Genomic DNA, 57,548 nt, shown 5'->3' with positions numbered 1-57,548 from the left:
GTGAGCAGGTAGATCATGATGATCAGCGGCAGCCCGCGGAACGTGTACGTGTACCCGGTGGCCAGCGCCCGGACCGGAAAGAAGATCGGCCCGCGCAGGGTACGCAGCAGCGCCACCACCAGCCCCAGCACGAGCGCCCCGAGCGCGCAGTAGACCAGCAGCTGGACGTTGAGCCAGAGACCGGCGAGCACGTCGGGCAGGGCCGCCCGGGCGATCCGCGGATCGAGGAACGACTGCCGGACCCGGTCCCAGCCGGGGGCGCCGGTGACCGCGACGACCAGCAGCACGCCGACCACGCCGGTGGAGGCGGCGGCGAGCAGCACCGACCGTACCGTCTGTCGTCGGCGGTGCCGGGCGCGTTCCCGGGCGACCGGTGAGGGGTGGTGGTCGAGCAGGGTCACGTCAGCGTCGCGGTCACGTCGAAGGTCGGGTCGCGTAGAAAGTTCGGTTCACGTCGGGGTTCGGGTCACGTCAACTCGGTGGCGCCGGCCGACTGGGCGAGCCACTTGCGCTCCAGCTCCGTCAGCGTGCCGGCGTCCCGCAGGGCGGTGACGGCCTGGCTGACGCAGCGGGTCAGCCCCGAGTCCTTGTCGAGCAGCAGGCCGAACGCCTCCGGCACGCCGACCTGCGGCACCTGCCCGACGATGGTGGCCTCGGGGATCTCGGCGCCGGTGATGTAGAAGGCGGTGGGCAGGTCGACCACGAGCCCGTCGATCTGGCCGTTCTGCAGGGCCTTCTTGGCGTCGTCGTTGCTGTTGTAGACCTGCGGCTTGCCGGCAGGCTTGATCACGTCGGTGATCGCCTGGTAGCTGGTGGTGCCGACCTGCGCGCCGAGCTTCGCGTCACGCAGGTCGGCCAGCGAGGACTTGCCGGCGATCTTCGAGGACTTCAGCGCGATCACGGTCTGCCGTACCAGGTAGTACGGGGCCGAGAAGTCGACCGCCTGCTTGCGCTCCTCGGTGATGGAGAACTGGTTGATGTCGAAGTCGAACGCCTTCGGCCCGGGGGCGACGGCGTTGTCGAACCGCACCCGGGCCCAGGTCACGTCGTCCCGGGCGTACCCCAGCCGCTCCGCGACCGCGTACGCCACGGCCGACTCGAAGCCCTGGCCGTTCTCTGGCTTGTTGTCCTGGAACCACGGCGCGTACGCCGGGTCGTCGGTACCGACGGTCAGCTTGCCGGCCGTCTTGGTGGGCAGGCTCTCCTTGGTGCAGCCGGCCCCGGCCGAGGGGGTCGGGGCGGCCTCCTGCGGCGCGCAGCCGGCGACGGCGGCGAGCAGGACGGTCGCGGTCGCGAGCGCGAACGGCAGGGATGGGCGGGACATGACGCACAGCATAGGCGTGCCGGGGCCGCCGGATGAATACCCCAGCGGGTCAGTAGGGATCTTCGCCACGTCCAGGCGGGCCGACGGGGCGTACCCGGGAGTCCACCTGGTGGGTGGCGGTGACCCGGTGGTGGGGGTGGGCCGGGACGGCTGGGAGAATGGGCGCCCGTGAAGACGTTCGAGGAGCTGTTCGCCGAGCTGCAGGCCAAGGCCGCGGCCGGCACCCCGGGCTCGGCGACCGTGGCCGCGCTGGAGCGCGGCGTGCACGCGATCGGCAAGAAGGTCGTCGAGGAGGCGGCCGAGGCGTGGATGGCCGCCGAGCACGAGGGGCCCGAACGGGCCGCCGAGGAGATCTCCCAGCTGCTCTACCAGGCGCAGGTGCTGATGCTCGCCACCGGCCTGGAGCTAAAGGACGTGTACCGACATCTCTGATCGCCCCGACCGGGCACCGGCCGGTCCGCCACGGTCCGGCCGGGGCCGCCCGTTGATCCGCTTCCCCCGATCAGAGGAGCACACCAGAGATGTTGCGTATCGCCGTTCCCAACAAGGGCACCCTCTCCGCCCCGGCCAGCCAGATGCTGCGCGAGGCCGGCTACCAGCAGCGCACCGACCCGAAGGACCTGGTCTGCCGGGACGAGCCCAACGACGTCGAGTTCTTCTACCTGCGGCCCCGGGACATCGCCACCTACGTCGGCTCCGGTGACCTGGACCTCGGCATCACCGGCCGGGACCTGCTGCTCGACGCGGGCAGCCCGGCCGAGGAGGCCCTCGACCTGAACTTCGGCGGCGCCACCTTCCGCTTCGCCGCCCCGCCCGAGACCATCGCGTCGGTCGAGGAGATCGCCGGGCGCCGGGTCGCGACCGCGTACCCGGGCGTGGTCGAGCGGTACCTGAACGAGCACGGCCTCAAGGCCGACGTGATCCGCCTCGACGGGGCGGTCGAGAACGCGGTACGCCTCGGCGTGGCCGACGTGGTCGCCGACGTGGTCGAGACCGGGGCCACCCTGCGCCAGGCCGGGCTGATGGTGCTCGGCGAGCCGATCCTGCGCTCCTCGGCGGTACTGATCCGCCGGGTCGGCGCGCCCACGGGCGCCCGGGAGAACCAGCTCGTCCGCCGGCTCCAGGGGGTGCTGGTGGCCCGGCGGTACGTGATGCTCGCCTACGACGTCCGCGCCGACCTGCTGGACCAGGCCACCGCGCTGACCCCCGGGATCGAGTCGCCGACCATCTCGCCGCTGCACCGGGAGGGCTGGGTCGCCGTGCAGGCGATGGTGGTACGCGCCGACGTACACCGGATCATGGACGAGCTGTACGACCTCGGCGCGCGGGCCATCCTGGTCACCGCCATCGACGCCTGCCGGCTCTGACCGCTCACCGCCCGGCGGTGTGACCGGCCGAGCCACGGGTCGTGGCCGGGTACCCCTGGTCCCGGCCCGTGGCCGTCGAGCCGCCGCGCGGCATCTCACCGGAAGAGACTGACGGCCTCCGGGCCGGTGGCGGCGACGATGCCGCCCCCGGGATATACCGTCCGACTTCGCAGCGGCAGCTCCCAGCTCTTCTCCCCGGACCGCAGGTCGTATCCGACCGTGACGTACGGTGATTCCTTACCGTCCTCGGCGTAGGTGTAGACGAGCTTGATGCCATCCGACTCGATCCAGTACGGCTCCACCGAGGACTTCCTCGTCATGTCGATCGTCGGCGACAGGAGTTCGCCGGTGAAGCAGTCGTACACGCGAACGAAGTCCCGGTTGGTCGGCTCCGGCTCGCCCGCTGGGTCGCCGGATGTGCCCGGCTCGGCGACCTTCATGACCAGCTTGTCGTCCACCGTCGCCATGTTGGTCGACAGATCCGTCCCGGATATCCGCCACAGCAGGTGTCCGGTCTTCGGATTCGCGGCGGCGACCGTGTGCCGGTCCGGGTAGTGGGGGGCCCGGGCGCCGAGCCGGGTGAGCAGCGGCAGTGGAGAGATTGGCGCGTAGCGGTTCTGGTAGCCCGCCGGCTCCCAGCCCGCCACCGACGACGTCTTCTTCCCGTCCAGGTCGTAGATGTCGGTACCGGTCCAGTCCTGGTTCTGGATCGCGATGCCGCCACGGAAGACGTTCCAGGTCATGTCGCGTTTCTTGGTGGCCCGCTTGGACCGGAGCACCTCGCGGCCGTCCGCCGTGCTGAGGAACACGACCTCGTCGGCGTCGTACGCGCCGTCGACCAGTATCTGCTGACTGGCCGACACGTACATGCCGTCGTGCCCCTCGCGCGTCCACACCTGCTCGCCCTCGGTGGTGTACCCGACGGCGAAACCCTTGTCCTTGTCCAGGTCCTCCGCCATGGCGATGAAGCGATCGCCGGAGACCAGCATCGAGCGCAGCTCCCGATTGGGCACCTTCAGCGTCTTCACGATCTGGCCGCTACCGGTGTCCAGGATGAAGACCGTGGAGTCCGAGCCGTTCCCGGCGGGTGACACGCACCCGATCCGGTTTTCCCGGACGGCACACGACGTGGCGGTGTCGTGCAGATCGACGTTGGGCCAGCGTGGCGCGCCCGTGTTCATGTCGAGGCCCACCAGGTACGTCCCGAGCTGGAGCAGGACGATGCGGGAGCCGCCGCCGACGACCTCGGCTCGACCTCCCCTGATCGGGGTCGTCCAGATCGGGCTCGGCGGACCGGAGAGCGCCTGGAGGAGTTCGTCACGCGCCGGCGCGCGGAAGATCGACGGAATCTCCTGTGGGTAGAGCCGGTCGTCCCACGCCGAGATCTCCTTCGGACGGGTCAGGGTGACGACGACGACCGCCGCCGCGACGAGGACGACGCAGGCCGCCAGCGCCGCGCCGGCTATCACCCACTTGAGCCGCCGCGAGATGCCCGGCGGGCCCGGCTGACCCGGCTGACCCGGTTGGTGGGCGGGCACGGGTTGCGGCGCGACCGGCGCCGGCGCGACCGGTTGTGCTGGCCCGTCCGGTTGTGCTGGCCCGGCCGGTTGTGCTGGCATGGCCGCGTCAGGGCCGGGCATGCTGGTGGCGGGGGCGGGCATGCTCGCGGCGAGGCTCGCCGAGAGGGCGTTGGCGAACTCGACGCAGGAGCCGTAGCGGTACCCCGGGTCCTTTGCCATGGCGCGCCCGATGACAGCATCGACCGCCGGAGCCAGGTACGGATGGAACCGCCGCAGGGACGGCACCGGCTGGCCCAGATGCGCGGCGATGACGGCGACGGGATTGACGTTCTCGTACGGAGCGTGGCCGGTGAGCAGGTGAAACATCGTGCACGCCAGGGAGTACTGGTCGGACCGTCCGTCGAGGTGGCCACCCTGAAGCTGCTCCGGCGAGGAGTAGCGCACCGTCTCCAGCATCACCCCGGCGTTCGCCGGGGTCGCGCCGTCGGGCGACAACCGGGCGAGGCCGAAGTCGGTCAGCGCGACCTGCCCCTGCGGACCGACCCGAATGTTGGCGGGTTTGACGTCGCGGTGCAGCACGCCGCGGCTGTGGGCGTAGTCGAGCGCGCCGGCCACCGCCACGGCGATGTGGCCGACCTGCGCCGGGGGGAGTCCGGCGGGCGAGCTGCGGATCAGCTCCGCCAGCGACGGGCCGTCGACGAGATCTGTCGCAACCCACAGCCGCCCGTCGAACTCGCCGCGATCGTGAATCGCCGCGATGTGCGGATGCCGCAGCTGAGTGACCGCGTCCACCGCCTGCTCGAACCGCTGCCGGTAACCCGACCCACCATCACCGGCCGCGCCCAGCACCTTGAGCGCGTCGCTGCGCGGCAGCCGCGGGTGCCGCGCGGCGTAGACCTCGCCGGTGTCACCGGACCCGATCAGCCGCTCGATGACGTACCCGGCGAAGACCGCCCCCTGTTCCAGCGCCACAGACCCTCCCGTCGGGGAACCGCTCGTGCGGGCGCCCCGACCGTAACGCACGATTCGACCCGGCAGAGCCCCGCAGTGCGTCGTTGGAGGCCAGCCGCGGGTGTCTCGAACGAAGACCGGCCACGCCATCGCCACCACAGCGCGGTCGCGCAGATTGTGGTCGTCCGGGTGGACGCACACCGAATCATGGGCGAGCTGTACGACCTCTGCGCCCGGCCGATTCTGATGACCGCCATCGACGCCTTCCGGCGCTGACCGCTCGCTGCTCGGCGGTTCGGCCTGCTAAGCCACGGGCCGGGGCCGACGTACCTCGGTCCCAGCCCGTGCTTTCCCGCCGAGACGACCCTGCGGGATCCGACGCCTCCGCGACCCGAGCGCCCTAGCAAGACGGGATGCCGACCACCTCTACGTCGAGGCCATCGGCTCGCAGCGACTTCACGGCGCGGTAGAGCGCGACCTGGGCGAACGTGAACAACGAACCGGCGGTGAACGGCCGGCCCGGATCGAGCATGATCGCGTAGACGACCTTTCGCGGCCGGAAATTCAGGTCGATGGGGTGCCCGGGACGCCGCTGCCGGACCGTCCAGACCAGGGCCTCGCGGGCGTCCGCCTCGTGGGTGAGCGCGTCGACCGACACCATGCCCTGCGCGAAGAGGTGACTCAGCGGGGCGCTGCGGTCGGCCCGCTTGACGTGGATCAACTCGTTGTCCGGACCGAGCAGGTCGCACGCCTCGAAGCCCCGGCCGTGCTGTGCCGTTCTGAGCAGCGTCCAGTCCAGCATCACCAGGCCGGTTCCGGCCCGCTCGGCCGACTCGTTGTAGGCGTGTTCGTTGTCCCCGCGCCGCCAGGGCGGCAGCACGATGCCACTCGGCCGGGTCAGGATCTCGTCGATCTCCTTCCGCAGGAACTCGCGGTGCTTGTCGCCGATCTCGAACCAGTGGCCGTCCTGCAGCAGCAGTTGGCTCGACCCGGACGCGAGCTGTGCGGTGATCCACCGGGACGCCGGCGTTTCCGTGATCAGCTCCTCGCCCGCCTGATCGGCGTAGACGGTGAGCGGGGCGGTCCGCAGCGCGTTCCACCGGTCACCGACCGGCACCCTCTGGGTCCGGGCGAGCACCGTGTCGAGACTGACCTCGCCGAGGTGGTGGGTCTTCCGCGACCCCGACTTCGGCACGCGCAGCCGGTACGACCGCACCCCGTGGTAGGACTCGACGACCTGGTCCGGCACGGCCAGGCCGATCTCCGGCGGATCCGGCAGTCCGAGCAGTTCGTCGAGCTGCTTCTCCAGGTCCGGCAGACGCGGATCGCGGGGCGAGACCGGCCGGATCTGGGTGATGAACTCCAGGTCGGCGTAGGGCGGCTCCTGCCGGCATACCCGGTCGATTTCCCGCAGGTCGCTGATCAGGTGTTCCGGCTCGACCGCCAGGTGCAGGCGCAGGGCGTCGCTGCCCTCGACGAGGGTCGGGCGTCCGGTGGACCGGCAGACGGCGAGCCGAGGGTTGTCGGTCGGTCCGCAGAGCTGGCCGACGATTTCGCCCCACTTGTCGATCCCGTAGGTCCGGATGTGGGCGCCGGCCGGTACCAGGTTCCGGTCGACGCGGCCGGAGGTGCCGAGCACGCGGCGACGTACCCGCTTGATCGTCTTGGGCGCGAGCGAGCGGACCGCGAAGCCGATGCCGAACCCCGTGTTGATCCGAGCCAGGTCGATCAGGTGCCGGCCGAGGACGCCGTAGGTCAGCGCGTACACCCGGTCGCCGACCGCGACGAGCAGGGCGGCCCCGGCGTTGCTGTAGCCGAGTGCGACCGGCTCGCCGGTCAACCGGGCGAGCACGTCGCACCACTCGGCCCGCTCCCGCGGCACGGTGCCATGAACCAGCAGGGCCGGCGCGTCGGCCACCAGCCGAGGTTCGATCGAGAGATCGTTTTCCCGCAGGTAGCGATGGTTCAGCGCGTCGTGCAGGCTGTCGGCCGTCGCCGGTACGCCGTCGAGCTGGTAGACCGAGGTCAGGTACGTCTCGACGGGTGGTTTCGGCAGGTCCAGGTCGACCGGCGGGTCCAGGTCGAAGAGCGCGCCCTGCTCGTTCGATGGCCGCCGGTTGTCCCGGCGGGCGGCCGGTCTGCTCGGTGGTCTGGTTCGGGCGCGTTGGGTCGCTTTCGGCATGGTGTTCTCCTTCGCGGCGAGAGTCATGCGGCGTTACGGGGAAGCGGAGGCTCCGAGTGGGAGTTCCGAACCGGACGATGGACCGGGGACGGGTGTCGCGGGCCCGTCCCCGGTCCACGCGGCAGCGGGCAGGGGAGTGCCGGCTGCGGATCAGCTGAGCGTGACGGTGACGCCGCCGGAGAACGGCGAGTCGTGCAGCTCCAGCTTGCTGAGCTTGACGTCCTTCGGGATGTCGAAGACGAGGACGCCGGTCACCTGGTTGCCGGGATTGATGTCGTTGAGGAACGTGTCGGCGTTCTTGTTGGCGTAGATCGCGGCGGCGGTGTCGGTGGAGAACTCGGTGCCCTTGGCGTCGTACGCCTTCTGGCTGCTGTCGCTGAACAGCTGTGACTCCTTGCCGATGTTCTTCACCGTGACGGTGACCAGGCAGAACTGGCCCTGGGCCCGCTCGCCGAGCAGGTCGGTGCCGAGTTTGGCGACGCCGCACTTGCTGGACCTGACGACGAACTCGAACTTGCCGTCCCGGGCCTTGTCGCCGACCTTCGCGGTCTCGGCCGGCTTCTGCTTGTCGTCGTTCTTGCCGACCTTGTCGTCCTGTCCCTGGCTCTGTCCCTTGGTCGTGTCGTCGGAGCCGCTGGTCCCGGTGGTTCCGGCGCCGCAGCCGAGCACGACGGTGGCGGCGAGGATCAGGGCGGGGATCGTCATCTTGCGCATGTCAGTAGGTCCTCCGGAGTTGGGGAAGCGCGCACCGGCTCGATGAGGGATCGGCGGTCGATGCCGATTGATGACAGCAATCAACCCGGGTTAAAGCGAGCTCTTGAGTCTCCAGGCGCTGATAACCCCGGTTATCAGCGTGCCGAGTAGCTTCGGCGCAGAGGGGTCACCTAGTCTCATGGGACCGCAAATCAACGCACGGTACGGGGAGGTGGACCATGAGCGGCGCGAGCGACGTTACGCTCATCTCCCTGCCGGAGATAGCCGAACTCTCCGGCGTACGGCGACCCGTCGTGACCACCTGGCGCCGCCGCCACGCCGACTTTCCCGCCCCGGTCGACACCAACCGCGGCCGGCCGCTCTTCGACGCCGGGCAGGTGGTGGACTGGCTGGTCGCCAGCGGTCGGGTCGAGCGCGCGCAGATCGAGCCGGACCTGCGGCTGTACCTACTCTCCTGCCTCGCGCTCGCCGCGCCCTCGGCCGCTGTCGGGGCCAGACGCCGCGCGTTGACCCCGACCGAGCTGATCGCGGCGATCACCGCGCTGATCTGCCTGCGTCACCTCGACGACGAGCCGTTGCATCCGTCGGGCCAGTCCGCACGCCACGTCATCCCCGCTCTCCGCGAGCGGGCGGCCCAGGTCGACTGGGAGGACGAACTGCTGCGTACGGAGATCGACGCCCTGCCCGGCGACGCCGCGTGGCTGCCGGGCGTGGTCGACGAGCTGGTCGAGGCGGCGTGGGACTGCCCGAGGGCGTACGAGCGGGTGCTGGCCGCGCGGCGCAGGTTCAACGTCCCGGCGCTCTACGCGGACGCGGTTATCCCACCGCTCGCCCGGCTCATCGCCGGCCTGTCCGATGCTCGGGAGCGCGGCGACCGCCACGGACATCTGCACCTCGCGGACGCGGCGGCCGGCGCCGGCGACCTGCTGATGGCGGTACGGGCCGAGTTGGGCGAGGAGGTCTCGTCGACCGTGGTCGCCGCCGAGCCGGACCCCTTCCTGGCCCGGATCACCCGACGTCGGCTCGCCGTGCACGGAGTGCCGTCGGGCGAGCGCCGGGTCGAGATCGGGGCCCACCTGCCGACGGACGCCGACCCGCCCGACGTGCTGGTCGTCCGGCTGCCCTACCAGCCGGCCGAGGAACGTGGCGACAGCGATCCGCTGGCGGCGGTGGCCGAGGCGACGGACTCGCTCACGCCCGGGCAGACCGCGGTGGTGCTCGGGCCGGCGGAACTGCTGATCGACGGGCTGGCCCCGTACCGGAAGGCGGCCCGCACCCGCGACCACCTGCTGCGTAGTGGCCGGGTGGAGGCGGTGGTGAAACTGCCCGGCGGAGTGGTGCCGTACCGGCCCGGCTACCAGACCGCGCTCTGGGTCCTACGCCGGGAGGACCCGTCGCCCTGGCAGGGGCGGGTGCTGCTCGCCGACGTGTCGGACCGGCTGCTGAGCGACGAGGTCGTCGAGACCCTGGTCTGGGACATCACCACCTGGCGGCGCAACGGTCACCGGCCGGACGAGCACCTGCGTGCGTACGCGAGCCAGGTCAAAATCGCCGACCTGGTGGTGCCCCGGCGGCCACTGACCGCACGGCCTCCCGCCAGTATCCGTGACCGGCTGCGCGACGGTCGGGCCGTGGTGGCCGAGGCCACCGAGTTGGAGGTGGCGCTCAACAAGCTCGCCGAGCCCCGCCCACAACTGCGCGCCGATCTGGGGGCCCGGGACGACGGGTCGCCGGCTGCGACGCAACCGATCGGCGTCCTGATCCGGACCGGCCAATTCGTGCTGCTCAAGGGCGCCCGGATTGCGGCGGCGGACGTCACCGCCGACGGGCACCATCCGGTGCTCGGGCCGACGGAGGTGACCGGGCAGGCGCGGATCGGTGCGCGCCGCATTGACCGAGGTGTGCTCGCCGAGCGCTACCCCCGGGTACGGCTCACCGAGCCGGAAGACCTCGTGGTCACCATGACGCCGCACCTCGCGGTGTATCGGGACGAGCAGGGTTTTTCGGTTGTCGAGTTTCCGGCTCGGGTGCTGCGCGTCCCGACCACCGAGCGCGAGCGGTTCACCCCACGGGTACTGGCGGCGCTGCTGGACGCCACGCCGGGTGAACGGGCACCCGGGGCCGTACGGGCCGCCGCCCGCCTGACTGATCTGCAGGTTCCCATCCTGCCGCCGGCCGAGGTGGCCCGGCTCGACGCGCTGCTCGCGGCGGCGGACGCGCGCCGCGACCTGGCCCGGCGCGAAGTGGAACTGCTCGATGAACTCTGCCGGCTCGCCGTGTCGGGCGTCACCGACGGCAAGCTGACGATGACCGGTAGCCATCCGGCGGATGGCTCCCCCCGAGCGAACTCGTAACACTGACTGATCCGCAACACGAACAAGGAGCACCATGCCCCCCAGGAAAAAAGGCAACGGGCAGAGCGCGTTGCCCGGCATGCCGACCATGGCCGACCTGCGCGACACCCTGTGGAAGGCCGCCGACAAGCTGCGCGGCTCCATGGACGCCGCGCAGTACAAGGACTTCGTCCTGGGCCTGGTCTTTCTCAAGTACGTCTCCGACGCGTTCGAGGAGCGCCGGGAGCAGATCCGCCAGGAGGTGCGCGACCAGGGCATCCCCGAGTCGCGGTGGGACGTCTTCCTCAGCGACCCGGACGAGTACGCCGGACACGGGGTCTTCTGGGTGCCGGAGGAGGCGCGCTGGTCGTACCTGGCCGAGCGGGCCAAGGGCGGCGAGATCGGCAAGCTGCTCGACGCCGCGATGGACGCGGTGATGAAGTCCAACGACGCGCTCAAGGGCGTACTCTCGAAGATCTTCAACCGGGACAACGTGGACCAGCGGCGGCTCGGCGAGCTGGTCGACCTCATCACCGACGCCCGGTTCACCGGCCACGGGGACCGGCCGGCCCGGGACGTGCTGGGCGAGGTCTACGAGTACTTTCTGGAGAAGTTCGCCCGCGCCGAGGGCAAGCGCGGCGGCGAGTTCTACACCCCGGCGAGCGTGGTCAAGCTGCTGGTCGGGGTGCTGGAGCCGTACTCCGGGCGGGTCTACGACCCGTGCTGCGGGTCGGGCGGCATGTTCGTGCAGGCCGAGAAGTTCGTGCTCAACCACCGCGGCCGGCGCGACGACATCGCCGTCTACGGCCAGGAGGCGAACGAGCGCACTTGGCGGCTGGCGAAGATGAACCTCGCCATCCACGGCATCGGCGGCGACCTGGCGGCGAAGTGGGAGGACACCTTCTACGCCGACAAGCACCCGGACCTGAAGGCCGACTTCGTGCTCGCGAACCCGCCGTTCAACATGTCGGACTGGTCCCGCAAGGTCGACGACCCGCGCTGGCGCTACGGCACGCCGCCGGCCGGCAACGCCAACTTCGCCTGGCTGCAGCACATCGTCTCCAAGCTCGCCGAGCGCGGTACGGCCGGCGTGGTGCTCGCCAACGGTTCGATGTCGTCGAAGCAGTCCGGCGAGGGCGAGATCCGCGCCGCGATGGTCGAGGCGGACCTGGTCGCCTGCATGGTGGCGCTGCCGCCGCAGCTCTTCCGTACCACGCAGATCCCGGCCTGCCTGTGGTTCTTCGCCAAGGACAAGGGCCCGCAGGGGGCGAAGAAGCTCGCCGACCGGCGCGGCGAGGTGCTCTTCATCGACGCCCGCAACATGGGCACGATGGTCGACCGCACCGAGCGCGTCCTCACGAACGAAGATCTCGCGAAGATCGCCGGCGCCTACCACGCCTGGCGCGGCACCGCGTCGGCCCGGGTGGAGGGTCTGAAGTACGAGGACGAGCCCGGCTTCTGCTACTCGGCGACGCTGGACGAGATCCGCCAGCACGACCACGTGCTGACCCCGGGCCGCTACGTCGGCGCGGCGCTGGTCGACGACTCCGACGACGAACCGATCGCCGACAAGATCGAACGCCTGAAGAAGGAGCTGTACGCCCACTTCGACGAGTCCGCTCGTCTGGAGCAGGAAGTCCGTACGCAACTGGAGCGCCTCGATGCGTGAGTCGTGGCGGAAGGACTCTTTCGAGAATCTGATCCGAGATGGAATTCTCGAGATCGGTGATGGGTATCGCGCGAAGTTAGATGAGTTGGGCGGAACCGGCCCCGTCTTTCTGCGTGCTGCCCTTCTTGATATGTCTCCTGAAAGATTGAGAACTGCAGAGCGCTTCCATGACCATCTGGCTAGCAGGGTCTCAATGAAGCTTAGCCAAGCCGGCGACACCATCGTAACAACCAAGGGGAACAGTGTTGGTCGAACCGGTTACGTCCCGGACGGGCTGCCGCCATTCGTTTACTCCCCGCACCTCAGTTATTGGCGCAGTAAGGATCCTGGCAAACTATCAAGTGGCTACATCCGATACTGGGCGAAGGGGTTAGAGTTTGCATCGCAGTTGTCTGCGCTTGCTCACGGGACTGATATGGCGCCGTATCTCAGCCTCGCTGATCAGCGTCGTCTCCGAATAACGCTCCCCACCATCTCTGAACAACAAGCCATTGCGAACGTCCTTGGGGCGCTGGATGACAAGATTGCGGTCAACGAGCGTATTGTTGGTGGAGTTCACGAGCTGGGTGCTGCAGTCTTTCGGGCAATATTCGATGACGCGTTGCGATTCTTGGCTGAGAACGGATCCCTAGGGGTCGAGTGGCGTATCCGCTCCCTAGGGGAGGCGATCGCTGTTCTTGAGACTGGTACGCGACCGCGTGGTGGTGTTGGTGCGTACACTGCTGGCGTTCCCAGCATTGGAGCCGAAAGCATTGTTCAGCTGGCAAAGTTTGATTATGCTAAGGTCAAGTTTGTCCCAGACGAATTTTTTGCCTCGATGAGGCGCGGTGTCCTTGAGAGTCATGACATTTTGCTCTACAAGGACGGTGGTAGGCCCGGAAAGTTTGAGCCGCATGTTTCGATGTTTGGGAATGGGTTTCCGTTTGAGCGGGCGTGCATTAATGAGCATGTTTTCCGTATCCGCATGTCTAGTCCCTTCACCCAAGCCTTCGGCTATTACTGGTTGTCGTCCGATCCGCTGATGAACGAAATGAGGTTACGGGGGACTGGAGTTGCTGTTCCTGGCTTGAATTCGACTGCGGTTAAGGAACTCCCCTTGATTCAGCCACCTACTCATCTTCTAGAAAGGTTCGACCGTATTGCATTGCCGAATGTGAACAGGGCATTGGCGGCAGCTGCGGAATCGCAGCGATTGGCTGTCCTGCGAGAGATGTTGCTGCCGAAGCTAATGTCCGGAGAGATTCGGGTTCGGGACGCGGAGCGGGAGGTGGAGAAGGCGCTATGACGGGTGACACCCCTCACCTACACAACATGTCCGAGGCGGACTGGGAGGCGTACGCGCTTGAGGCGCTCGGGGAACTGGGCTGGGAGCCCGTACCCGGGTCTTCGATCGCGCCGGGGACGGGGGAGCGCGAGTCGTGGGCGGAGCTGATCCTGCCCGGCCGCCTGCGGGACGCGATCGCCCGGCTCAACCCGCAGCTGCCACCCTCCTGTGTGGACGAGGCGGTGGGCGTGGTGCTCACCGCCCGGTCCCGGGACGCGTTCGCGGAGAACCATCGCCTGCACGAGCTGATGGTCAAGGGCCTCCGCTCGATCGTCTACACCGACCAGCACGGAGCCGAGCACAACCCGACGGTCCGGCTGATCGACTTCCGGGACGACGCGGCCAACGACTACCTGGCGGCCAGCCAGGTAACCGTGACCCAGGGCGACCACAAGCGGCGCTTCGACGTCGTCTGTTACCTCAACGGGCTGCCGGTCGGGCTGATCGAGCTGAAGAAGGCCGGGGACGCGTACGCCGATCTGCAGGGCGCCCACCAGCAGATTCGCGCGTACGTCGAGGATCTGCCGCTCGCCTTCCGGGCCAACGTGGCCAGCCTCGTCTCCGACGGCATCACCGCCCGTTACGGGACCGCGTTCACGCCGTTGGAGCACTTCGCGCCGTGGAATGTGGACGACGAGGGCCGGCCGGTGCCGCAGCCGCCCACGCGCAGCGAGGATGTGGCGCTCAACCTGGCGATCTACGGCCTGTTCACGCCACGCCGGTTCCTGGAGTTGCTGCACGGCTACGTCTCGTTCGGCGAGGCGGGCGGCCGACCGGTCAAGCGGATCGCCAAGCCGCACCAGTATTTCGCGGTGGAGAAGGCGGTCCGCAAGACGGTGGAGGCGACCCGCAGCCACGGAAAGGCCGGCGTGGTCTGGCACACCCAGGGCTCCGGCAAATCGATGGAGATGGAGCTTTACGCCTTCCAGATCGCCACCCACCCGAGCCTCGGCAACCCGACCATCGTGGTGATCACCGACCGCACCGACCTGGACCAGCAGCTCTTCGACTCGTTCGTCACCAGCGAACTCCTGCCGGAGAAGCCTGAGCAGGCGATGAGCCGCGATGTTCTGCGCACCGAGCTGACCAATCGCCGGACCGGCGGAATCATCTTCACCACGTTGCAGAAGTTCGGCCGTACCCGGGAAGAGAAGGAGGCCGGGCGGCACCACCCGCAGCTTTCCGACCGCCGCAACATCATTGTCATCGTTGACGAGGCACACCGCAGCCACTATGACAGCCTGGACGGCTACGCCCGGCACCTGCGCGACGCGCTGCCCCACGCCACGCTGATCGCGTTCACCGGCACGCCGATCTCCGAGACGGACCGGAACACCCGCGATGTCTTCGGCGACTACATCGACATCTACGACCTGACCCGGGCCGTCGAGGACGGCGCGACGGTGCGGGTCTATCACGAGAGCCGGCTCATCCCGGTCGACCTGCCGGAGGATGTCGCTCCGGAGAGTATCGACGAACGGGCCGACACGGTGACGGCCGGCCTCGACGATGCCGAGCGGGCGCGCATCCAGCGCGCGGTGGCGGTGATGAATGCCGTCTACGGCGCGCCGGCCCGGCTCAAGACGCTCGCGGCAGACCTGGTCGAGCACTGGGAGATCCGGTCGGAGCAGATGCGGAAGTTCATCGACGGGCCGGGCAAGGGCATGATCGTCTGCGCCACCCGGGACATCTGCGCCCGCCTCTACGACGAGATCACCGCCCTTCGACCCGACTGGCACGACGACGCCGACGACAAGGGGAAGATCAAGGTCGTCTACACCGGCGGGCCGGAGGACGAGGCGCACATCCGCCGACACGTCCGCCGGCCCTCGAAACTCAAGGCCATGCAGCAGCGGGCCAAGAACCCCGACGACGAGCTAGAGCTGATCATCGTGCAGTCGATGCTGCTCACCGGCTTCGACTCGCCGCCGCTGCACACCCTCTATCTCGACAAGCCCATGCACGGCGCGGCGCTGATGCAGGCGCTCGCCCGGGTCAACCGCACTTTCCGCGGCAAGCAGGACGGCCTGCTGGTCGGCTACGCCCCGATCACCCAGAACCTGCACGACGCCCTGGCCGAATACACCGAGAGCGACCAGGACTCCAAGCCGGTCGGCCGGGACGTCGACGAACTGTTGGGCCAACTGCGCGACCTGCACCGGGTGCTCTGCGAGACCATTCTCGCCGGCTACGACTTTCGGGCGACGCTCGCGGGCAAGAGCAAGCGGCCATGGGTGGACGCCGTGCTCGGAACGGTCAATTACCTGCGCGACCCGAGCCTGCCGGAGAACCAGCCCGAGCCGGGCGAGCTCACCCTCGCCGAGCGCTTCCGCCGGGCCGCCGCGAAGCTCGACCGCCTCTACGCGGTCTGCGCCAGCAGCGGCGAGATCAACGGCCTCCGCGACGACATCCGCTTCTTCCAGGAGGTACGCGCCTGGATGGCCAAGTACGACGTGGAGGATCGGCGTTCCCGGGGCCTGCCCATCCCCGCCGAGATCGCCCTCTACCTGAGGCAGCTCACCGCCGGCGTGATCGAAGCCGGCGGGGTGACCGACATCTACGCCGCCGCCGGGATGGAGAAGCCGGACCTGTCGCACCTGGACGAGGCGTACCTGGAGAAGCTGCGCGCCTCGAAGACCCCGAACCTGGCGATCGAGGCGCTGCGCCGGGCCATCGAGCAGGTCATGCGCCGGGTCACCCGACACAACGTCGTACGCCAGGAGGCGTTTTCCACCCGCCTCATCGAGCTGATGAACCGCTACACGAACCAGCACCTCACCTCGGCAGAGATCATGGCCGAGTTGGTGGCCATGGCCCACGAGGTCAGCGCGGAAGGTGACCGGGGCCGGCGGTTCAATCCGGCGCTGGGCGAGGACGAGTTGGCCTTCTACGACGCGGTGGCGCAGAACGAGTCGGCGGTCACCGAGCTGGGGGAGGGCAAACTCGCGGACATCGCCCGCGACCTGGTCAAGTCCGTCCGCGCGTCCATCACCGTCGACTGGTCGTCCCGCGACGACGTACGCGCCAAGCTGCGCTCCACGATCAAGCGCCTGCTCGCCGTACACGGCTATCCGCCCGATGCCGCCGAGGAGGCCATCAAGCTCGTGCTGCGCCAGACCGAAACCCTCGCCGAAGAGTGGTCGAGCGACGGCGGCCGATGACGTGGCTGACCGAGCGGCCAGTTAACGTATCGCTACAGCCGGGGGAGGGCAGGGCAGATGAATGAGCTGAGGGACGTGCTGGAGCAGTGCGCGACGCGGCTGACGCGGTTCCGACAACAGCATCAGCGTATCGGTGAACAGAATACGAAGAACGCCCTGATCGAGCCCGTCATCGCCGCATTGGGCTGGGACGTGTACGACTTGGACGAGGTTCACCGCGAGTACCGGCGCCGTGGAAGCGACAACCCGGTCGACTATGCCCTGCTATTGCTACGCACACCGCGACTCTTCATCGAAGCCAAGGGGCTGGGCGAGAACCTCGACGATCCACGCTGGGCCAACCAGACCATCAGCTACGCCACCTCGGCCGGAGTGGAGTGGGTGGCCCTGACGGATGGGGCCGAATGGCGGGTCTATAACGCCCATGCACCAGTGCCGATTGAGCAGAAGTTGTTCCGCTCGGTCGGGTTGGAGCGCAGCCTTACGGAGGCTGTCGAGCTGCTGTCCCTGCTCAGCAAGGACAACATGCGCGATAACCGGATCGAAGAGTTGTGGAAGGGCTTCTTCGTCGATCGTCAGGTCCATGCCGAGCTCGTGGAGCTCTTCGGCGGCGGTGAGCCGGCACCGGAACTCGTCGCGCTGCTAGATCAGCGACTCTCCAAGCTCAACCGTGATGACATCCGGGCGAGCCTCATGCGTGCCCGGGCCACGTTCGACTTTCCGTCCGCCACGTCGCCGCAACCGCCACCGCAGCCGAAGTCTCACCTGGCGCCGGCGTCGCCTCCGCCACTGCCAACTACTAGCAGTGCGGTCTCCGATGTTCCCCAGCCACGGTCTCATGCGGCCGGAGGCGCGACTAGACAAGGCCCAAAGAGAAGAGTGAGCGATGAGGAAAGGCGCCTCAAGCTTAGCGACCTAATCAGGGTTGGGCGACTGCGCCCAGGCGCGAAACTATACGGCAGGTATCTCGGGCAGCAGCACACCGCCGAACTTCTCTCGGATGGTCGCATCCGCTATGGCGAAGACGTATACAACTTCCCTTCGGGCGCGGGCGAGGCGGTGAAGATCGCTATCCACGGCGCCGAAATCTCTGATTCCCGGAAGGCGACTGATGGTTTCGAATTCTGGGAGGCCGAGGATGCGAGAGCTGGAGATATTGTGTCGTTGAAGGAGATTCGCCGTCGGGCGGCGACCGGGGCTATCGAATGATGCTAAAACCGCCGATCTGGTCGATAGCTGACTGCCACGGATGAATGGGAGATGGTCCTGTGAGGCGATTAGGCGCGCAATTCGGTTTGACTAATGGGCAGTGGGACGCTGCGAAGAGTCAGGTCCGTGCGGCAATTCTTGATGCCGCATACGAGCGCCGTATGACGTGGTACGGCGAAGTGGCTGCGAAGGTCGACGTAATCAACCTTGACCCCTATTCGGCTCTAATGAACCATCTTCTCGGGGCGGTGTTCGAAGACGAGAACGAAGCTGGGCGACCTGCACTCACATCTATTGTCACGCATAAAAATGGTGACAAGGAGCCCGGCTCGGGCTTTTATGTCGAGGCGCGGGCTTTGGGATACCGATTCACGGAACCGTTCATTTTCTGGGCTGAGCAGGTCCAGAACGTTTTTAAGGAACACGGGCGGTCGGGTCGACGTCCGTAGGTTGACAATTTCCCCTTATGTGGCTTGTTGCGGGCTGCTCGGATTAGACAGATTCGATGACATGCCCCGATACGTGCGAACGAACGTGCCGTACGCTGGATGGCTTGGCTGTTTCGTGTGATGGTCTCCAATAAAGAAGGTGATCCGATGCCCGCTATCTTCATCGATCATCAAGCGTCAAGTCGCATCGCCTTCAATGGGAGGCTCATCCGCGACAGCAGCTGGGCCTGCCGGCCGACGCGACCGACGAACTGGTCGTCGCCGCGGACCACCACCATCCGCTGATGCAGGCCAGCCCACCCCAGCCCGCCGTGGGCTCGGCCGGTCTGCTCGACGCGGTGGAGTCGAGCGGCCGGGTGCCGCGCCAGGCCCGGATGCTGGTCTTCCAGCGCGCGGAGCGGGCCGAGGCGCGCCGGCGGCGGCCGGACGCGTACGAGGAGACCGACGAGGAGTACTACCCGGCGGCCGAGCGTCGGTGGCGGGAGCTGACCGACCGGGGCGTGCCGGCGGTCCGGGTGGTTCCGGTGACCGTGGCGGGGCTCTGCGCGTTCGCGGAGGAGACCGGCGACGATCCGCTGGACCCGGCGGTGAAGTCCCGGTACAGCGAGACGCTCTCCGAGGAAGGCGTGATCGTGTGGCCGCCGCCGCGCAACGCCCCCTGCTGGTGCGGTTCCGGGACCAAGTACAAGAAGTGCTGCGGCCGCCCCTCCTGACGTACCGAACGCGGGCCGGATCACCATGTCCGGACATTTGGCCTCAGCTTGGCTCACGCGTTTTACGCGTTGTACGCTCGCTTCGTGTTGGAGCGCGAGTACGGGTGGACGGACGCTGGCAAGGCCAGCGCGACACGGCACGGCGTCTCTGAGCAGGAGGCGATCGAGGCGCTCTACTCGCCACAACGGATCGAGAATCATGTCGGGACGTTGCTGCTGGCCGTAGCCGGCCTAGCTGACACCGCCCGGGTGATCATGGTGCTGTGTGAGCGCGTCGGAAAGGTCAGCAGCTACGCGATCCTGGCGGTACGGCCGGCCACGCCCGAGGAGATCAAGCAGTGGATGGAGGGGACGCGATGACCACGAACCGGGACCCGCGGACGATGAGCCGCGAGGAGCTTGTGGCGTACTTCGATCGCGGCGGGGACATCTCCGAGCTGCTGCGCGACGCAACGCGCGGCCCCGACCTGGGCCCGGCGCCGGCTGCGGAGGGCGTACCGATGATCGTGACCGGAGTCCGATTGTCCTCGGCAACCGTGCGACGGCTGGACGAGCTGGCGGGCAACGACAAGGGAGGCCGCTCCGGTCTCATTCGCCAGGCGATTGACGAATTTCTCGCCCGACACGCCGGTGAAGCGGCCTGAACTCACCCGGTCCGGCGTCGCCGTCTCCGGCCCGGTTCGGCAGTGGCAGACTGGGCGGGTGACCGATACGGACGTGGTACGCGTACGGCCCCGGCGCATCCGGCTGATGTGCTGGCCGCTGGCGGGCGCCCTGGTCGTGCTCTTCACCCTGATCGGCATCGGGCTGCGCGGCCCGACGGGCGAGGGTGACGCGACGTTCCAGCGCGGCGACCAGTGGGCGATGATCGGGCTGGGTGTGCTCGGCGCGCTCGGCGTCCTGCTCTTCACCCGGCCGCGGGTCGAGGCCGACGCGCGGGGCGTACGGGTCCGCAACGTGGTCGGCTCCTACGACCTGCCCTGGGACGTCGTCCGGTCGGTACGGTTCGACCGTGGCTCGGCCTGGGCGAGCCTGGAGCTGCTGAACGACGACCAGATCTCGGTGCTCGCGTTGCAGGCCGTCGACAAGGAGCTGGCCGTGGCCGGGGTACGCCGGCTGCGCGCCCTGCTCGCCGCGCACCAGTCGGCCCAGCCCGCCGACGGCGCGAGCGCGACGCGACGATAGTCACGTCTGCCCGTTTCGCGGTGGGCGCTCCCACCTGCTAACCTTTCTTGCGTCGACCATGCTGTCACCACGCGTGTCAGCCATGAAGCGGAGCGCCTGCTCCCACCCGAGTCGCCCCGAACCGGCGGCCGGGTCCGGTCACCGAGGCGGGGGAGACCCCGTCGCGGAGCGTGCGGCCCTGTGCCGTGCCGACCGGTCGAGCGGGCCCTGGCGTACGCCGGGGCCTTCTGCTTTCCGGGCCGGCTCCCACCGTGGGGGCCCGCCGGGGTCGATGGATGACCGAGAAACAGACTCGAGGAGGCCCCATCAGCGTCGAGCCACGCGTGAACGAGCAGATCCGGGCACGTGAGGTCCGACTGGTCGGCCCTGAGGGTGAGCAGGTGGGCATCGTCCCGCTGGAGCGCGCCCTGCAGCTGGCCGCGGACGTCGACCTGGACCTGGTCGAGGTTGCGCCCATGGCGCGCCCGCCGGTGTGCAAGCTCATGGACTTCGGCAAGTTCAAGTACGAGAGCGCACTCAAGGCGCGCGAAGCCAGGCGGAACCAGCAACAGACCGTCATCAAGGAGATGAAGCTCCGGCCGAAGATCGACCCGCACGACTACGAGACCAAGAAGGGTCACGTGGTGCGGTTCCTCAAGGCGGGTGACAAGGTCAAGGTGACGATCATGTTCCGCGGTCGGGAGCAGAGTCGGCCGGAGCTGGGCTACCGGCTCCTGCGGCGACTCGAGTCCGAGATTTCGGAGCTGGGGTACGTCGAGGCCGCTCCGAAGCAGGACGGTCGAAACATGATCATGGTGTTGGCCCCGCACCGAGCCGTCAAGGCATCCGCCACGGCGGCGAAGGCGGGCGCACCGCGCGAGCGGGAGGCCAGCGCCGAGGCGCAGCCGGCCGGTGAGGTACCGCCGGCGGCAGCGGCCGGACCCGCCGGGACCACCGGCGAGTAACAGGGGAGAGACGTTTCACATGCCGAAGATGAAGAGCCACACCGGAATGGGCAAGCGGGTCAAGGTGACCGGCCGCGGCAAGATCGTTGCCGAGCAGGCCGGCAAGCGTCACCTGCTGGAGGGCAAGGCCTCCACCCGTACCCGCCGGCTGACCGGCACGGTCGAGGTGGCCAAGGCTGACGTCAAGCGCATCAAGAAACTGCTTGGCCGCTGACGCGCGCCACTTGACCTGAAGGAGAAGTTGAGATGGCACGCGTCAAGCGGGCTGTAAACGCCCAGAAGAAGCGCCGTACCCTGCTGGAGACCGCCAGCGGCTACCGCGGTCAGCGCTCGCGCCTGTACCGCAAGGCCAAGGAGCAGGTGCTGCACTCGATGCAGTACGCCTACCGGGACCGGCGCGACCGCAAGGGCGACTTCCGCCAGCTCTGGATCACCCGCATCAACGCGGGTGCCCGGGCCAACGGGATGACCTACAACCGGCTCATCCAGGGCCTGAAGCTGGCCGGCGTCGAGGTGGACCGCAAGATCCTCGCCGACCTCGCGGTCACCGACGAGGCCGCCTTCGCGGCCATCGTCGAGGTCGCCCGCGCCGCCGTGGCGGCCGAGGGCACCGGCGGCGCCGCGGCCCAGGCAGCCTGAGCAGCAGCAACGAATCGATCGAGGCGCCCACCATGTTGTCCGGACAACACGGGGGGCGCCTCGACCGTGTCCGGGAGCCCGACGTGCCGCTCTTCACCCCCCGTACCCCGCGCGTGGTCGCCGCCCGGCGGCTGCAGCGCCGGCGGGACCGCGAGAACACCCGACGCTTCCTCGCCGAGGGCCCGCAGGCCGTCCGGGAGGCGCTCACCCGGCCCGACACGGTCGTCGAACTCTTCGGCACCCCGGCCGCGCTGACCCGGTACGCCGATCTCGCGGCCACCGCCGAGGACGCCGGGGTACCCGTCTCGCCGGTCACCGACGACGCCCTCGCCGCGCTCGCCGAGACGGTCGCGCCGCAGGGGCTCGTCGCCGTCTGCCAGCACCTGGACGTGCCGTTGGCGACCGCGCTCGCGGCCCGCCCCCGGCTGGTGGCGGTGCTCGTGGAGATCCGCGATCCCGGCAACGCCGGTACGGTGCTGCGCACCGCCGACGCGGCCGGTGCCGGCGCGGTGGTTTTCGCCGGCGACGCCGTCGACCCGTACAACGGCAAGTGCGTGCGCGCCTCGGCCGGCAGCCTCTTCCACCTGGACGTGGTCCGCGCCGGCGACCCGGCGGACGTGGTCGCGCGGCTGCGCGCGGCCGCCCTCGCGACGCTGGCCGCCTCCGGCTACGGCGAGACCGACCTCGACGACCTCGCCGACCGAGGTGAACTGTCCCGCCCGACCGCGTGGCTGTTCGGCTCGGAGGCGCACGGGCTGCCGGCGGAGCTGGCCGACGCGGCCGACGCGCGGGTACGCGTGCCGCTGCACGGGCGCGCCGAGAGCCTAAACCTGGCTGCCGCGGCGGCCGTCTGCCTGTACGCTTCGGCCAGAGCACTGCGGTGAGACATCCACGCCACCGCGACCGAGGGAGATCCGAGACCATGAGCGAGACCGGCGAGCGCCTTCCCCGCGCCGCGCGGCACTCCTTTAGCCAGCCCGCCGGTGTCGGCGGGCGGCAGGGCTGATCCTTCCCCTGTGCACCTCCCACCCGGCGGGCTGCGGCCCAGCCGCGCGTCATTCTGCCCTGCGGCGCGTCACCAGGTCCCACGGCGCGTCGTCGTGCTGCACGGCGCGTCACTAGACTCTGGTGGCCGTCCGTGCAGGGCTGCCGCCGCTGAACCAGTCCGGTGTCGCCCGGCGCCCCGGCGCCGCCGCGACCCGCCGCAACCCGAGTCACCCACGGCGTCGCTGGCGCGGTACCGCCAGACCGACTCCGACGCGAGGGAGAGAGTGCCCGTACGCCATGAGCTACCGCAACGATCCATACGATCCGAAACAGGTCGCGCTGCTGGACCAGAGTGCCCTCGACGAGGCCGTCGCCGCCGCCGAGCGGGCCTTCGCCGCGGCCGGTGACCCGGACGCGCTGACCGCGCTGCGGCCGGCGCACCTCGGTGACCGGGCGCCGATCTCGCTGGCCCGCCGCGAGATCGGGGCGCTGCCGCCGGCCGCGAAGTCCGACGCCGGCAAGCGGGTCAACGAGGCCCGCCGGACCATCGAGGCCGCCTTCGCGGCGCGGCGCGAGCAGCTCGACCGCGAGCAGGCCGAGCGGGTCCTCGCCGAGGAGCGGGTCGACGTCACCCTGCCCACCGACCGCCGGCCGCGCGGCGCCCGGCACCCGCTGACCACGCTGATGGAGACCATCGGCGACCACTTCGTGGGGATGGGCTACGAGGTCGCCGAGGGGCCCGAGGTCGAGCTGGAGTGGACCAACTTCGACGCGCTCAACATCCCGCCGGACCACCCGGCGCGCGGCCTGATGGACACGTTCCACCTGGACCTGCCGGGGCTGGTGCTGCGTACCCACACCTCGCCGGTGCAGGCGCGGACCATGCTGACCCGGCAGCCGCCGATCTACGTGGTCTGCCCGGGGCGGGTCTACCGCACCGACGAGCTGGACGCCACCCACAGCCCCGTCTTCCACCAGGTCGAGGGCCTGGTGGTGGACAAGGGCATCACCATGGCCCATCTGCGCGGGACGCTGGAGCACTTCGCCCGGGCCATGTTCGGCCCCGAGGCGCGGATCCGCTGGCGGCCGCACTACTTCCCGTTCACCGAGCCGTCCGCCGAGTTCGACGTCTGGTTCGCCGAGCACCGCAACGGCCCGCAGTGGGTCGAGTGGGGCGGCTGCGGGCTGGTCAACCCGCGGGTGCTGCGCGCCTGCGGCATCGACCCGGAGGTCTACTCCGGCTTCGCCTTCGGCATCGGGATCGAGCGGACCCTGATGGTCCGGCACGGCGTGAGCGACATGCGCGACATGGTGGAGGGCGACGTGCGGTTCACCCGCGCGTTCGGGGTCGAGGTCTGAGCGCGGATGCTCCGAGAAGCTTCAGAAATGGATGTCTGAGTCATGCGAGTTGCTATTTCCTGGCTGCGCGAGTACGTCGACCTGCCGGCCGGCCTCGGCGCCGAGGAGCTGGAGCGGGCCCTGACGAACCTCGGCCTCGAGGTCGAGTCCATCGTGGACCAGCGCGCGACGGTCAGCGGGCCGCTGGTGGTCGGCGAGGTGCGCGAGATCGAGGAGCTGACCGGCTTCAAGAAGCCGATCCGCTTCTGCCGGGTGGACGTGGGCGACGCCAACGGCACCGGCGAACCGCAGGAGATCGTCTGCGGGGCCACCAACTTCGTACCGGGCGACAAGGTCGTGGTGATCCTGCCCGGCGGCGTACTCCCCGGGAACTTCGCCATCTCGGCCCGCAAGACGTACGGGCGGGTCTCCAACGGCATGATCTGCTCCTCCCGGGAGCTGGGCCTCAGCGACGAGCACGAGGGCATCCTGGTGCTGCCGGCCGACACCCCGGCCCGCCCCGGCGACGACGCGCGCCCGGTGGTCGGGCTGGACGACGTGCTGGTCGAGCTGGAGATCACGCCGGACCGCGGCTACGCGCTGTCGGTACGCGGCATCGCCCGCGAGCTGTCGCACGCCCTGGAGCTGCCGTACCGGGACCCGGCCCAGCTGCCGGCGCCCGGCGCGACGGCCGACCCGGCGTACCCGGTCGAGATCCGGGACACGGTTGGCTGCGACCGGTTCGCCCTGCGCCTGGTACGCGGGGTCGACCCGGCCGCGCCGACGCCGGAGTGGATGCAGCGACGGCTGGTACAGGCCGGCATCCGCACCATCTCGCTGCCGGTGGACATCACCAACTACCTGATGCTGGAGCTCGGCCAGCCGATGCACGCCTTCGACGCCGACCGGCTGGGCGGCGCGCTGGTGGTCCGCCGGGCGGTGGCGGGGGAGCGGCTGACCACGCTCGACGGGGTGACCCGCGAGCTGGACGCCGAGGACATGGTGATCTGCGACGCCGGGCTGCCCAATCCGGTGGCCGGCGACGCGGCCGGCGCGCCGGTCTCGCTCGCGGCCGTGATGGGCGGGGAGACCAGCGAGGTCATCCCCGGCACCACCACCGACGTGCTCTTCGAGGCGGCGCACTGGGACCCCGTCATGGTCGGGCGTACCGCCCGGCGGCACCGGCTGTTCAGCGAGGCGGCGAAGCGCTGGGAGCGCGGGGTCGACCCCGCGCTGCCGCTGGTCGCGCTCGAACGGGCGGTCGAGCTGCTCACCCGCCACGGCGGCGGTACCGCGACGCCGGAGATCACCGACATCGACCACGTCACCCCGCGCGGGCCGATCATGTTCGACCCGGAGCTGCCCACCCGGCGCGCCGGCGTCGAGTACCCGGCCGCGCGGGTGGCCGCCCTGCTGGAGCGGGTCGGCTGCGCGGTCGTCGCCGGACCCGAGCGGCTCGCCGAGGACCCCGGCACCGTCGCCACCGCCGCCGGCGGCCCGACCCGCCTCTCGGTCACCCCGCCCAGCTGGCGGCCCGACCTGGTCGAGCCGATCGACCTCGTCGAGGAGGTCGTCCGGCTCGACGGCTACGACCGGGTACCGTCCGTGCTGCCGCAGGCGCCCGCCGGCAACGGCCTCACCGCGCAGCAGCGGCGGCGCCGCTCGCTCGGGCGGGCCCTGGCCGAGCAGGGCTACGTCGAGGTGATCTGCTACCCGTTCGTCGCCCCCGAGCTGCTCGACGGGCTCGGCCTGCCCGCCGACGACCCGCGCCGGCAGGCGGTACGGGTGGCGAACCCGCTCTCCGACGCCGAACCGCTGCTGCGTACCACGCTGCTCGGTCCGCTGCTCGCGAGCCTGCGCCGCAACCTCAGCCGGGGCCAGCGCGACGTGGCCCTCTACGAGGTCGGCCTGGTCTTCGAGCCGCGCCCCGGCGCGGGCGAGCCGCCGAAGATGAGCGTCGACCACCGGCCGTCGGAGGCCGAGTTCGCCGCCGCCGACGCGATCGTGCCGCACCAACCCTGGCACGTGGCGGCGGTACTCGCCGGCGAGGTGGAGCCGACCGGCTGGTGGGGCTCCGGCCGGCGGGCCGAGTGGTCCGACGCGGTCCAGGCCGCCCGGGTGGTGCTCGCCGCGGCCGGCATCGACGAGGAGCGGATCCGGGTACGCTCGGCCGAGCGGGCGCCCTGGCATCCGGGGCGCTGCGCCGAGCTGCTCGTCGACGAGCGGATCGTCGGGTACGCGGGCGAGCTGCACCCGGCCGTGGTGAGCGCGCTGGAGCTGACCCGCCGTACCGCCGCCATGGAGCTGGACGTGGACGCCCTGCCGGCGCCCTCGGTGGCTCCGGCGCCGCGCATCTCCGGCTTCCCGCCGGCGCTGATCGACGTGGCGCTGGTCGTGGACGACGCGGTCGCCGCCGCCGACGTGCAGCGGGCCCTCGTCGCGGGCGCGGGCGAGCTGCTGGAATCGGTGCGGCTCTTCGACGTGTACGTCTCGGAGCAGCTCGGGACCGGCCGCAAGTCGCTGGCGTACAAGCTGACCTTCCGGGCGCCGGACCGGACGCTGACGGTCGAGGAGGCGGTGGCGGCTCGGGACGCGGCGGTGGCGGAGGCGTCGGCGCGGGTCGGGGCGGTGCTGCGCGGGGCGTGATCCCGGGTCGGGCCTGGTCTGGCCCGGGTCTGGCCTGGCCCGGGTCGGCCCGGGCCTGGTTCGGGGCGGGTCCGTCGTGGGTGCGGTGCGGGGGCCGGGTCGCGGTGCGGGGGTTGGGGGGGGGGGCGGCCCCGCGGGGGGGGGGGGCGGGGGGGCCGGGGGGGGGGGCGGGGGGGGGGGGGGCCCGCATCGCCCACTCTGGGCGGTCAGGCTTGATCCCGTCGTGGGCGACCCGGCCCCCAACCCTGTCGTGGTCCGGGCGGTGGCGCGTCTCGCGGTGCCGGGCTCCGCGGTGGTCCGGGTGGTACCGGGACTCGCGGTTTCCGGTGCGGCCACGTAGGGCCTCGCGGTTGCCGGAGTTCGCGCTGGCCGTCGGGCGGCGCGGGCCTCAGGCGGAGCCGGCGGGGCGGGCGGCGCGGCGGGACAGCACGACGGCGCGGCCGGCCAGACCGACGGCGAACATGGCGGCGCCGGCGATGACCGACTGCCAGGGCAGGGTGGCGACCAGGACCAGGCAGCCGGCGGCGCCGAGCAGGTTGAGCCAGCGCGGCCAGCGTCGCTCCTCGGCGGGCTGGGTGAACGCGGCGGCGTTGGCGATGGCGTAGTAGACCAGCACGCCGAACGACGAGAAGCCGATCACCCCGCGCAGGTCCACGGTGGCGACCAGCGCGCCGACCACGACCGCGAGCGCGACCTCGGCGTGGTGCGGTACGTGGTACCGGGGGTGGACGGCGGCCAGCCAGCCCGGGAGGTCGCGGTGGCGGGCCATGGCGAGCCCGGTGCGGCCGATGCCCGCGATCAGGGCGAGCAGGGCGCCGAGCGAGGCGAGCGCGCCGCCGACGCGTACGACCGGGGCCACCGAGCCCGCTCCGGCGGCGTGTACGGCGGTGCTCAACGGCGCCACGGCGGCGGCGAGCCGATCGGGGCCGGCCGCCAGCAGGGCCGCGACCGCCACCACCAGGTAGACGGCGACGGTGATGAACAGCGCGAGGGGGATGGCGCGGGGAATGGTGCGCCGCGGGTCGCGGACCTCCTCGCCCATGGTGGCGATCCGGGCGTACCCGGCGAACGCGAAGAACAGCAGGCCGGCCGCCTGGAGGATGCCGTAGGGGCCACCGGTTGCCAGCGCCGACCAGCCGCCCAGGTTCGCGGTACCGGCGTGCCCGCCGAGGGCGATGGCGACCACGACGACGGTCAGCGCGGTCAGGCTCGCGGCGACCAGGACCCGGGTCAGCAGCACCGTGCGGGTCACGCCCCGGTAGTTGAGCGCCGCGAGCCCCGCCACGCCCGCCACCGCGACGGCGCGCTGCATCCACCAGGGGCCGGGTACGGCGTAGGAGGCGAACGTGAGCGCCATGGCCGTACAGGAGGCGGTCTTGCCCACCACGAAGCCCCAGCCGGCGGTGAAGCCCCACCAGTGCCCGAGGCGCTCGCGCCCGTAGACGTACGTGCCGCCGGAGGTCGGGTACCGCGCCGCCAGTTGCGCCGAGGCCACCGCGTTGCAGTAGGCGATCAGCGCGGCGACCAGCAGGCCGATCAGCAGCCCGGTGCCGGCCGCGCGCGCGGCGGGGGCGAAGGCGGCGAAGACGCCGGCGCCGATCATGGACCCCAGGCCGATGAGCACCGCGTCGGCGGTGGTCAGCCGCCGGGCCAGTCGGGTGGTGCCGCTGCCCTGGTCCGGGGTCGGTTCGGCGGGCGGCCGTCGTTCGGACTGCATCGCGGTTCTCTCCAAGCCGGTCAATCCATCAAATGAGCTTGATGCATCATTCTCGCTTGAGGTATCTTCCGGTGGTGGTGATGTCGAGTCAAGCCGCCCCGGCGTTCCTCCGCCTCGCCTCCCATCCGCTGCGGTGGCGGCTACTGACCGAGCTCGCGGGCGGCGACCACCGGGTACGCGAGCTGGTGTCGCTGGTGGGCGAGCCGCAGAACCTGGTCTCCTACCATTTGCGGCTGCTGCGCGACGGCGGACTGGTGACCACGAGCCGCAGCAGCTTCGACGGCCGCGACACCTACTACCACCTGGATCTGGACCGCTGCGCCGAGGCGCTGGCCGAGACGGGCACGGCGCTGCACCCCGCGCTGCGCCGAAGGGCCGACGCGTCGCGGGTACCCCCGGTGGAGCTGCGACGCTCGCCCCGCATCGCGGTGCTCTTCGTCTGTACCGGCAACAGCGCCCGCTCGCCGATCGCGGAGGCGCTGCTGCGGCACCGTACCGGTGGGCAGGTGGAGGTGGTCAGCGCGGGCGGGCGACCCAAGCCCGAGCTGCACCCGAACGCCGTACGGGTGCTGCGCGAGGAGTTCGGCCTCGACGTCGCCGACCAGCGCCCCCGGCACTGGGACACGTTGACCGGCCGCCGGTTCGACCACGTCGTCAGCCTGTGCGACAAGGCCCGCGAGGCGTGCCCCGAGTTCCCGGAGCACCCCCGGCGGGTGCACTGGAGCATCCCCGACCCCGCGCTGGCCGGCGGGACCGACCCGGGCGGCTACGCCGTCTTCCAGCGCACCGCGGCCGAGATCGACACCCGGGTCGGGCACCTGCTGCCCGTCCTCGACCCCGCCGGGTCCTGAAGGGAGAACCACCGCCATGAGCGAGTCCGACCAGTACGCCAGCGCCGCGCCCGCCTTCGCGGACGTCGTACGCGGCCCGCTGCGGCTGCTGCTCTCCGGACCCGGCGGACACCAGATCCTGCTCACCGATCCCGCCGGCAACCTCGTGGAACTGTTCCAACCCGCACGCCGGCCGGACGCGCGCTGATCCGCACCACGAGCGTCGTCGCACCCGATCGGGGGCCGGTGCCGGCGGTGGGCCCACGCACCGCAGGACGGCTCAGCGCCCGGGTTTGCTGGCGGCGACGAACATCTGCCGGCCGAGCAGCCGCCAGGCCGGGCGCAGGCGCAGGTAGAGCCGGACCAGGCCGCCGCGCACCCGGACCGGCGAGTCCTTGACCGTGTACGGCAGGAAGCGCGGGATCACCTCGTCGGGGTGGAAGCCGGTCAGCCGGAGCCCCTCGACCAGGCTGTGGTGGGTCAGCGGCAGGTGGTGGTCCAGGTAGTCCCAGTAGCGCTGGCCGACGTAACGTAGGTTCGGCATCAGTACGAGCAGCCGGCCGCCCGGGCGCAGCACCCGGTGGCACTCCCGCAGGGTGCGCAGCAGGGTGCGCTTGTCGGGCAGGTGCTCGAAGAAGTTCGAGGTGAAGACCACGTCGACGGTGCCGGAGGCGACCGGCGCCATGTTGTCGGCGGGGGCGAGCACCACCTCGGCGTCGGTCGCGTACCGGGCCGTGTCGGGGTTCAGGTCGACCGCGATCTTCCGCCCGGCCCGGCAGGCGTTGCTGAACTCGCAGGTGCCGGCCGCGAGGTCGAGCACGGTGTCGTCCGGGCCGACGTATCGGTCGAGGAAGCCCCGGCAGAGCGCCGTCCACAGTTCACGTTTGCCCGCCAGTTCCGCCGCCGTGAATCTGTTCTCGTAGAGCCGGGCCAGCTCGGGTCCGGAGTAGTACTCGGGATCGGATAATTGGCTCCGGCCCGGCGGGTAATCCGCTTCCGCGGAGGATTCCGGGCCGATGGGGGATTCGCGGTGGGCGGAGGTTTCGGGGCTGGCGGGGGTTGCGGGTCGGGCGGGATCGGAATCGCGGGTAACCGTCACGCCGGAGAGACTATGACCTGGTAGGCCGGCTGTCGATGGGCGAGAGCGGAGGTATAGACAGATTTTTTGATCGATTTCCGCTGCCGGTCGATCAGCGAATTTCGTTGCTGGACCTCGGCGCGGTGCGGCGCTAATCTGCTGGCAGCCCCGTTGCCGCGGTGGTCGGCAGGTTTCACCATTCTCGAATCATTTTCGTATCCGTCGTGGCGTAGTCCGTCGCGACCGTCCGTCATGGAATCGACAGTCCATGACCAATCGTGCCCGGGTGGTTCAACTGAGTGGCGTCTGCATAATCGGGGGAGGTGGCCGCGTCGGCCTCCCCCTCGGAATCGCGCTGGCCTCGCGCGGCCTCACCGTCGCGCTGTACGACATCAACCGCGCCGCCGTCGAGCGGATCAACGCGGGCCGGCTGCCGTTCGCCGAGCCCGGCGCGGCCGAGCCGCTCGCCGAGACGGTGGCCGCCGGACGGCTGCGCGCGACCACGGATCCCGCGAGCGTGGCCGGCGCGGAGTACGTGATCGTGGTGGTCGGTACGCCGGTGGACGAGCATCTCAACCCGGACCTGGCCGCCGTACCCCGGGCCTTGGAGCGCTGCGTCGGGCACCTGCGCGACGGTCAGCTGATCGTGCTGCGCAGCACGGTCTATCCGGGCGTGACCGCGCTGACCGAGAAGATGCTCGCCGGTCGGGGCGTCGCCGCCGACGTCGCGTTCTGTCCCGAGCGGATCGCCGAGGGGCGGGCCATGACCGAGCTGTTCGCGCTGCCGCAGATCGTCGCGGCCCGTACCGAGGCGGCGGCGGCCCGCGCCGAGCGGCTGTTCCGGCACCTTACGCCGAAGATCGTGCGGCTGGAGCCCGAGGAGGCGGAGCTGGCGAAGCTCTTCACCAACAGCTGGCGCTACATCAAGTTCGCGGCCGCCAACCAGTTCTGGATGATGGCCAACGACTCCGGGTTGGACTTCGCCCGGATCCGGGACGCGGTCGCCCACGACTACCCACGGGCGGCGGACCTGCCGATGCCCGGGTTCGCCGCCGGGCCGTGCCTGTTCAAGGACACCATGCAGTTGGCCGCCTTCAACCGGAACAACTTCGTGCTCGGGCACTCGGCGATGCTGATCAACGAGGGGTTGCCGCTGTACCTGGTGGCGCGCCTGGAGGACCGGTTCGACCTGGCACAGCGCTCGGTGGGGATCCTCGGCATGGCCTTCAAGGCCGGCAGCGACGATCCGCGCGAGAGCCTGGCGTACAAGCTCCGCAAGATCCTGCTACTGAAGGCGAAGGCGACCCTCTGCACCGACCCGTACGTGGCCGACGAGCGGCTCCGGCCGCTGGCGGAGGTCGTCGAGCGGGCCGACCTGCTGATCATCGCCGCGCCGCACCCGGAGTACGCGCGGCTGCGCACGAAGAAGCCGGTGATCGACATGTGGGGGCTGACCGGGCGGGGGGTGCTGGTGTGACGCCCCGAGTCTCGGTGATCGTCCCGGTCTACAACGAGGGCGCGGCGATCGTGCGCTGCCTGGAGCGCATCCTGCGCGAGGTGCTGCTCCCGGCCGAGGTGCTGCTGGTGCACGACATGCCGGAGGACACCACGGTGCCGTACGCGCGGCGGGTCGCCGAGTCCGACCCGCGGGTGCGTACCGTGCTGAACACCTTCGGCCCGGGACCGGCGAACGCGATCCGCTACGGCATCTACGCGGCCGAGGCCCCCGTGGTGGTGGTGACCATGGCCGACGGCTGCGACGACCCGCGGCAGATCGACGAGCTGGCCCGCCTGGTCGACCGGGGCGTGGTGGTGGCCGCCGCGTCGCGGTACATGCCGGGCGGGCAGCAGGTGGGCGGTCCCCGGCTGAAGCGGACCCTCTCCCGCTGGGCCGGGCGCACCCTCTACGCGTTCGCCCGGGTCGGCACCCGCGACGCCACGAACAGCTTCAAGGCGTACGACACGCGGTTCGTACGCGACGTCGGCATCGAGTCGCGGACCGGGTTCGAGATCGGGCTGGAACTGACGGCCAAGGCGACCCGGCTGCGGCTGCCGGTGGCCGAGCTGCCGACGATCTGGCTCGACCGCGAGCTGGGCGAGTCCCGCTTCGACCTCGGCCGGTTCCTCCCCGGCTACCTCTACTGGTACGCCTTCGCCTACGGCCGCCGGCTCACCCTGGACCGGCTGCGCGCCCGTCGGCGCGCGCTGGCGGCGGCGGTGGACCCGGCGCGGCTGCCCACGCCCCGGCGGTCGCCCGTCCATGGCGGCGCCGAGACAGACCACCGGATGAAGGAGAACGCGTGAAGGTACTGGTGACCGGCTCGGCCGGCTTCATCGGCGGGTACGTCGTGGCGGAGTTGCTCGGCCGCGGCCACGAGGTGGTGGGGTTGGACAACCACTCCAAGTACGGCCCGGTCGCGCACGCCTACGACGACCACCCGGGCTACCGGTTCGTCGTCGGCGACGCCCGCGACGTCGACCTGCTGACCGAGCTGCTGGCCGACTGCGACCACCTGATCGCCGGCGCCGCGATGATCGGCGGGATCTCCTACTTCCACACCTACGCCTACGACCTGCTCGCCACCAACGAGCGGATCATGGCCGCCACCTGCGACGCGGCCATCCGGGCGCAGCGGGAGCGCCGGCTGCGCAAGGTCACGTACCTCTCCTCCTCGATGGTCTTCGAGTCGACCGACCGGTGGCCGAGCCGGGAGGGCGACGAGCGGACCGTCCCGCCGCCGCGCTCGTCGTACGGCTTCCAGAAGCTCGCCGTCGAGTACTACGCCCGCGCCGCCTGGGAGCAGTACGGCCTGCCGTACACGATCGTGCGGCCGTTCAACTGCGTCGGCGTGGGGGAGGGGCGGGCGCTGGGCGAGGTCGAGGTGCTCTCCGGCAACGTCAAGCTGGCGATGTCGCACGTCGTACCGGACCTGGTGCAGAAGATCGTCAAGGGGCAGGACCCGCTGCACATCCTGGGCGACGGCGGGCAGGTCCGCCACTACACGTACGGCGGCGACCTGGCCCGGGGGATCGTGCTGGCGGTGGAGCACGAGGCCGCGCGCAACGAGGACTTCAACCTCTCCACCGCCGAGTCGACCACGGTGCTGGAGCTGGCCCGGCTGATCTGGCGCAAGGTCAAGGGGCCGGACGTGCCGTTCCGCCACGTCTGCGACGAGCCGTTCGCGCACGACGTGCGCCGGCGCGTGCCCGACGTGGGCAAGGCCCGGTCGGTGCTCGGCTTCACGGCGACGACCAGCCTCGACGCCATGCTCGACGAGGTGATCCCGTGGGTGGTCCGGGCGGTGCGGGACGGGCGGTTGTGACGGACCCGCGCCGCCCGGTGGGGGTGCGGGACACCCCGGTACGGGCGGCGGGCGACCCCGCCGGGCGGGAGAGACCGGCCGGGGTGGGGGACCGGCTCGCCGCGCTCTTCGACCCGGTGCCGCCGGGGGAGACGGGTGACCGGGGCCGCGCCGGCCGGCGCCGGGCGGTGCCGCTGGCGTTGGCGGCGGTGCTCGCCGCGACGGCGGTCAGCCTGGGCCGGGTCGGCGGTCCGGGACCGTTCAACACGGTCTGGGCCGAGGACGCGACGGACTTCCTGACCGGGGCGCTGAACCGGCCCGCCACCTCGACCATCCTCCTGCCGGTGAACGGGTACTTCCTGGTCGTACCGCGGCTGCTCAGCGAGGCCGCCGCGCTCGTGCCGGTCGCCTGGGCGCCGGCGGCGCTCACCACCTCGGCCGCGCTCTGCGCCGCCGCCCTGGGCCTGCTGGTCTACCACGCCGCCGCGGCGACGCTGCCGCACCCGCTCGCCCGGGCCGTGGTCGCGGGCGGCGTCGTGGCCGCGCCGGTGGGGGAGAACAACTTCACCAACGTGCTCAACAGCGTGGCGCCGTTGCAGTTCCCGATGCTCTTCGCGCTCTTCTGGTGTGCGCTCTGGGCCCCCCGACGCCGGCTCGTCCGGGCGGTACAGGTGGGGGTCGTCGGGCTCTGCGCCGTCAGTACCTTCCTGGCGGTGGTCTTCATCCCGCTCGCGCTGCTCCGCCTCGGGCTGCGGCGGGACCGGCTCAGCGCCGCCCTGCTCGCCGCCTTCCTGGCCGGGGCGGCGCTACAGGCGTACGGGCTGCTCGCCGGGGTGTCGACCCGGGGCGACATCTCGCATCCCCGGATCGACCCGCTCTGGGCGCTCCGGTCGTTCGTGACCTGGGCGGTGCCGTTCGGGCTGTTCGGCCCGGAGGGGGTGCCGGGCGCCGGCACCACCGGGAACGGCCTGACCCACACCGGCTCCGGCTCGGGCGCCGGCTACCTCGCCGCCGTCGCCGGGGCCTGGCTGCTGGTCGGGGCGGCGGTGCTGGTCGCCGCGCGGGGCCGGACCCGGCCGGCCTGGTCGCTGGCCGGGGTGGCCGGCGCGCACGCGCTCGGGATCCTCGCCCTGGAGGTGATGGTCCAGGGGGAGTTGGTGCTGCGGTACGTCTTTCCGTGCTCGCTGCTGCTGGTGACCGCGTTGGTCGCGCTGCTGCTGCCCCGGCCGGACCGGCCGCGCGCCCGCGCGGCGCTGCCCCTGCTGGCGTTCACGCTGGTCCTGCTGGTCGCCGCCGCGGCGAACTACCGGCTGCCGACGCTGCGCACCCGCAGCGCGCCCTGGGACGTCAAGGTCGCCGAGGCCCGCGCGTACTGCGCCGCGCACCCCGGTGCCGGCTCGGCGCGGGTACGCATGCTGGCGCCCTACCCCTGGTCGGTACGGATCCCCTGCCGCCGCCTGGGCTGAGGCCCGGGTCGCACCGTTGGCGGCCGAGAAATGAATGATCATGCTGACGGTGGTATGTGATTGCGAAGAAAGGAGGGCGCTGATAATCTTCTCCGCATAGTCATGCGGAGGTAGGAATGGGAATTCGGGTAGCGGTCGCCGGGGCCAGCGGGTACGCGGGCGGAGAGCTCCTGCGCCTGCTCGCCGGGCACCCCGAGTTCGACCTCGTCGCCGCCACCGCGCACAGCCAGGCCGGCGCGCCCGTGGCCGCCGTACACCCGCACCTCACCGGCCTCGACCTGGTGCTCGGCCGGACCGAGCCGGCGGCCCTGGCCGAGGCGGACCTGGTCTTCCTGGCCCTGCCGCACGGCGAGTCCGCGGCCCTGGCCGCCCAGCTGCCCGAGACGGTCAAGGTGGTCGACCTCGGTGCCGACCACCGGCTGGTCGACGCCGCCGCCTGGGGGCGGTACTACGACGGCCCGCACGCCGGGGCCTGGACCTACGGGCTGCCCGAGCTGCCCGGGCAGCGCGCGGCGATCGCGGCGGCGGACCGGGTCGCCGCCACCGGCTGCTACGCCGTGGCGACCACGCTGGCGCTGGCCCCCCTGATCGCGGCCGGTGCGGTCCTGCCCGAGGACGTGGTCGTGGTCGCCGCCTCCGGCACCTCGGGCGCGGGTCGCGCGGCCAAGCCGCACCTGCTCGGCAGCGAGGTGATGGGGGACCTGTCGCCCTACAAGGTCGGCGCCCACCAGCACGTACCGGAGATCAAGCAGGCCAGCGGCGCGACCGGCCTCTCCTTCACGCCCGTGCTCGCCCCGATGCCGCGGGGCATCCTGGCCACGGTGACCGCGCGACCGGCCCCGGGCGGTACGGCCGACCCGCGCGCCGTGCTCGCCGCCGCGTACGCCGACGCGCCGTTCGTGCACCTGCTGCCGGAGGGGCGGTGGCCGCACACGGCGGCGACCGCCGGCTCGAACTCCTGCCACCTCCAGGCGACCGTCGACGTCGACTCGGGCCGGGTCATCGTGGTCAGCGCGATCGACAACCTCGGCAAGGGCGCCGCCGGGCAGGCCGTGCAGTGCGCCAACCTGATGCTCGGCCTACCCGAGACCACCGGCCTGCCGGTCTACGGCGTGGCCCCGTGAGCAGCCGCACCCGAGTCGGAGACGGAGACATTCGATCATGAGCGTTACCGCGCCGAGGGGCTTCCGCGCGGCCGGGGTGGCCGCCGGGCTCAAGGCCGGCGGCGCCACCGACGTGGCGCTGGTGGTGAACGACGGGCCCGACGCCACGGCGGCGGGCGTCTTCACCGCCAACCGCGTCAAGGCCGCGCCCGTGCTCTGGAGTCAGCAGGTGCTGCGGGGCGGCGTGGTCCGCGCCGTGGTGCTCAACTCCGGCGGCGCCAACGCCTGCACCGGCCCGCTCGGCTTCCAGGACACCCACGCCACCGCCGAACAGACCGCCGCCGCGCTGACCGGCTCCGCCGCCCGGCTGATGGTCGGCGCCGGTGAGGTCGCGGTCTGCTCGACCGGCCTGATCGGCGAGCGGCTGCCGATGGAGAAGCTGCTCCCCGGCGTCCGCTCGGCGGTACGGGGGCTGTCCCGCGAGGGCGGCCCGGCCGCCGCAGAGGCGATCATGACCACGGACACCCGGCCGAAGACCACCGTCGTGGCCGGCACCGGCTGGACCGTCGGCGGGATGGCCAAGGGCGCGGGCATGCTCGCCCCGGCGTTGGCCACCATGCTCTGCGTCGTCACCACGGACGCGGTCGCCGGACCGGCCGCGCTCGACGAGGCGCTGCGGGCGGCCTGCCGGGTCACCTTCGACCGGGTCGACTCCGACGGCTGCATGTCCACCAACGACACCGTCCTGCTGCTGGCCAGCGGCGCCTCCGGGATCGAGCCGAGCCAGGCCGAGCTGACCGCGGCGGTCACCGCCGCCTGCCACGACCTGGCGCAGCAGCTCGTCGCCGACGCGGAGGGCGCCACCAAGCGGATCGCCGTCGACGTGGTCGGCGCCGCCACCGAGGACGAGGCCGTCGAGGTGGGGCGCGCGGTGGCCCGCAACAACCTGGTAAAGACCGCGCTGTTCGGCAACGACCCGAACTGGGGCCGCATCCTCGCCGCCGTCGGCACCACCGGCGCCGCGTTCGAGCCGGACCGGCTGGACGTCGCGGTCAACGGGGTCTGGGTCTGCCGCGCCGGCGCCGCCGCCGAGGACCGGAGCAAGGTCGACCTGACCGGCGCGGACGTCACCGTACGGATCGACCTGCACGCGGGCGAGGCCACGGCGACGATCTGGACCAACGACCTGTCGCACGCGTACGTGCACGAGAACTCGGCGTACTCGACGTGACCGCGCCGACCCACGACCTGACCGAGGCGCAGCGCAAGGCCAGCACGCTGATCGAGGCGCTGCCGTGGCTGGCCCGGTTCTCCGGCGCCACCGTCGTCGTCAAGTACGGCGGCAACGCGATGGTCGACCCTGAGCTGCAACGGGCCTTCGCGGCCGACATGGTGTTCCTGCGGCTGGTCGGGATCCGGCCGGTCGTGGTGCACGGGGGCGGCCCGCAGATCTCGGCGATGCTGCGCCGGCTCGGCATCGCCAGCGAGTTCAAGGGCGGCCTGCGGGTGACCACGCCCGAGGTGATGGACGTCGTCCGGATGGTCCTGGTCGGGCAGGTCGGACGGGAACTGGTCGGCCTGATCAACGAGCACGGCCCGTACGCCGTGGGCCTCTCCGGCGAGGACGCGCGGCTCTTCACGGCCGTGCGGCGCACCGCGTACGTCGACGGCGAGGCGGTCGACATCGGCCAGGTCGGCGACGTCGAGTCGGTCAACGTGGCCGCGGTGACCGATCTCATCGCCGCCGGCCGGATTCCGGTGATCTCCACGGTCGCGCCGGACGCCGACGGGGTGCTGCACAACCTCAACGCCGACACCGCGGCGGCCGCGCTGGCGGTCGCGCTGGACGCGCGCAAGCTCGTGATCCTGACCGACGTGCCCGGCCTCTACGCCAACTGGCCGGACACCGGCAGCCTGATCTCCGAGCTGACCGTCGAGGAGCTGGCCGAGCTGCTGCCCCGGCTGGAGTCGGGGATGGTGCCGAAGATGGAAGCGTGCCTGCGAGCGGTGCGCGACGGCGTACCGGCGGCGCACGTGGTCGACGGCCGGATCGGGCACTCCACCCTGCTGGAGGTCTTCACCTCCGAGGGCTTCGGCACGATGATCATTCCGGGTGACGGGGGGAAGGCATGACCTCGCTGGTCGACCGCTGGTCCCAGTCGATGATGGACAACTACGGTACGCCGCAGCTGGGGCTGGTCAGCGGCTCCGGCGCGGTGCTGGTCGACGAGGCCGGCCGCGAGTACGTCGACCTGGTCGGCGGCATCGCGGTCAACGCGCTCGGCCACGCCCACCCGGCCGTGGTGGCCGCGGTGACGAAGCAGGTCTCCCGCCTCGGGCACGTCTCGAACCTCTACGTGGCCGAGCCGCCCGTCGCCCTCGCCGAGCTGCTGCTGGCCCTCGCGGGCCGGCCCGGCCGGGTCTTCTTCGCCAACTCCGGCGCGGAGGCGAACGAGGCCGCGTTCAAGCTCTCCCGCCGCACCGGGCGCACCCACGTGGTGGCGACCACCGGCGGGTTCCACGGCCGCACCATGGGCGCCCTCGCGCTCACCGGGCAGCCGGCCAAGGCCGACCCGTTCCGGCCGTTGCCCGGAGACGTCACGCACGTGCCGTACGGCGACGTGGCCGCGCTGGAGACGGCCGTCACCGACGCGACCGCGATGGTGATCCTGGAGCCGATGCAGGGCGAGAACGGCGTGGTCGTACCGCCGCCGGGCTACCTGGCCGCCGCGCGCCGGATCACCGCCCGGCACGGCGCGCTGCTGGTCCTCGACGAGGTGCAGACCGGGGTCGGGCGTACCGGCCACTGGTTCGCCCACCAGGCCGAGGGCGTCGAGCCGGACGTGGTCACCCTGGCCAAGGGGCTCGGCGGCGGCCTGCCGATCGGCGCCTGCCTCGCCTTCGGGGACGCGGCCGAGCTGTTCGGCCCGGGCAGCCACGGCACCACCTTCGGCGGCAACCCGGTCAGCTGCGCCGCCGCGCTCGCGGTCATCTCCACCATCGCCAGCGAGGGGCTGCTCGACCACGTCAAGCGCGTCGGCGAGCGGCTGCGGCGCGGCGTGGAGGCGCTGGGTCACCCGATGGTGCGCGAGGTACGCGGCGCCGGCCTGCTGCTCGGCGTGGTGCTGGCGGCACCGGCGAGCGCCGCGCTGACCGGCGTGCTGCGCGACGCCGGGTTCCTGGTCAACGCGGTGCAGCCCGACGTGCTGCGGCTCGCCCCACCCCTGATCCTCACCGCCGAGCAGGCCGACGCGTTCCTGGCCGCGCTGCCGGTCGCCCTCGACGCGGTCGCCCCCGCCGCCGCGCCGGGCACCGTCCCCGCCGCCCGGCCGGGCACCGCCTCCGCGACCGGACCGACCACCACCTACGCCACCTCCGACGACCGGGAAAACCTCTCATGACCCGTCACTTCCTGCGCGACGACGACCTGACGCCGGCCGAACAGACGGCGGTGCTCGACCTGGCGGCGCGGATGAAGGCCGACCGCTTCGGCTTCCGCCCGCTGGCCGGTCCCCGCTCGGTCGCGGTCCTCTTCGACAAGCAGAGCCTGCGCACCCGGGTCTCCTTCGACGCGGGCATCGCCGAACTCGGCGGGCAGGCGATGGTGATCGACACCCAGGCGACCCACTTCGGGCGCGGCGAGTCGCTCAGCGACGCCGCCCGGGTGCTCTCCCGCTACGTCTCCGCGATCGTGCTGCGGACGCACGGGGACGACCGGCTGGCCCAGCTCGCCGCCGGGGCGACCGTACCGGTGGTCAACGGGCTCAGCGACGGCTTCCACCCCTGCCAGCTCCTCGCCGACCTGCTCACCGTCGCCGAGCGCCTCGGCGGCACCGCCGGCCGGACCCTGGCGTACGTCGGGGACGCGGCGAACAACATGGCGCACTCGTACCTGATCGCGGGCGCCACCGCCGGCATGCACGTACGCGTCGCCGGCCCCTCCGGGTACGACCCGTCGCCGGTGGTGGTGAACCGGGCCAGCGAGATCGCCGCCTGGACCGGCGGGTCGGTGCAGGTGCTGCGGGACCCGCGGGAGGCGGCCGACCGGGCCGACGTGCTCACCACCGACACCTGGACGTCGATGGGGCAGGAGGACGACGGGCGGGACCGGCTCACCCCGTTCTGGCCGTACCAGGTGAACAAGGACCTGCTGGCGCTGGCCGCGCCGGACGCGATCGTGCTGCACTGCCTGCCGGCGCACCGGGGCGAGGAGATCACCGACGAGGTGCTCGACGGCGCGCAGAGCGCGGTCTTCGACCAGGCCGAGAACCGGCTGCACGCGCAGAAGGCGCTGCTGGCCTGGCTGGTCGAGCGCGCCGGCGCCGGCGATGCCGACACCGCCGGGGAGCGGCCGTGACCAGCCCGGTGACGCGTACCGCTCGGCACGCCCGCATCGTGGAGCTGATCCGGGAGAAGCCGGTGCGCTCCCAGACCGAGCTGGCCGAGCTGCTCGCCAGCGACGGCGTGCAGGTCACCCAGGCCACCCTCTCGCGGGACCTGGAGGAGCTGGGCGCGGTCAAGGTGCGCGGCGGCGACGGCCCGGCCGTCTACCTGATCCCGGAGGACGGCAAGCGCCCGCTGCGCGACGCCGAGCAGGCCCCGGCCCGGCTGGTCCGGCTGCTGCGGGAACTGCTCACGGGCGTCGACGCCAGCGGCAACATCGCGGTGCTGCGTACCCCGCCCGGCGCGGCGCACTACCTGGCCAGCGCGCTGGACCGGGCCGGACTGCCGCAGGTCATCGGCACCATCGCCGGCGACGACACGATCCTCGTGGTGGCCCGCGAGGCCACCGGCGGTGCCGAGCTGGGCCGGCAGCTCGCCGGCTGGGCGGCCACCCAACCCGAGACCACCAATCCATGATCGCGACCGGCCCGAGCGCGCAGCGACCCGGGCCGTGGTGAAGAGAGTTTGTCGAAGGGAGCACCACACCATGACTGACCGGGTCGTACTGGCGTACTCCGGGGGGTTGGACACCTCGGTCGCCATCCCGTATCTGGCAGAGCAGACCGGCGCCGAGGTGATCGCGGTCGCGATCGACGTCGGACAGGGCGGCGAGGACCTGGCGGCCATCCGGCAGCGGGCCCTGGACTGCGGCGCGGTCGAGTCCGAGGTGGTCGACGGGCGCGAGGAGTTCGCGGCCGAGTACTGCCTGCCGGCGATCAAGGCCAACGCCCTCTACATGGACCGGTACCCGCTGGTCTCCGCGCTGTCCCGGCCGCTGATCGTCAAGCACCTGGTGGCGGCCGCGAAGAAGTACGGCGGCACCATCGTGTCGCACGGGTGCACCGGCAAGGGCAACGACCAGGTCCGGTTCGAGGCGGGGCTCGGCGCGCTCGCGCCGGAGCTGAAGGTCATCGCGCCGGCGCGGGACTTCGCCTGGACGCGGGACAAGGCGATCGCGTACGCCGAGGAGAAGGGCCTGCCGATCGACGTCACGCACAAGTCGCCGTACTCGATCGACCAGAACCTCTGGGGACGCGCCGTGGAGACCGGCTTCCTGGAGGACATCTGGAACGCGCCGATCGAGGACGTCTACTCGTACACCGCCAACCCGGCCGAGCCGCGCGATCCGGACGAGGTCGTGATCACGTTCGACGCGGGCGTACCGGTGGCGATCGACGGCGAGACCGTCACCCCGTACCAGGCGATCCTGGAGCTGAACCGGCGCGCCGGGGCGCAGGGCGTCGGCCGGCTCGACATGGTCGAGGACCGGCTGGTCGGCATCAAGAGCCGCGAGGTGTACGAGGCGCCCGGCGCCATCGCGCTGATCACCGCCCACCAGGAGCTGGAGAACGTCACGGTCGAGCGCGACGTGGCCCGGTTCAAGAAGGGCGTCGACCAGCGCTGGGGCGAGCTGGTCTACGACGGCCTCTGGTTCTCGCCGCTCAAGCACGCGCTGGACGCGTTCGTCGACGACACCCAGAAGTACGTCAGCGGCGAGGTGCGGCTCACCCTGCACGGCGGTCGCGCGGTGGTGACCGGGCGGCGCTCCGAGGCCAGCCTCTACGACTTCGGCATGGCCACCTACGACACCGGCGACACCTTCGACCAGTCGCTCGCCAAGGGATTCGTGCAGCTCTGGGGCCTGCCGAGCCGCATGGCCGCGGCCCGGGACGCCCGGTTGGGCGGATCGGCGCAGTGACCCTCAAAATGGTCGGCGTGGACGACAAGGGCTTGACCGAGAACAGCGCCGGCACCAACCGTACGAGCCTGTGGGGTGGCCGGTTCGCCGGCGGCCCCTCGGAGGCGCTGGCACGGCTGTCGGTCAGCGTCCAGTTCGACTGGCGGCTCGCCCCGTACGACCTGGCCGGCTCCCGGGCGCACGCCCGGGTGCTGGCCGCCGCCGGCCTGCTCGACCCGGACGAGCTGGGCCGCATCCTCGCCGCCCTGGACGACCTGGAGGCCGCCTGCGCCTCCGGGGCGTTCCGGCCGACCGTGGACGACGAGGACGTGCACACCGCGCTGGAGCGCGGCCTGCTGGAACGGCTCGGCAGCCTCGGCGGCAAACTGCGCGCCGGCCGGTCCCGCAACGACCAGGTCGCCACCGACCTGCGGCTCTACCTGCGCGACCACGCCCGGGGCGTGGCCGCCCGGGTGGTGGAGCTGGCGGAGGCGCTGGTGGAGCAGGCGGAGCGGCACCTGGAGACCCCGGCGCCCGGGATGACCCACCTCCAGCACGCCCAGCCGGTCACCTTCGGGCACTGGCTGCTCGCCCACGTACAGCCGCTGCTGCGCGACCTGGAGCGGCTGCGCGACTGGGACCACCGCGCCGCGGTGAGCCCGCTCGGCGCGGGCGCGCTCGCCGGCTCCGGGCTCCCGCTGGACCCGGTGGCGGTCTCCAAGGAGCTGGGCTTCCGGACCTCCTTCGCGAACTCCATGGACGCCGTCGCCGACCGGGATTTCGTGGCCGAGTTCCTCTTCGCCACCGCCCTGATCGGGGTGCACCTGTCCCGCCTCGGCGAGGAGGTGGTGCTCTGGACCTCGCAGGAGTTCGGCTGGGTGGAGCTGGACGACGCCTTCGCCACCGGATCGTCGATCATGCCGCAGAAGAAGAACGCGGACATCGCCGAGCTGGCCCGGGGCAAGTCGGGGCGGCTGATCGGCGGCCTGGTCACCGTGCTGACCATGCTCAAGGGCCTGCCGATGACGTACGACCGGGACATGCAGGAGGACAAGGAGCCGGCGTTCGACGCGGTCGACACGCTGGAGCTGCTGCTGCCCGCGCTGGCCGGCATGATCTCCACGATGACGGTACGCGTCGACCGGCTCGTCGCCACGGCACCGGTCGGCTTCTCGCTCGCCACCGAGGTCGCCGACTGGCTGGTGCGCCGGGGCGTACCGTTCCGGGACGCGCACGAGGTGACCGGGCGCCTGGTCGCGCTCTGCGCCGCCCGGGACTGCGCGCTGGACGAGGTCTCCGACGAGGACCTGCGGGCGGTCAGCGAGCACCTCGACCCGAGCGTACGCAACGTGCTGTCGGTACGCTCCGCGCTCGCGGCCCGGACCACGCCGGGCTCCACCGGCCCGGGGCCGGTCGCCGACCAGCTCGCCGCCGCCGCGGACCAGCTGGAGACCTGGCGCCAGTGGGCCGCCGAGCAGGTGGTCCCGCGCTGAGCTGCCGGACTGTCAGGAGGGGCCTCTCGTCACGCGGGTACGCGACGGCGAGGGGCCCCGTCCGATTGCCGGGCTGATCGGACCGGACCGCGATGGTCGGGTCCGGACGGGGTGCGACGGGCCAGGCTGGAGGTCGAAAGGGGGCCTCGTGATCTCGGCACTGAACCGGCTCGTCGACCTGGTCGAGGAGCACCTCACCGAGGAGATCGACGTCGACGCTCTGGCCCGGACGCTCGCCACGACCGAGTACCACCTGCGGCGGATGTTCTCCTCGCTGGCCGGCATGCCGCTCTCGGAGTACGTGCGCCGGCGGCGCATGACCGTCGCCGCCGCGGACGTACTCCAGGGCGGCGACCTGCTGGGCATCGCCGTCCGGCACGGGTACGGCTCGGCCGAGGCGTTCGGGCGCGCGTTCCGGGCGGTGCACGGCGCCAGTCCCGGTGACGTACGCCGCGACGGCGGCCCCCTGCGCGCACAACCGCAGCTCAGGTTCCGCCTGACCGTCGAAGGGAGCACACCCATGGAGACCCGCATCGTCGACCGGCCCGCGTTCCGGCTCGTCGGACACGCCACCCGGGTTCCACTGATCCACCAGGGCGTCAACCCGCACATCCAGCGGCACATCGCCGCGCTGCCGCAGGAGGAGCACTCCCGGCTGAAGGCCCTGGGCGACGCCGAGCCGGCCGGGTTGCTCGCGGTCAGCGACGACCTCGACCCGGACCGCGCCGAGGGCAGCGAACTGACCTACCTGCACGGGGTCGCCACCGACCGCGACACCCCGGCGCCTGACGGGCTCGACACCATCGATGTCCCGGCCGGCACCTGGGCGGTCTTCCGCACCACGGGGCCCTATCCGGACGCCCTGCAGCAGACCTGGGCCGCGACCGCCACCGAGTGGTTCCCCTCCAATCGGTGGCGACTGCGGCCGGGCCCGGAAATCGTCGCGGTGCTCGACCGCGCCGCCGATTTCAGCACCGCGACCTGCGAACTGTGGCTGCCCGTGGAGCCGTCATGACCGCCGGACCCGCAGGGGTGCGGCACCGGAGATAGGACTGGCATCCGCCGGCCGGACGGCCGCCCGACCCCTGTGGTCCGGGCGGCCGTCCGGCGCGGTCCGGCGAGCCGGACCCCGGCGCGCGGCAGCGGTAGCTGCCTGACCCGGGAGCGCACCTTCTCCGACGCGATGTCTCCGACGCAATGTCAGAGCGTGCCTGACCCGCTCAGCCCCGAAGCTGGCGTCGTGACGGTCGGCGTAGCGCGTGGCCACCACGCCCACTGAACCACGGCAATCGCACCCCGTCATAGAAGAAAGAGTTCACGAGCGCATAGGTGGCGATGGTGAAGAGCGCGCCCAAGCCGAGACCGGCAGGGAGATAGAAGAGCGAGGACCTCGGGGGAACGTCGTACGGGCGCGATTGATCCGACTCGACGAGCATCGCGGCGAGAACCACCATCGCGACCAGCCCCCCGACGCCCGCCAGCAACAACAGCAAGCGGGACCACCTGGTGTGCCGGACGCTGTAGACCCTTACGTCGATCTCAGCCCCACAGCCACCGCACCGCAGGGAAACTGTCTTGACCCCCGCGGCTGGCCGTGGAACCGGGATCGGGTACAGCGAGTAGGTGAGGATCCGCAACGTCCCTTCCTTCCGCCAGTGCTGATTGTGCTGGAGATGCACCCGCGGATACTTGCCAACCTGCATCACGCCTCCTTCGCGGGTCCGGGGCCAGCCGCCCGCGCGTTCGATCGTGGCCGCGTACTCCAACGCCGCGACGATGACGCCACCGAGCAGTCCTCAGCCGGCAGCCTCGATGCCGGCCCTAGCCGCCATCGGCATAGACGAACAGTAGTGCGCTGTCTCTGCCGACCTGACCTTCGGGTACCCGCCCGCCCCGACCTGCTGACCGGCGCGGCCCGGCGCCGCGCTCACTGATCACCGCGGCGCGCGGCCCGGCGGTGCGCTCACTGATCACCGCGGCGCGCGACCCGGCGGTGCGGCCCCTCCTCGAAGCGGTACCACCATCTCCCTGTCAACCGCACGAGCGGTGCCGTCCGGTGCAACAAAGTTGCAACATTGACGCCCGTCGGCCATGATCTTCGCCATGTTCGACAGGAAGGGCGGCCACCGCCCAAGACGTTGAGCCGCGTCACCACCGGCCGAGCGCGGCCGGTGCGGCCAGTCCGCCGACCTCAGTCTCGACCTCGACCTCCCGCGCGACCGGGCCCCGCCCGTGGTCGCCCCGTCCGCCGGCCGCCGTCGTGGCCGGCCCGACCCCGGGTACGTCGATCGCGCCGATCCCCCGCACCCCGCGCCGCGGCCGTCCCGCCGACGTCCGCCGCCGTCATGGTGTCCGTGTTTCCGTTCCCGCGTACGGCCAGAGTCGTCCACCGTGGAGGTTTGCTGATGAGTGAAGGTCTGGCCGGAGCCTGGCGGGCGGTGTCGGCCGGGGACGTGCCGGCGACGGTACGCCACCTGCGGGGCGCCGCCGCCGACGCCCCGGTGGACGAGTTGGCGCGCGTCGTCGAGCGGCTGGCCACGGCGGTACGGCTGGACGACCTGGCCGGGGCGGCGCGACGGTTGGCCGACGACCCGGAGACGCCCCAGACGCAGTACGACTTCGGCTACGCCTGCATCGAACACGACCTGCCGTTCCTGGCGATCCCGCCGCTGCAACGGGCGCTGCGGGCGGTGCCCGACGAGCGGGCGGTCCGCTCCGAACTGGCCGTGGCGTACGAGGCGGAGCACCGGCACGGCGAGGTGGTGGCGATCCTGGAGGAGCGGGACGACACGCTGGAGCCCTGGCCGTACCGGTACCTGCTGGTCTTCAACGCCATCATGGCCGGCGACCTGGCGCGGGCGCGACACTACTTCGACCGGTTGCCCGAGCCGGAGGGCGGCGCGTGGCAGCCGGCGCTGGCCCGGGTACGCCGGATGCTCGACCGGGCCGAGCTGGCCGGCCGGCTCGGCCCGCTCGACGACCGGGACCTGCGCGGCTGGCACTTCGTGCTGACCGGCGGGGTGCTCGGCACGCTCTCGCCGTACGGCTTCGGGGCCGGGATGACCGGCCGCTGGGCGTACCTCCAGGACACCCACGCCCAGTGCCTGCTCGGCCTGCGCCGGCTGCGGCTGGTCCTCGCGGCGACCGGCCGGAGCCCGCGCAGCGTCTCGCTGCTGCCCGACCGATCCAGCCGGATCCTCGGGCTCGCGGCGGCCGAACTGCTGGGCCTGCCGGCCGAGCCGTTCGCGGCCGACGGCCCCGAGACCGTGGTGGTCGCCTACGACCTGCGCGACGCCGACGAGGAGTCGCTGGCGGCGCTGCACGAACGGGTCCCCGGCCAGCTGCTGTACGAGCACGCGACCTGCTGGACCAGCCCGCCCGCGGTGGCCGCCGACGTCAGCACCCTGCTGCACCAGGTGGTGGTGGCCCCGTGGGGGGAGCGGATGCGGCGGGTGGACGGCGACCTGGTCACCGAGCCGGCGGACGGGCGGCCGGCCGAGGAGATCGCGGCGGAGATCCTGCGCGCCGGCGCGGAGCCGGAGCCGGGCGACGGGGAGACCCCGGCCGATCCGGACGAGGTGCTGACCGGCTTCGCGGCGGGGGTGGCCGGCCGGTGGCTGACCGGTCCCCGGGACCGCAGCCGCTCGCCCGGCCCCGTCCGCAGCTCCCGCTTCCGGTAGCGGCCGGGCGGCCCGCGGCTTTCGCTTCCCGCCTGGCCCGGCGGGTCGGCGGACCGGGTGCCCGCGGGTAACGGCGCTCAGGCCGGGCGGAACCCGTCCGCCACCCGCTGCAGCCGGTCGCGGTACTCCTGCCACCAGGCCGGGTCGCTCGACGCCAGGTTGTCGTTGTCCGCCCGCACCCCGGCGGCGCCGTCGACGAGTTCCCGGACGATGTCCGCGTGCCCGGCGTGCCGGTCGGTCTCGGCGATGAGGTGGACCAGGACGCGGTGCAGGGTCACCCGGTTGCGCTCGGCCGGCCACCAGGGCACCACACCGACCGCGTCCAGCCCGAGCTGCTCGATGGTCGCGTCGGAGTGCGCCCACACCCGGCGGTAGAAGTCGACGACCACGTCGCGCGACTCGTCGGCGGTGGCCCACATGTCCGCGTTCGGCTCCGCGCCGTCCTCAAGCCCCGGAAGCGGCGCGTCGAGCGGCCGGCCGAACGTCTCGCCCAGGTACCCCGACTCCGTCAGCGCGACGTGCTTGACCAGCCCCAGCAGGTTGGTGCCGGTCGGCGTCAACGGGCGACGGAGGTCGTACTCCGAGAGCCCGTCCAGCTTCCAGAGCAGCGCGTCGCGGGCGGCCTGCAGGTACATGCGAAGGTCGGCCTTCGGATCCGATTCCATGCCGACCAGGATGCCACCGCTCGCGGGGCCACTTTCCCCGGGCGGGTGATTCAGGATCCCGTGCGGTCCCCTTCCCCGGGGAAGACCGGGCGGGGCCCCGCCCGTGACCGGGCGAGGCCCCGCCGGCACCTTCGGGGCGGGTCAGGAACGCCAGCCGGCGTCGAGCCGGCGCTGGAGGCTGGCCACCGCGTTCGGTACCAGCTGCGGTGCGGCGGTCCGGGCCGTCGTGGGCGCGCCGCCGCCCGGGTACGCCGGACGGGTGGCCGTGAAGAGCCACGCGTCGAAGAGCGCGTCGAGCTGCCGGTGGCTGACCCGCTCGGCGTACGCGATGAACTCGGCGGTCGAGCCGTTGCCGTTGCGGTTGCGGGCGTACCAGCCGCGCGCGATGCGCCAGAAGTCCGCGTCGCCGACGGTCATCCGCAGCGCCTGGAGGGTCATCGCGCCCCGGGTGTAGACGGAGTCGTCGAAGAGCCCGTCGACGCCCGGGTCACCGGGGGCCGGAGCCCAGTAGCCGGCGCTGTCCGGCTGGGCGTAGTAGAAGTCGAAGATCTCCTGCGGGGTGCCCTCGCCCAGGTGCTCGCTCCAGAGCCACTCGGCGTAGCTGGCGAAGCCCTCGTTGAGCCAGATGTCCTGCCAGGAGTGCAGGCCGACGCTGTCGCCGTACCACTGGTGGGCCAGTTCGTGCGCCACCACGTACGTCTCGCCGGTGGTGGTCTCCTCGTCGAAGAAGTACTTCGAGTAGACGGTACGGGTCTGGTTCTCCAGGGCGAACGCGAGGTTGTCGTACGCGTCGACGATGCCCCCGTTCGCCTCGAACGGGTACGGGCCGAACTGCCCGACCAGGAAGTCCGTGATCTCACCGGTCCGGCCCAGCGCGTCGTCGGCCAACCCCGGCGGCAGCGCCGAGTCGACGGCGAGCACCATCGGCCGACCGTGGTGCAGCGACTGGGTCAGCCGGAACTCGCCGACGGTGGCGGTGGCCAGATAGCTGATCATGGGGGTCAGCTCCGCCCAGCGCCAGGTGGTCCAGCCGCCGCGGGTGCTGTGCCCGAGCGGTACGCCGTTGCAGATCGCGGTCAACCCCTGCGGCACCGTCACCGCGAAGGTGTACGTGGCCTTGTCCCGGGGGTGGTCGTTCACCGGGTACCAGAAGGCCGCGACCTCCGGCTGCCCGGCGACCACGGCGCCGTCGTCGGTGTGCATGAAGCCGGTCTCCAGCGTGGTCCCCGGCAGCATCGCGGTCTCCGGTACGCCGTGGTAGCGCACCTCGACGGTGAAGCTCTTCCGGTCGGCCAGCCGGCTCACCACGGTCAGCTCGTGATCGGTACGCGACCAGGCGGCGCGGCGGCCGTCGACGGTGACCGCGTCGACGGTGAGCCCGACCAGGTCCAGGTTGAAGCTGGAGAGGTTCTGGGTGGCGCGCGCCCGGATCACCGCCCGGCCGGTCAGCTCGTCGCTGCTCGGCTGGTAGCGCACGTCCAGGTCGTAGTGGAGGACGTCGTAACCGCCGTTGCCGTAGGTCGGGTAGTAGGAGTCCCCGACGCCGGGAGAGCCGGGCCGGTAGCCGCCGCCCGTGGCCATGCCGGGCGTCGCCCCGGCCAGCGCCACCGCCAGCCCGGCCGCGACCGCCGTGCCGAACCGTCTCATCCGCATCTCCATGTCCGCCCCCGGAGCGACTCGATCAGCGTGGTCAGTTCGGACCCTAGCAATCGACACATGGGCCCGCATGGATTGTCCAGGCCCTTCGCCGTCGTCCGGTCGGTTCCGGCGCGCCTCGTCCGGTCGGCCCCGGCGCGCCTCGTCCGGTCGGTCGCAGTCGCACGGCCCTCGTCCGGTCGGTCCCGGCGCCGCTCCAATGCGGGACTTCGCGGTGTGCCGCCGCCGGGAACGACCGTCGCGGACCGGGGAGAGCGCGCCGCTCCCCGGCGCTGTTACGAGCCGGTCAGCGCGCCGGTCCGGTGCGCAGCGTGACGGGGTAGCCGTAGGTCGACGCGAAGAGCGATTCGAGTTCCGCGGGCGTCGTCCGGTACGTCTGGGTCCCCTCGCGCCTTCCGTTCAGCCCGGCCGTCAGGGCGGCCACCCGGCCGGCGGTCACCGGGTCCAGCCCCGACAGCATCCCGCCGAGCAGACCGGCCACGTACGCGTCGCCGCAGCCGGTGGGGTCGACCGCCTCGCCGCTCAGGTACGCCGGCACCTCGGTACGGTCCGCGCCGACCATGATGGTCGAGCCGGCGGCGCCCCGCGTGAGCGCCAGCAGGCCGACCAGGTCGGACAGCCGGTCGAGGTCGGTGCCGGTACGGTCCACGATGACGGCCGCCTCGTGCTCGTTCACCACCAGCGCCTCGGCGACCGCGATGATCTCCAGCAGGTCGGCGGCGGAGAGCGTCTCGACGACCTGCCCCGGCTGGAAGAGCAGCGGGATGCCGGCCGCCGAGAACTCCTTCGCGTGTCGCTTCATCGCCGGGCCGTTCGTGGGCGCCACGACACCGTACGAGACGTTGTGGTGCGGGCCGATGCCGTACATGGACGAGTGGGTGGCGGCGCCGAGGTGGTGCGCGGTGATCTGGGCGCCGTCGACGTCGGTGAGAATGGTGCAGCTCGACGTGGGTTCCTCCGGCACGACGGCGATGCGGGAGACGTCGACGAGTAGTGCGTCCAGGTGCCGCCGGTACGGGGCGAAGTCGCCGCCGACGACCGCGAGCGGTGCCGGCGTGATGCCGAACTGCCGCAGCCCGTAGCTGATGTTGCCGGCGCACCCGCCGAGATGGGACCGGCGTTCGGTGACCAGGAAACCCATCTCGGGCGACTGGTCCTCGCCTCGCGCGCGACCGCCGAACCGACCGTCGACGCGAAATACGGTGTCGTAGGCGAGGCATCCGCCCACTACCACCACCCGGTTTTCGTTTCGCATTCGACCTCGCCGTCGCCGTCGCAATTCGAGGGTTGAATAGTGACGCGCTCGGCGCCGTTCCACCGTACGCCTCGCCCGTGCGATTCCGGTCCAGCACCGGAACGCGCCGGAGGACCGGCCCCGATCGCGTTCACGCTAACGACCGGTGACCACGGGCCACCATGTCGGCCGACGTGCCCGCTCCGTGCTGGTTAGCATGGTCCCGCCGCCGCCGGACCCTCCCGCCGGACGGCATCCGCCGCCGCGGCGACGGTCCCGACGGATACGACACCGTTAACGTATGTCAACGAGCACATTGCCGGCGCGGTCGACTCCGTGGAACGGGCCGCTCGTATCCGGTCAGCTTGAGTCATGGAATTCACCAACAATTTTCCCGGCCGCGGCGCCGCCGGAAAGCGCGGGGCGCGGCGGGTCGGGAGCCGCCGGAGCGGGGCGCGGCCGGCGCTCGTCAGCATCCTCTGGAAAGTGATCGCGTCGGTCTGCCTCCAGTTGGCGGCCGGCGCCGTCGAGTTTCCCGGGCCGGCCGGCGCCGGAATGCGGATCGCGGCGCTCACCGCGTCGGTCTGGCTCCAGCTGCGCGCCGCCGAGCAGGCCCAGCGCCGTGCCGACAGTCGCCAGGGGCGCCGGCCGATCGGTTCCCGTCGCCGGCCGGCCGACCGGGCCGACACGCATGCGAATGGTTGATTGCACCGCCCGCCGCGCGGCGGAGATGCTGGATCACCCACGACGATTCAGGGGCCCAGGTGATCGATAGAGGTCGGTTCTGGTCGCTGCTCGCGCCGGCGGACCGGGACGCGCTCGAACGGATCGGACAGCGCCGGCGGTACGGCTCCGGCGAGGTCCTGCTGCACCAGGCGGAGCCGTCGAACCACATCCTGATCCTGCTCTCGGGGTCGGTCAAGGTCACCTGCAGCGACGCCGAGGGGCGGGAGGTGGTGCTCGCGCTGCGCGGGCCGGGCGACATCCTCGGCGAGATGGAGGTGATGATCGAGGAAGCGCCCCGCTCGGCCGCCATCCGTACCCTCCGCAACGAGGTCGACGCGCTGGTCGTGCCGGCGCGCCGGTTCGTCGAGTTCCTCGACCGGCACCCGGCCGCCTGGCGGAGCCTGTACACCGTACTCGCGCTGCGCCTGCGCGAGGCGAACCGCAACGCCCGCGAGTTCGGCCGCACCGGCGTGCGGCAGGCCCTCGCCCGTCTCCTCTCCGACCTCGCGCGCCAGCACGGGGAACCGGTCGAGAACGGCATTGCCATCAGCGTCCTGTCCCAGGACGAGATCGCCGCCTGCATCTGGTCCTCGCGCGACGCGGTGGCGCACGAACTGCAACTGCTGCGCCGCAAGGGGATCCTCTCCACCGGGCGGAGGGTGGTGACGGTCATCGACCTCCCCGCGCTCGACCACATCGCCCGGCGCGGCGACGACTGACGCCCGGCCCGGCGGCATCCCGCGGGCGACGAGGCGGCGACACCTTGCGGTCGGCCCGGCGGCGACACCCGGCGACTGACGCCCGGCGACGCCGGGCCGGCGGCGCGCCACGAAAAATGTCTCCGGAGCCTGTCGAAAGCGGCCGGCTCCGTTCGACGCGTTGGTGGAGGCTGGTGAAACGGCCAGCCCCGGCACCGACCGACTGAGGAGACGGACATGCGGTACATGGTGATGCACAAGTTCGACGACCGGGACACCGCCGCCTGGAAGCCGACCCCGGAGTTCATGGAGCGGATGGGCGCCTTCATCGAGGAGGCGAACAAGGCCGGCGTGCTGCTCGCGGGCGAGGGACTGCGGCCGAGCTCGGAGGGGGCCGCGACGATCAGCGTCAAGGACGGCAAGGCGACGGTGGTCGACGGCCCGTTCGCGGAGGCGAAGGAGGTCATCGCCGGGTTCGCCATCCTCCAGGTCCGCGACCGGGCCGAGGCCGTCGAGTGGGGGACCCGCTTCGGGGCGCTCTTCGACCATGTCGAGATCGAGGTACGGCGGGTCGCGGAGTTCAGCGACCTCGCCTAGCGGTCCCACCGGCGTGGCCGTCACCCCCGGGCGATAGTTTTGGCCGGTGGCGGCCACGGAGACGAATCAGGCGATCGAGGCGGTCTGGCGGATCGAGGCGGCGCGGGTCATCGCCGGCGTCGCGCGGCTCGTCGGCGACGTCGGTCTGGCGGAGGAGTTGGCGCAGGACGCCCTCGTCGCGGCACTGGAGCAGTGGCCGGCCGAGGGCGTACCGCGCAACCCGGGCGCCTGGCTGACGACCACGGCCAAGCGCCGCGCCATCGACCAGATCCGCCGCCGCGAGCGGTTCGAGCGCAGCCTGCCCGACCTGGTGACCCCGGAGACGGCGGAGGCGACCGACTTCGACGTGGTGCTCGAGGAGGACCCGATCGAGGACGACCTGTTGCGACTCATCTTCACGTCCTGCCACCCGGTGCTGGCGCCCGAGGCCCGGGTCGCGCTGACGCTGCGGCTGCTCGGCGGGCTGACCACCGACGAGATCGCCCGGGCGTTCCTGGTGCCGTCGGCGACCGTCGGGCAGCGGATCAGCCGGGCGAAACGGGCGCTGGCCGAGGCGCGGGTGCCGTTCGAGCTGCCGGTCGGCGCGGACCGTACCGAGCGGCTCGCCTCCGTACTGGAGGTCATCTATCTGATCTTCAACGAGGGGTACTCCGCGACCGCCGGCGACGACTGGATGCGCCCGGCCCTCTGCGAGGAGGCCATGCGCCTCGGCCGGGTCCTGGCCGGCCTGATGCCGCACGAGCCGGAGGTGCACGGCCTCGTCGCGCTGCTGGAGATCCAGGCGTCGCGCGGCGCCGCCCGGACCGGCCCCGACGGCGAGCCGATCGTCCTGCTGGAACAGGACCGGCGGCGCTGGGACCGCCTGCTGATCCAGCGGGGGCTGGCCGCGCTGGAGCGGGCCGAGTCGCTCGGCGGCGGCCCGTACACCCTCCAGGCCGCGATCGCCGCCTGCCACGCCCGGGCCCGTACGGCGGAGGAGACCGACTGGGCGCGGATGGCCGCCCTGTACGCGCGCCTCGCCGAGCTGACCCCCTCGGCGGTGGTGGAGCTGAACCGGGCGGTGGCGGTGTCGATGGCCGAGGGCCCGGAGGCCGGCCTGGCGGTGCTGGACCCGCTGCGGGACGAGCCGTCGTTGCGCCACTACCACCTGCTGCCGAGCGTGCGCGGCGACTTCCTGGCGAGGCTGGGCCGGGCCGCGGAGGCGAGGGCCGAGTTCGAGCGGGCGGCGTCGATGACCCGCAACGAGCGCGAGCGGAGGTTGCTGCTCGACCGGGCCGCCGCCTGCGACTGACCGGCGCGGCCGTCGACCGGCACGACCCGGCCCGGGCCGCTGCCACGGTGGCGCGGAACCGGCGCCCCACGGACGCCCCGGCCCCCCGGGGTCGCGGGGTCAGGGCGTGTGCGCGCCTCGCGACGGAGGCAGGTCGAACGTCGGGAACAGGCTGACGTCCTGGAAGCTGACGACCCGACTGATCGAGTCTCCCGTGATCGACAGGACCTGCACCGAGTGCGGATGGTGCAGTCCGTCGGGCTTGCGCAGGTAGGTCGCGACCGCCGGCGCGCCGTTGGCGGCGGTCGGCAGCAGCCGCCAGAGCCCGGCGGTGGCGAACAGGTGCGTGGCGACGAACCCGACGACGGTGCTCCGGCCGGAGAACCAGGTCCTGAACGGCGGCATCTCGAACTTCACGTCCTCGCTGAGCAGCCGGGCGAGGCCGTCCACGTCGGCGTGTTCGAACGCGCGGACGTAGCGGTCGAGCAGGGCCCGCCGGCCCGGGTCGTCCGGCTCGGTCACGTCGTGCTGCGCCGGTGCCGACTGGGCGATCTGGGCGCGGGCGCGCTGCAGCGCGCTGTTGACCGCGGCGGGAGACGTCTCCAGCAGCGCCGCGACCTCGGCCGCGGGCCAGTCCAGCACGTCGCGCAGGATGAGCACGGCCCGCTGGCGAGCCGGCAGGTACTGCAGGGCGGCGATCAGCGCCAGGCGGACGCTGCCGCGCAGGACGGTCGCCGCCGCCGGGTCGACCGGGCGGGGGAGCAGGAACTCGGGGACCGGCTGCAGCCAGGGGATGTCACTGTCCCGCTCCAGCGTCACGGTGGCGTGCTCGGCCGCGCCGGCCAGACCCGACGGCAGGGGGCGTAGCCGTCGCTGTCCGAGCGCCGTGATGCAGGCGTTCGTCGCGATCCGGTACAGCCAGGTCCGCAGGGAGGCCCGGCCAGGGTCGAAGCTGTCGAACGAGCGCCAGGCCCGCAGCAGGGTCTCCTGGAGCACGTCCTCCGCCTCGTGGATCGACCCGAGCATCCGATAGCAGTGCACGAGCAGCTCCCGGCGGAACGGATCCGAGAGCCGGGCGAACGCCTCGCCGGTGGTTTCGGTACTCGTCATCGGTCCCGCCCCCCTCGCGCCGAACCGCGCGACCGCGTCTGATCCTCGGCACCGCCCCGCCTCGGGGCATGCCGGGCGCCAAGGCTAGCCGGCTGCGGGCGGACCGACGACCGATGATTTCGCGGGCATCGCTCGGTATGTACCCGTGACGGGGGCGCCACCGCCGGCGAGGTCCGCCGGTTCCCGAGCGCGCCGCCGTACGGAACGGAGAGGGAATGATCGGCGCGGACGCTGCCGCGACGGCGGGAGGGCAGTCCCGGGGCCACCCCTGGGCGTTGCTCGCGGTGCTGTTGCTGGGGCAGTTCATGGCGTTGCTGGACGTCACGATCGTGAACGTCGCGCTGCCCGTGATCGGGCGGGACCTGCACTCGTCGGGCGCGGCGCTGCAGCTCGTCGTCGGCGGCTACACGATTTGTTACGCGATGTTGTTGATCACGGGAGCCCGGCTGGGCGACCTGTACGGGCGGCGCCGGATGTACCTGCTCGGTGCCGTCGGCTTCACGGTCGGCTCCCTGCTCTGCGGGGTCGCCCCGACCAGCCTCTTCCTGGTCGCGGCGCGGTTCCTGCAGGGCGCCGCCGCGGCGGTGATGGTTCCGCAGGTGATGAGCGTGATCCAGATGCGGTTCACCGGACCGGTGCGGGCCCGGGCGCTCAGCGCCTACGGTGCGGTCCTCTCCCTCGGCGCGGTGCTGGGACTGGTCCTCGGCGGTGTGCTGGTCGAGGCCGACCTCTTCGGTACCGGTTGGCGGCCGGTGTTCCTCGTGAACGTCCCGCTCGGCGCCCTGCTGATCGCGCTGGTGCCCCGGCTCGTGCCGGCCGACGAGCCGACCGGACGGCGGCGGCTCGACCTCGGGGGCCTCGTCGTCTCCGCCGCCGCGGTGTTCCTCGTCGTACTGCCGCTGGTCGAGGGGCACGAACTGGCCTGGCCGGCCTGGACCTTCCTCGCCCTCGCGGCCGGCGTGCTGCTTGCCGCGGTCTTCGTACCGATCGAGCGCGCGATCGTCCGCCGGGGCGGTGACCCGCTGTTGAACCTCGAGGTCGTACGGGCGCCCGGGCTCGGCGCCGGACTGGTCACGCTGCTGCTGATGCAGGTCGGCTACGGCGGATTCCTGTTCAGTTTTGCGCTGCACCTGCAGTCGGGCCTCGGCGACGGCGCGCTGCGCGCCGGCCTGACGTTCGTGCCGATGGCGGCGCTCTTCGGGATCGTCGGTTTCTCCTGGCGGGCCCTGCCCCGGCGCGCGCAGCCCGTGCTGCCCGGACTGGGCCTCGTGCTCTGCGTGGCGGGCTACCTCACCATGTCGGCCGTGCTGCGCGACGGCTCGCACGGCGGCCCGTGGCTCTGGGCGGCGCTGGTGGGGTACGGCGCCGGGATGGGCGCCTCGTTCAGCCCGCTGCTGACCCAGTCGCTGGTGCACGTACCGCCGACCCGGGCGGCCGACGCGAGCGGCCTCTTCACCACCACCATGCAGCTGGGCCAACTGACCGGCGTCGCCGCGTTCGGGACCGTCTTCCTGTCGGTCGCGCAACCCTTCACGGTCGCCTCCTCGGCGCGGGCCGTCTCCGGCACGTTCGACTGGTTGGCGTTGCTCGCGGCCGTCGGCGCCGTCGCCGGACTCCTGCTGGCCCGCACGGTCGTCCGGTCCCAGGCGGCCGGCGCCGAACCACCACGAACCGCCGTACCCACCGATTCCCGAGTAGGAGCATCCCGATGAGCAGCAGCATCACCGTCGTCCGGTACGAGGCCCGCCCCGAGGCGGTGGCGGAGAACCGGCGGCTGGTCGAAGCGGTCCTGGCGGAACTCGCCGAGCGTCGGGAGGAGCGGGTGCGGTACGCCGTACTCCTGCTCGACGACGGCGTGACCTTCCTGCACCTGCTCCGCTCGGAGGGCGACGAGAACCCCCTGCCGCAGCTGGACGCGTTCCGGCGGTTCCAGGCGGGTCAGGCCGACCGCGCCGTCACCGGCACGCTGACCCGGTCCGGCGCGACGCTCGTCGGCGCGCACCGGCTCTTCGACCGGTCGGTCGCGTCCCCCGGCCCGGTCACCGAGGAGTGAACACCGGGCGCAGGCGACCCGTGCGGAGGCCACCCGGGCGCGGGTGAACCGGGCCGAGGTGACCGGAGGCGGCGCGCGGGCCCGGGCCCGCGCG

The 57,548-nt window shown here is 71.8% G+C and carries 50 protein-coding genes and 1 pseudogene (1 of these 51 running past the window's edge); 39 read left to right on the top strand and 12 right to left on the bottom strand.

Annotation, left to right across the window (positions count from 1 at the left end; genetic code table 11):
- Positions 1–395, bottom strand: the beginning of a protein-coding gene (locus tag AB0J86_RS32990; protein WP_363861607.1) for an amino acid ABC transporter permease. Its footprint begins 445 nt before the window's first position; only the first 395 of its 840 coding nucleotides appear in the window; its start codon is at positions 393–395; its stop codon lies off the left edge, out of view.
- Between the two features lie 71 nt (positions 396–466).
- On the bottom strand, positions 467–1,324 hold the full coding sequence (locus AB0J86_RS32985; protein WP_363861591.1) for an ABC transporter substrate-binding protein: 858 nt from the start codon (positions 1,322–1,324) through the stop codon (positions 467–469).
- Between the two features lie 168 nt (positions 1,325–1,492).
- Between AB0J86_RS32985 and AB0J86_RS32980 the strand changes: the two genes are divergently transcribed.
- The gene (locus AB0J86_RS32980; RefSeq protein WP_101366712.1) at positions 1,493–1,756 is read left to right on the top strand and encodes a phosphoribosyl-ATP diphosphatase; all 264 of its coding nucleotides are present in this window, start codon (positions 1,493–1,495) and stop codon (positions 1,754–1,756) included.
- An 89-nt stretch (positions 1,757–1,845) separates the two neighbouring features.
- Positions 1,846–2,691: an ATP phosphoribosyltransferase gene (gene hisG / locus AB0J86_RS32975; protein ID WP_363861590.1), complete on the top strand. Its 846-nt coding sequence runs from the start codon at positions 1,846–1,848 to the stop codon at positions 2,689–2,691.
- Between the two features lie 95 nt (positions 2,692–2,786).
- Here the strand turns inward: hisG and AB0J86_RS32970 are convergent, their stop codons facing one another.
- The 3 genes from AB0J86_RS32970 to AB0J86_RS32960 all read right to left on the bottom strand — a co-directional run bounded on the left by AB0J86_RS32970 (position 2,787) and on the right by AB0J86_RS32960 (position 8,058).
- Positions 2,787–5,183: a serine/threonine-protein kinase gene (locus AB0J86_RS32970; protein ID WP_363861589.1), complete on the bottom strand. Its 2,397-nt coding sequence runs from the start codon at positions 5,181–5,183 to the stop codon at positions 2,787–2,789.
- A 379-nt stretch (positions 5,184–5,562) separates the two neighbouring features.
- A complete protein-coding gene (locus AB0J86_RS32965) occupies positions 5,563–7,344 on the bottom strand; it encodes a DUF6119 family protein (protein WP_363861588.1) in 1,782 nt (593 codons plus the stop codon).
- Between the two features lie 150 nt (positions 7,345–7,494).
- Positions 7,495–8,058, bottom strand: coding sequence for a DUF4352 domain-containing protein (locus AB0J86_RS32960; RefSeq protein WP_363861587.1), 564 nt, complete (start codon positions 8,056–8,058; stop codon positions 7,495–7,497).
- Positions 8,059–8,276: 218 nt separating this feature from the next.
- Here AB0J86_RS32960 and AB0J86_RS32955 point away from each other — a divergent pair, with 218 nt between their 5' ends.
- The 15 genes from AB0J86_RS32955 to pheT all read left to right on the top strand — a co-directional run bounded on the left by AB0J86_RS32955 (position 8,277) and on the right by pheT (position 26,655).
- Positions 8,277–10,412 (top strand): hypothetical protein, encoded by a 2,136-nt coding sequence (locus tag AB0J86_RS32955; RefSeq protein ID WP_363861586.1) that lies wholly within the window; start codon positions 8,277–8,279, stop codon positions 10,410–10,412.
- Between the two features lie 34 nt (positions 10,413–10,446).
- Positions 10,447–12,060, top strand: coding sequence for a class I SAM-dependent DNA methyltransferase (locus AB0J86_RS32950; protein ID WP_363861585.1), 1,614 nt, complete (start codon positions 10,447–10,449; stop codon positions 12,058–12,060).
- Positions 12,053–13,345: a restriction endonuclease subunit S gene (locus tag AB0J86_RS32945; RefSeq protein ID WP_363861584.1), complete on the top strand. Its 1,293-nt coding sequence runs from the start codon at positions 12,053–12,055 to the stop codon at positions 13,343–13,345. The genes AB0J86_RS32950 and AB0J86_RS32945 overlap by 8 nt, the downstream gene beginning before the upstream one ends.
- Positions 13,346–13,371: 26 nt before the next feature.
- The gene (locus tag AB0J86_RS32940; RefSeq protein ID WP_363861583.1) at positions 13,372–16,545 is read left to right on the top strand and encodes a type I restriction endonuclease subunit R; all 3,174 of its coding nucleotides are present in this window, start codon (positions 13,372–13,374) and stop codon (positions 16,543–16,545) included.
- A 57-nt stretch (positions 16,546–16,602) separates the two neighbouring features.
- Positions 16,603–17,754, top strand: a complete 1,152-nt coding sequence (locus AB0J86_RS32935) for a hypothetical protein (protein ID WP_363861582.1) — start codon at positions 16,603–16,605, stop codon at positions 17,752–17,754.
- A 733-nt stretch (positions 17,755–18,487) separates the two neighbouring features.
- Positions 18,488–18,916 carry an SEC-C domain-containing protein gene (locus AB0J86_RS32930; RefSeq protein ID WP_363861581.1) on the top strand — a complete coding sequence of 143 codons (429 nt, stop codon included), beginning with the start codon at positions 18,488–18,490 and terminating at the stop codon, positions 18,914–18,916.
- An 84-nt stretch (positions 18,917–19,000) separates the two neighbouring features.
- Entirely contained in the window at positions 19,001–19,276 is a 276-nt protein-coding gene (locus tag AB0J86_RS32925) for a hypothetical protein (RefSeq protein WP_363861580.1), read from the top strand.
- Positions 19,273–19,560, top strand: coding sequence for a ribbon-helix-helix protein, CopG family (locus AB0J86_RS32920; RefSeq protein WP_363861579.1), 288 nt, complete (start codon positions 19,273–19,275; stop codon positions 19,558–19,560). The genes AB0J86_RS32925 and AB0J86_RS32920 overlap by 4 nt, the downstream gene beginning before the upstream one ends.
- Positions 19,561–19,618: 58 nt before the next feature.
- The gene (locus tag AB0J86_RS32915) at positions 19,619–20,101 is read left to right on the top strand and encodes a PH domain-containing protein (protein WP_363861578.1); all 483 of its coding nucleotides are present in this window, start codon (positions 19,619–19,621) and stop codon (positions 20,099–20,101) included.
- 323 nt (positions 20,102–20,424) lie between these two features.
- Positions 20,425–21,045 (top strand): translation initiation factor IF-3, encoded by a 621-nt coding sequence (gene infC / locus AB0J86_RS32910; protein WP_363861577.1) that lies wholly within the window; start codon positions 20,425–20,427, stop codon positions 21,043–21,045.
- Positions 21,046–21,064: 19 nt separating this feature from the next.
- Positions 21,065–21,259, top strand: a complete 195-nt coding sequence (gene rpmI / locus AB0J86_RS32905; RefSeq protein ID WP_363861576.1) for a 50S ribosomal protein L35 — start codon at positions 21,065–21,067, stop codon at positions 21,257–21,259.
- Positions 21,260–21,291: 32 nt separating this feature from the next.
- Positions 21,292–21,684, top strand: a complete 393-nt coding sequence (gene rplT, locus AB0J86_RS32900) for a 50S ribosomal protein L20 (protein WP_363861575.1) — start codon at positions 21,292–21,294, stop codon at positions 21,682–21,684.
- A gap of 32 nt (positions 21,685–21,716) precedes the next feature.
- The gene (locus tag AB0J86_RS32895; protein ID WP_363861574.1) at positions 21,717–22,568 is read left to right on the top strand and encodes an RNA methyltransferase; all 852 of its coding nucleotides are present in this window, start codon (positions 21,717–21,719) and stop codon (positions 22,566–22,568) included.
- Between the two features lie 400 nt (positions 22,569–22,968).
- Complete coding sequence (locus tag AB0J86_RS32890; RefSeq protein WP_363861573.1) at positions 22,969–24,030, top strand: phenylalanine--tRNA ligase subunit alpha; 1,062 nt, start codon at positions 22,969–22,971, stop codon at positions 24,028–24,030.
- A 42-nt stretch (positions 24,031–24,072) separates the two neighbouring features.
- On the top strand, positions 24,073–26,655 hold the full coding sequence (gene pheT / locus AB0J86_RS32885) for a phenylalanine--tRNA ligase subunit beta (protein ID WP_363861572.1): 2,583 nt from the start codon (positions 24,073–24,075) through the stop codon (positions 26,653–26,655).
- A gap of 388 nt (positions 26,656–27,043) precedes the next feature.
- Here pheT and AB0J86_RS32880 read toward each other — a convergent pair whose 3' ends face one another.
- Positions 27,044–28,372, bottom strand: a complete 1,329-nt coding sequence (locus AB0J86_RS32880) for an APC family permease (RefSeq protein ID WP_363861571.1) — start codon at positions 28,370–28,372, stop codon at positions 27,044–27,046.
- Between the two features lie 56 nt (positions 28,373–28,428).
- Here AB0J86_RS32880 and AB0J86_RS32875 point away from each other — a divergent pair, with 56 nt between their 5' ends.
- Both AB0J86_RS32875 and AB0J86_RS32870 read left to right on the top strand, forming a co-directional pair.
- Positions 28,429–29,223 (top strand): ArsR family transcriptional regulator, encoded by a 795-nt coding sequence (locus AB0J86_RS32875; protein ID WP_363861570.1) that lies wholly within the window; start codon positions 28,429–28,431, stop codon positions 29,221–29,223.
- Between the two features lie 16 nt (positions 29,224–29,239).
- Positions 29,240–29,410 (top strand): hypothetical protein, encoded by a 171-nt coding sequence (locus AB0J86_RS32870; protein ID WP_363861569.1) that lies wholly within the window; start codon positions 29,240–29,242, stop codon positions 29,408–29,410.
- Between the two features lie 72 nt (positions 29,411–29,482).
- Here AB0J86_RS32870 and AB0J86_RS32865 read toward each other — a convergent pair whose 3' ends face one another.
- Positions 29,483–30,301 carry a class I SAM-dependent methyltransferase gene (locus tag AB0J86_RS32865; RefSeq protein ID WP_363861568.1) on the bottom strand — a complete coding sequence of 273 codons (819 nt, stop codon included), beginning with the start codon at positions 30,299–30,301 and terminating at the stop codon, positions 29,483–29,485.
- A gap of 265 nt (positions 30,302–30,566) precedes the next feature.
- Between AB0J86_RS32865 and AB0J86_RS32860 the strand changes: the two genes are divergently transcribed.
- From AB0J86_RS32860 to AB0J86_RS32800, 13 genes and pseudogenes are all read left to right on the top strand, one after another.
- Entirely contained in the window at positions 30,567–31,757 is a 1,191-nt protein-coding gene (locus AB0J86_RS32860; RefSeq protein ID WP_363861567.1) for a nucleotide sugar dehydrogenase, read from the top strand.
- Positions 31,754–32,584, top strand: a complete 831-nt coding sequence (locus tag AB0J86_RS32855; RefSeq protein WP_363861566.1) for a glycosyltransferase family 2 protein — start codon at positions 31,754–31,756, stop codon at positions 32,582–32,584. Before AB0J86_RS32860 ends, AB0J86_RS32855 begins: the two co-directional genes overlap by 4 nt.
- Positions 32,581–33,603 carry an NAD(P)-dependent oxidoreductase gene (locus AB0J86_RS32850; protein ID WP_363861565.1) on the top strand — a complete coding sequence of 341 codons (1,023 nt, stop codon included), beginning with the start codon at positions 32,581–32,583 and terminating at the stop codon, positions 33,601–33,603. Before AB0J86_RS32855 ends, AB0J86_RS32850 begins: the two co-directional genes overlap by 4 nt.
- Positions 33,600–35,048: a hypothetical protein gene (locus AB0J86_RS32845; protein WP_363861564.1), complete on the top strand. Its 1,449-nt coding sequence runs from the start codon at positions 33,600–33,602 to the stop codon at positions 35,046–35,048. Before AB0J86_RS32850 ends, AB0J86_RS32845 begins: the two co-directional genes overlap by 4 nt.
- Before the next feature lie 116 nt (positions 35,049–35,164).
- A complete protein-coding gene (gene argC / locus AB0J86_RS32840; protein WP_363861563.1) occupies positions 35,165–36,172 on the top strand; it encodes an N-acetyl-gamma-glutamyl-phosphate reductase in 1,008 nt (335 codons plus the stop codon).
- A 37-nt stretch (positions 36,173–36,209) separates the two neighbouring features.
- A complete protein-coding gene (argJ, locus tag AB0J86_RS32835) occupies positions 36,210–37,382 on the top strand; it encodes a bifunctional glutamate N-acetyltransferase/amino-acid acetyltransferase ArgJ (RefSeq protein WP_363861562.1) in 1,173 nt (390 codons plus the stop codon).
- Positions 37,379–38,284 (top strand): acetylglutamate kinase, encoded by a 906-nt coding sequence (gene argB, locus AB0J86_RS32830; protein ID WP_363861561.1) that lies wholly within the window; start codon positions 37,379–37,381, stop codon positions 38,282–38,284. The genes argJ and argB overlap by 4 nt, the downstream gene beginning before the upstream one ends.
- Positions 38,281–39,547, top strand: a pseudogene (locus AB0J86_RS32825) (acetylornithine transaminase); the annotation flags it as partial. The gene argB and the pseudogene AB0J86_RS32825, both read left to right, overlap by 4 nt.
- Before the next feature lies 1 nt (position 39,548).
- Positions 39,549–40,508 carry an ornithine carbamoyltransferase gene (argF, locus tag AB0J86_RS32820; RefSeq protein WP_363861559.1) on the top strand — a complete coding sequence of 320 codons (960 nt, stop codon included), beginning with the start codon at positions 39,549–39,551 and terminating at the stop codon, positions 40,506–40,508.
- A complete protein-coding gene (locus tag AB0J86_RS32815) occupies positions 40,505–41,011 on the top strand; it encodes an arginine repressor (protein WP_363861606.1) in 507 nt (168 codons plus the stop codon). The genes argF and AB0J86_RS32815 overlap by 4 nt, the downstream gene beginning before the upstream one ends.
- A gap of 70 nt (positions 41,012–41,081) precedes the next feature.
- On the top strand, positions 41,082–42,293 hold the full coding sequence (locus AB0J86_RS32810) for an argininosuccinate synthase (RefSeq protein ID WP_363861558.1): 1,212 nt from the start codon (positions 41,082–41,084) through the stop codon (positions 42,291–42,293).
- 8 nt (positions 42,294–42,301) lie between these two features.
- The gene (gene argH / locus AB0J86_RS32805) at positions 42,302–43,765 is read left to right on the top strand and encodes an argininosuccinate lyase (RefSeq protein WP_363861605.1); all 1,464 of its coding nucleotides are present in this window, start codon (positions 42,302–42,304) and stop codon (positions 43,763–43,765) included.
- A gap of 148 nt (positions 43,766–43,913) precedes the next feature.
- Positions 43,914–44,780 (top strand): AraC family transcriptional regulator, encoded by an 867-nt coding sequence (locus AB0J86_RS32800; RefSeq protein ID WP_363861557.1) that lies wholly within the window; start codon positions 43,914–43,916, stop codon positions 44,778–44,780.
- A gap of 205 nt (positions 44,781–44,985) precedes the next feature.
- Here AB0J86_RS32800 and AB0J86_RS32795 read toward each other — a convergent pair whose 3' ends face one another.
- Positions 44,986–45,468, bottom strand: a complete 483-nt coding sequence (locus AB0J86_RS32795; protein WP_363861556.1) for a hypothetical protein — start codon at positions 45,466–45,468, stop codon at positions 44,986–44,988.
- 702 nt (positions 45,469–46,170) lie between these two features.
- Between AB0J86_RS32795 and AB0J86_RS32790 the strand changes: the two genes are divergently transcribed.
- Positions 46,171–47,445, top strand: coding sequence for a hypothetical protein (locus AB0J86_RS32790; RefSeq protein ID WP_363861555.1), 1,275 nt, complete (start codon positions 46,171–46,173; stop codon positions 47,443–47,445).
- A 77-nt stretch (positions 47,446–47,522) separates the two neighbouring features.
- Here the strand turns inward: AB0J86_RS32790 and AB0J86_RS32785 are convergent, their stop codons facing one another.
- The 3 genes from AB0J86_RS32785 to AB0J86_RS32775 all read right to left on the bottom strand — a co-directional run bounded on the left by AB0J86_RS32785 (position 47,523) and on the right by AB0J86_RS32775 (position 51,021).
- Positions 47,523–48,110 (bottom strand): DinB family protein, encoded by a 588-nt coding sequence (locus AB0J86_RS32785; protein ID WP_363861554.1) that lies wholly within the window; start codon positions 48,108–48,110, stop codon positions 47,523–47,525.
- Positions 48,111–48,251: 141 nt separating this feature from the next.
- A complete protein-coding gene (locus tag AB0J86_RS32780; protein WP_363861553.1) occupies positions 48,252–49,757 on the bottom strand; it encodes a M1 family metallopeptidase in 1,506 nt (501 codons plus the stop codon).
- 295 nt (positions 49,758–50,052) lie between these two features.
- Positions 50,053–51,021 (bottom strand): carbohydrate kinase family protein, encoded by a 969-nt coding sequence (locus AB0J86_RS32775; protein WP_363861552.1) that lies wholly within the window; start codon positions 51,019–51,021, stop codon positions 50,053–50,055.
- A gap of 351 nt (positions 51,022–51,372) precedes the next feature.
- Between AB0J86_RS32775 and AB0J86_RS32770 the strand changes: the two genes are divergently transcribed.
- The 4 genes from AB0J86_RS32770 to AB0J86_RS32755 all read left to right on the top strand — a co-directional run bounded on the left by AB0J86_RS32770 (position 51,373) and on the right by AB0J86_RS32755 (position 54,312).
- Positions 51,373–51,705 carry a hypothetical protein gene (locus AB0J86_RS32770; protein ID WP_363861551.1) on the top strand — a complete coding sequence of 111 codons (333 nt, stop codon included), beginning with the start codon at positions 51,373–51,375 and terminating at the stop codon, positions 51,703–51,705.
- Between the two features lie 59 nt (positions 51,706–51,764).
- Positions 51,765–52,445: a Crp/Fnr family transcriptional regulator gene (locus tag AB0J86_RS32765; protein WP_363861550.1), complete on the top strand. Its 681-nt coding sequence runs from the start codon at positions 51,765–51,767 to the stop codon at positions 52,443–52,445.
- Positions 52,446–52,661: 216 nt separating this feature from the next.
- The gene (locus tag AB0J86_RS32760) at positions 52,662–53,021 is read left to right on the top strand and encodes a YciI family protein (protein WP_363861549.1); all 360 of its coding nucleotides are present in this window, start codon (positions 52,662–52,664) and stop codon (positions 53,019–53,021) included.
- A 46-nt stretch (positions 53,022–53,067) separates the two neighbouring features.
- Entirely contained in the window at positions 53,068–54,312 is a 1,245-nt protein-coding gene (locus AB0J86_RS32755) for an RNA polymerase sigma factor (RefSeq protein ID WP_363861548.1), read from the top strand.
- A gap of 99 nt (positions 54,313–54,411) precedes the next feature.
- On the opposite strand, the gene AB0J86_RS32750 is transcribed toward AB0J86_RS32755, so the two are convergent.
- Positions 54,412–55,401 carry a sigma-70 family RNA polymerase sigma factor gene (locus AB0J86_RS32750; protein WP_363861547.1) on the bottom strand — a complete coding sequence of 330 codons (990 nt, stop codon included), beginning with the start codon at positions 55,399–55,401 and terminating at the stop codon, positions 54,412–54,414.
- A 215-nt stretch (positions 55,402–55,616) separates the two neighbouring features.
- On the opposite strand from AB0J86_RS32750, the gene AB0J86_RS32745 reads away from it, so the two are divergent.
- Together AB0J86_RS32745 and AB0J86_RS32740 are read left to right on the top strand one after the other, a co-directional pair.
- A complete protein-coding gene (locus AB0J86_RS32745) occupies positions 55,617–57,113 on the top strand; it encodes an MFS transporter (protein WP_363861546.1) in 1,497 nt (498 codons plus the stop codon).
- Positions 57,110–57,454, top strand: a complete 345-nt coding sequence (locus AB0J86_RS32740) for a hypothetical protein (RefSeq protein ID WP_363861545.1) — start codon at positions 57,110–57,112, stop codon at positions 57,452–57,454. The genes AB0J86_RS32745 and AB0J86_RS32740 overlap by 4 nt, the downstream gene beginning before the upstream one ends.
- Positions 57,455–57,548: the final 94 nt, after the last annotated feature.

The sequence above is a fragment of the Micromonospora sp. NPDC049559 genome, from assembly GCF_040676675.1.
GTDB lineage: Bacteria > Actinomycetota > Actinomycetes > Mycobacteriales > Micromonosporaceae > JBFAPK01.
Note: the sequence above shows the minus strand (reverse complement) of the source record. Positions and strands in the feature narration are given on the sequence as shown.

Bases quoted from the DNA above. Each gene is read 5' to 3' on its own strand.
- pheT (WP_363861572.1), top strand. From the start codon at position 24,073: ATGCGAGTTGCTATTTCCTGGCTGCGCGAGTACGTCGACCTGCCGGCC.
- AB0J86_RS32890 (WP_363861573.1), top strand. From the start codon at position 22,969: ATGAGCTACCGCAACGATCCATACGATCCGAAACAGGTCGCGCTGCTG.
- AB0J86_RS32950 (WP_363861585.1), top strand. From the start codon at position 10,447: ATGCCCCCCAGGAAAAAAGGCAACGGGCAGAGCGCGTTGCCCGGCATG.
- rplT (WP_363861575.1), top strand. From the start codon at position 21,292: ATGGCACGCGTCAAGCGGGCTGTAAACGCCCAGAAGAAGCGCCGTACC.
- AB0J86_RS32760 (WP_363861549.1), top strand. From the start codon at position 52,662: ATGCGGTACATGGTGATGCACAAGTTCGACGACCGGGACACCGCCGCC.
- AB0J86_RS32870 (WP_363861569.1), top strand. From the start codon at position 29,240: ATGAGCGAGTCCGACCAGTACGCCAGCGCCGCGCCCGCCTTCGCGGAC.
- AB0J86_RS32775 (WP_363861552.1), bottom strand. From the start codon at position 51,021: ATGCGAAACGAAAACCGGGTGGTGGTAGTGGGCGGATGCCTCGCCTAC.
- AB0J86_RS32745 (WP_363861546.1), top strand. From the start codon at position 55,617: ATGATCGGCGCGGACGCTGCCGCGACGGCGGGAGGGCAGTCCCGGGGC.
- AB0J86_RS32780 (WP_363861553.1), bottom strand. From the start codon at position 49,757: ATGAGACGGTTCGGCACGGCGGTCGCGGCCGGGCTGGCGGTGGCGCTG.
- AB0J86_RS32920 (WP_363861579.1), top strand. From the start codon at position 19,273: ATGACCACGAACCGGGACCCGCGGACGATGAGCCGCGAGGAGCTTGTG.
- AB0J86_RS32960 (WP_363861587.1), bottom strand. From the start codon at position 8,058: ATGCGCAAGATGACGATCCCCGCCCTGATCCTCGCCGCCACCGTCGTG.
- AB0J86_RS32880 (WP_363861571.1), bottom strand. From the start codon at position 28,372: ATGCAGTCCGAACGACGGCCGCCCGCCGAACCGACCCCGGACCAGGGC.
- argH (WP_363861605.1), top strand. From the start codon at position 42,302: ATGGTCGGCGTGGACGACAAGGGCTTGACCGAGAACAGCGCCGGCACC.
- AB0J86_RS32750 (WP_363861547.1), bottom strand. From the start codon at position 55,401: ATGACGAGTACCGAAACCACCGGCGAGGCGTTCGCCCGGCTCTCGGAT.
- AB0J86_RS32965 (WP_363861588.1), bottom strand. From the start codon at position 7,344: ATGCCGAAAGCGACCCAACGCGCCCGAACCAGACCACCGAGCAGACCG.
- AB0J86_RS32945 (WP_363861584.1), top strand. From the start codon at position 12,053: ATGCGTGAGTCGTGGCGGAAGGACTCTTTCGAGAATCTGATCCGAGAT.
- AB0J86_RS32795 (WP_363861556.1), bottom strand. From the start codon at position 45,468: ATGCAGGTTGGCAAGTATCCGCGGGTGCATCTCCAGCACAATCAGCAC.
- AB0J86_RS32790 (WP_363861555.1), top strand. From the start codon at position 46,171: ATGAGTGAAGGTCTGGCCGGAGCCTGGCGGGCGGTGTCGGCCGGGGAC.
- argC (WP_363861563.1), top strand. From the start codon at position 35,165: ATGGGAATTCGGGTAGCGGTCGCCGGGGCCAGCGGGTACGCGGGCGGA.
- AB0J86_RS32955 (WP_363861586.1), top strand. From the start codon at position 8,277: ATGAGCGGCGCGAGCGACGTTACGCTCATCTCCCTGCCGGAGATAGCC.
- hisG (WP_363861590.1), top strand. From the start codon at position 1,846: ATGTTGCGTATCGCCGTTCCCAACAAGGGCACCCTCTCCGCCCCGGCC.
- AB0J86_RS32935 (WP_363861582.1), top strand. From the start codon at position 16,603: ATGAATGAGCTGAGGGACGTGCTGGAGCAGTGCGCGACGCGGCTGACG.
- AB0J86_RS32740 (WP_363861545.1), top strand. From the start codon at position 57,110: ATGAGCAGCAGCATCACCGTCGTCCGGTACGAGGCCCGCCCCGAGGCG.
- AB0J86_RS32770 (WP_363861551.1), top strand. From the start codon at position 51,373: ATGGAATTCACCAACAATTTTCCCGGCCGCGGCGCCGCCGGAAAGCGC.
- argF (WP_363861559.1), top strand. From the start codon at position 39,549: ATGACCCGTCACTTCCTGCGCGACGACGACCTGACGCCGGCCGAACAG.
- AB0J86_RS32940 (WP_363861583.1), top strand. From the start codon at position 13,372: ATGTCCGAGGCGGACTGGGAGGCGTACGCGCTTGAGGCGCTCGGGGAA.
- AB0J86_RS32895 (WP_363861574.1), top strand. From the start codon at position 21,717: ATGTTGTCCGGACAACACGGGGGGCGCCTCGACCGTGTCCGGGAGCCC.
- AB0J86_RS32785 (WP_363861554.1), bottom strand. From the start codon at position 48,110: ATGGAATCGGATCCGAAGGCCGACCTTCGCATGTACCTGCAGGCCGCC.
- argJ (WP_363861562.1), top strand. From the start codon at position 36,210: ATGAGCGTTACCGCGCCGAGGGGCTTCCGCGCGGCCGGGGTGGCCGCC.
- AB0J86_RS32985 (WP_363861591.1), bottom strand. From the start codon at position 1,324: ATGTCCCGCCCATCCCTGCCGTTCGCGCTCGCGACCGCGACCGTCCTG.
- AB0J86_RS32930 (WP_363861581.1), top strand. From the start codon at position 18,488: ATGCAGGCCAGCCCACCCCAGCCCGCCGTGGGCTCGGCCGGTCTGCTC.
- rpmI (WP_363861576.1), top strand. From the start codon at position 21,065: ATGCCGAAGATGAAGAGCCACACCGGAATGGGCAAGCGGGTCAAGGTG.
- AB0J86_RS32810 (WP_363861558.1), top strand. From the start codon at position 41,082: ATGACTGACCGGGTCGTACTGGCGTACTCCGGGGGGTTGGACACCTCG.